Source organism: Streptomyces sp. NPDC032822 (genome assembly GCF_055578825.1).
In genome coordinates this window covers 115,344-172,844 of sequence record NZ_JBVIOL010000015.1, presented here as the reverse complement: position 1 = coordinate 172,844, position 57,501 = coordinate 115,344, and the positions used below count along the sequence as shown (strand labels likewise).

The following is a 57,501-nucleotide window of genomic DNA, read 5'->3' as shown; positions in this document are numbered from 1 at the left end:
CATGGTGATGGAGCGCGGTCGGATCATCGAGACCGGCACCCACGGAGAGCTGGTTGATGCCGGTGGTGTGTACGCCGGGTTGTGGACGGCCTGGGAGGCTGCTCGGTGACAACTGCTCGGCTTCCACCCCCTCAATAGCCCCTGAGCGTCTTAGAGTTGGACACGTATCACAGAGGCAGCCGCGTCCGCCCAGGCCAGCCGAGGAGAGAGAACCTTCGTGCAGCGGATCCTCCGTCCCACGTGCGGAGGCTCCGCCCAGTGCGGGGAGGGCGGAGTCTTCGCGGTCACGGTTGCTTGTCGGCTTGACCGGCGGTCACAGCTCGTGCGCGTAGGTGTCCTGGTACGCCGCCCTCCCGCCGAACACGTTCAGGGCGATGTGGCCGTCTGCGTACGTCGTGTCCGTCACGTCGATGATCCGTGCGCCGTTGAGGAACACCTGGATGCGGTCGCCCTCGGTGAGGATGCGGACGGGGTAGGTCGTGCCGCGGCGGACCAGGGCCGGGACGCGGGCGAGGGCGGCGCCGTCGTCGAAGAAGCCGTTGGCCTTGGCGACCAGACGGATCACGCGCAGGTCGGGGTCGATGTTGAGGCAGTAGGCGTCGGCGCCGTCAGAGGAGGCGCGCCACAGGAGGGAGAGGGCACCGCCCGTGTCCGGGTCGGGGCCGCCGAGCCGGACCAGGGTGGTGAGGTCGAAGTCCGCCGCCGTGCGGGAGGAGATCGCGTTGGAGTCCTTGTCGAAGCTTCCGGCGCGGCCCGCGCTGCCCGTCGACCAGCGGCCGGCGGGGGTGATCGTCAAGTTGCCGAGGTCCGAGCGGAATTCACCGCCGGTCGGGGCGACTGCCAACGGCTTCACACGGTCCACCAGGCGGTAGGTGCTGTCCAGCTTGTGCACCTTGAGCGAGTCGATGTGTGCGGTGCCGTCCTTGGCGTAGAAGGCCATGCCGTCGGTGTCCGGGCCGGGGAAGATCAGGCTGGTCACGGCGGCCTGTCCGTCCGCGCCGAATGCCTCGACCGAGGACGAGTCGACGTACACACGCAGGGTCACGCGGCCGCCGGCCGTCTTCATCTGCGCGGTGGTGCGGCCCGCGAAGTACTGCGTGAAGTCGCTCAGGCCCGATGCCGAGCGGTCCACGAACAACTCCTGCGCCTCGGCGTCGTATCCGACTGTCGTGTGCTGGTCGTCGTCGGTCCGGAGCCGGAAGCCGATCTCCGTTGCGGTGCCAAGCGTGATCTCGGCCTCGATCTCGTAGGCGATGCCCCGGACTCCCGCGAGCGGGTTCGCGGAGTCGGGGCCGACGGCGAGGTCCTTGCGGGTCGTGGTGGACGTGCGCAGCGTGGCCAGCTCCGGGACCGGGCGCTGCGCCAGGCGTACGCCGTCGACGGTGTCCGTGAGGGTCAGTTCGCGGGGGGTGCTCAGCTGGCCGTTCCAGCCGCCGGTCGGGGCGCTGAAGGGATAGTCCCAGTTGCTCATCCAGCCGAGCCAGACGCGGCGGCCGTCGGGCAGGCCGCAGAACGACATGGCGGCGTAGTAGTCGCGGCCGGAGTCGGCGCGCAGGACGGTGCCGGCCTTCTGGTCGGGAGTGAAACCGGTGCCGTTCCACTCGCCCGTGAAGTACTGGGCGGCCGAGCCGTTCGTGGCGCGTACGGCACCGGTGCTCAGGGTGAGGACCCACTTCACCTTGTCCTTGTCGCCATCCACCGGCAGGGGGAAGAAGTCGGGGCACTCCCAGACGCCGGGCGTGGCCCAGTCGCCGTAGCCGAAGGAGCTGACCTGGGTCCAGGTGAGGAGGTCGGTGGAGGTGAGGAAGCGGATGTGGTCGCCGCCGGAGACGGCCATCAGCCACTGGTCGTGAGCCTCGTCGCGGATGACTTTCGGGTCGCGGAAGGTCCAGCCGGCGTCGGGGCCTCCCGGGTTCTGCACGGCCGGGGTCGAGCCGCCGTGCCACTGCCACGAGCGGCCCTTGTCCTTGCTGTAGGCGATGCGCACGCTGGCATTTCCGCCCGGCTTGTCCGGGTGATAGCTGGTGTAGTACGCGATCAGGCCCGAGCCGCCGTCGAAGAGGCCGGAGGTGTCGTCCGCGTCGACGATCGCCGAGCCCGACCAGCAGTTGCCGTACGCGTTCCAGGGCAGGGCGATCGGCAGGGCATGCCAGTGGAGGAGGTCGGTGCTGACCGCGTGCGCCCAGCGGCCCTGGTCCTGGTGGAAGAGGTGGTACTCGCCGTCGTAGTACACCAGGCCGTTGGGGTCACTGGCGGAGCCGGCGAGCTGGGAGTAGTGGTACGTGGGGCGGTAGGGCTCGGTGAAGTAGTCGGCGGTGCTGTGGACTTCGACGTGCTGGAAGTACGACGTCCCGTGCGCGGCTGCGGTGCCGACGGTGGCGCCCTTGGTGCGGGACACGCGGGTCTTGAGCGCCCGTACGCCGTCCACGTACACCTCGATGGTTCTGCTCGTCGCTCGTGCCTCGACGCGATAGGTGCCGCCGGACGCGATGGGCCGGACCGGGCCGGAGGCGGAGGCGAGGCGGGCGCCGGAGGAGCGGTCCAGCAGGACGACGGCGTTGCGGCCGGCTTCCAGGCGGGCTTCGTAGCCGCCGGAGCCGTTCACGGACGCGCGCAGGACGAGGCCGGCCGAGGAGGAGGGGCCGCCGGGTGTGATGTCGGCTATCGCCACCAGATCGCCGTCGGCGAAGGGGGCCGTGCGCAGGCCGTTCTCGCCGCGGATGCCGCGCAGGTCGGGGGTCCAGGTGCCGGAGCGGGCCGTCCAGCCCGGGAGGCCGGTGGCGAGGTCGGGCGCGGCAATGTTCTCGAAGGACACCGCTCCGCCCGATGCCGTGACGGCGAGTCGGCCCTTGGTGTGGGTGGAGTCCTGGGCGCTGATGACGGGGCTGTAGCCATCGGGAGAGAGGAAGTTGGTCTGCCAGTGCACGCGGAGTTCGTCGTGTTCGGCTTCGACGCGCAGGCGGTAGACCGTACCGGACTTGATGGTGGTCGTATACGTGCCGAGGGTGACGTTGCCGTCGATGCGGTAGAGCCTCAGCCTGCCTTGGCCCGCGTCGACCTGAACGCCGTAGCCGTGGGTGGCCTTGGCGTCGGTGCGCACCAGCAGTGAGGCGATGGCGGAAGCGTCGTGCAGGAGCAGGTCGGCCTGGAGCGCGGTGTCGTACGTCTTGGTCGTGGTGAGGGCGCGGGCGGTGGCTCCCGGGGTCGGGGCCGCGCGCCAGCCCAGCGGACTCGCCATCCAGGTGCCGCCGCTCGTGGTCCAGCCGGTGAGGTTGGTGGTGACCGAGGAGAGGGAGGGCGGGCCGAAGGTGACCGTGCCGCCCTGGGCGAGCAGGCCCACCGAGCCGGTGTCGTGGCGGTGGTCCTCGGTGTGGAGGAGCCGTTCGCCGTCGACACGCACCGTCAGCTCGGGCCCGTCGACTGCCACTTCGAGGTCATAGGGTCTTGCGGTCCGCGCGCCTGGAAGTGGAGCGGTGGCGAGTGTGTCGCCGTCGGCCAGGTCGTAGAGCCGTATGCGGGCGCGGCTGGGGTCGAGGGCGACCGCGTATCCGGTCGAGCCGTCCAGGGCTGCCCGGAACACCAACGCGCCTGTGGAGGAAGAGGATCGGGGCGTGACGCGGGCCGCGTACGTGCCCTTGGCCGCGAGTTGCTGCTCGGACAGGGCGAGGGCGGGCCCGCGACGGCCGACGGTCGCCTTCTGGCCGCCGTCGGAGGTGCGGGTCCAGGTACCGGTGACAGGGACGGGGTCGGGAATCGGGGTGGCGGCCGGGGTCGCTCCGGCGGCGCTCGGGGTGGCGGCCTGTGCTGCGGGGAGGATGCCTCCGAGAGGCAGCAGGGTGGCGGCGGTTCCTCCGGCGAGCAGGAGGGTACGGCGGGACACGCTCATGGCAGCTCCTGAGAAGAACAGGCGAGGGTGGGCCACGGCCCGGGGGGACGTCCACCCCGCGGGCCGCGGTCGTGTGTAAGACCGTCACGGCCACAGCGGCCGGGGTCCGTCGGTGAAGGCCGACGCCATCTGCCAGGCGTCGAACCGCTCCAGGGTCACGTCGCCGTCGCCACCGACACCCACGCCCACGGCCTCGTCCGGGCGGGTGGGGTAGATGCGGGCGGTCAAGGCACGCCCGTTGGCGTAGATCTCCAGTGCGGAGTGGTCGACGAGGACGCGCAGGTCGACCCGGCCGTCGGGGTCCAACGGCAGTTCGCCGTAACGCGGTTCGGTGTCCACCGTCGGGTCGAGGCTACTGCTCTCGCGGTTCAGGCTCAGGGTGCCGCCCGCTCCGTCGTGCGACCGGCTCACCTCCACGACCGTGCGTTCCACGCCGTCCGGCGTCTCGCGGACCACGAGCCGGGCGGTCGCTCCGGGAGCGAGACGCAGCGTCGTCTCGATGTCCAGCTGGTCCCCGCGCACGGCGGGCAGCCGGGTGTACGGGTCGGCCAGCCGGCCCGGAGCCACCTCTACGCGCTCCCGCCGCAGCTCGGCCAGCTCCGGCGCCGGGGCCTGATACAGACCGCCGTCCGTGGCGAGCGTGACGAGCCTGGGCAGGGACATCACACCGCACCAGCCGGCCCGCGCGTTCGCCTCGTCCGTCCGGCCCTCCTGGAGCCAGCCGAACATGATGCGGCGGCCGTGCTCGTCGCGCGCGGACTGGGGGGCGTAGAAGTAGCGGCCGCCGTAGTCGAGGCGGTGGAGGGCGGTCGGGGTGAAGGTGTCGCCCCGGTAGCGGCCGGTCCAGTACAGGGGGTGGTGGGTGTTGCCCTCGTCCCAGGCGGAGAAGACCAGTACGTCGGTGCTGTCGGCCTCCTCGTCCTCGCCGAGCCGGAAGAGGTCGACGCACTCCCACATCGTGCCCGCCCAGTCGAGCTCGCCCCGGTTCTGCGAAGCGTCACCGCTCAGCAGGGGGCCGATGTAGCGCCAGCTGCGCAGGTCCTCGGATTCGTACAGGAAGGCCGTTCCGCCGACGCCGCGGATGCCCGAGCCCACCAGTTGCCGCCACACCTGGCCCTCCCGCCACACGCAGTGGTCGCGGAATGCCGTGATGTCGGCGCCCTCGGGCGGGGTAGTGATGACCGGGTTGGCCGGGTCCTTGGTCCAGTACCGCAGGTCGGCCGATCCCCTGGCCACGCAGGGGAGTTCATGTTCGCCGTGCCTGCCCGAGTAGACGAGCGTGGGGACTCCCCCGTCGTCGACGAGGACGCCGGACCAGCAGCCGTCGCGGTCGGGGCCGTCGGTGCCGGGGACGAGGGCGACCGGTTCGTCGGTCCAGTGCACGAGGTCGGTGCTGGTGGCGTGGCCCCAGTGGATGCGGTGGTGGGCGGCGGCGAGCGGGTTGTACTGGTAGAAGAGGTGGTAGACGCCGTTCCAATGGCTCAGCCCGTTGGGGTCGTTGAGCCAGCCGCCGGGCGAGGTGAAGTGGAAGCGGGGGCGGTGGGGGTCGCGCAGGGCGCGTTCGGCCAGCCCCTCGGCGGTGTGGCTGCCGGCGGGGAAGGTGAGGTCGTGGGTCATGCGGCGGTGGTCTCCGCTTTCTCGGTGGCGTCGGGGGCGTCGGGGGCGTCGGGGGCGTCGGGGGCGTCGGGGGCCGCGGTTGCCTCGGTGGCCTGCCGGTCCGTGGCCTTCAGGACACGGCGGGCGATGTCGGAGGCGGGTGCGCGCAGATGGCAGCGCACCCAGTGGGGCTGGCCGTCGTCCTCGCCGACGATGTGGCGGACCGACTCGGTGCGGCTGCACGTGCCGTCGTCGCCGTAGGGGCAGGACGTGGGGTTGAGGATCGCCTCGCGGTGCTTGGCGCGCTCGACGGGGTCGTAGCTGCCGGCCCGTTCGGGGTCGGGTACGGCGGACAGCAGCAGGCGGGTGTAGGGGTGGGCGGGGGCGTCCATGACGGCCAACGCGTCGCCGCCCTCGACGAGTTCGCCGGCGAACATGACCATCGTGGTGTCCGCGAGGTAGCGGGCGGAGCCCAGGTCGTGCGTGATGTAGAGCATGGCGATGTTCCGCTCCTCGCGCAGGCGCCGCATCAGGTTGAGCACGCCGACGCGCACGGAGACGTCCAGCATCGACGTCGGTTCGTCGGCCAGGATGAGGCGTGGCTCCACCGCCAGCGCACGGGCGATGGAGACGCGCTGACGCTGGCCGCCGGAGAGTTCGTGCGGGTAGGACTGGAGCATGTCCTTGGTCAGGCCGACCGTTTTCATCAGCTCGCGCAGCGCCTCCGGTGTGGCGGAGTGGCCGTGCAGGACGAGGGCCCGGGTGAGGAAGTGTTCGATGCGGTGGACGGGGTTGAGTGAGCCGAAGGGATCCTGGAAGACCATCTGGACCTTGCGGCGGTACGCCCGTGACACCCGGCGCCGCTCGGTGCGCAGGATGTCCTGGCCGTCGAGCAGTACCCGTCCGGCGGAGGGCTGTTCGAGGCGGGCGAGGCAGCGGGCGATGGTGGACTTGCCGCTGCCTGACTCGCCGACCAGGGCGGTGATCCGGCCGGCCGGCAGGTCGAAGGACACGTCGTTGACGGCTCGGACGCGGCGCCGGGAGAAGACGGTGCCGACCTGGAAGTCCTTGGTCAGACCGCGTACGGACAGCAGGGGTTCGGTCATCGGGAGACTCCTTCCGAGCTGCGGGCCTCGCTGCGGGCCACCCAGCGGCCGGGCGCGATCTCGCGCAGGTCGGGGATGTTCGTGGAGCAGTCCGAGCGGTCCTCGGGACAGCGGACGTGGAAGCCGCAGCTGTCGGCGGTGCGCGGGGCGTCGAAGAGGCCGGTGAGCTCCTGGCGCGGGCCGGTCAGCGGCGGGAAGGCGTTCATCAGCGCCTCGGTGTAGGGGTGGAGCGGTCCCGCGAACAGGTCCTTGGCGTCGGCGAGTTCGACGATCCGACCGCCGTACATCACGCCCATGCGGTCCGACAGCTCGATCATCAGGGACATGTCGTGGGTGATGAAGAGGATGGAGAAACCCAGCTCCCGCTGGAGGTCGCGGATCTGCGCCATGATCTCCTGCTGCACGACCACGTCGAGCGCGGTGGTCGGCTCGTCCATGATCAGCAGCCTTGGCTTCAGGGCCACGGCCATGGCGATGACCACGCGCTGGCGCATTCCGCCGGAGAGCTGGTGCGGGTACGCCTTCAGCCTTCCCGGGTCGATGCCCACCAGCTCCAGCAGTTCGCCGGCCCGCTCCCGCGCGGCCCGCTTCTTCATCTTCTCGTGGGTGGTGAAGATGTCGACGATCTGCTCGCCGATGGTCAGCACGGGGTTGAGGGAGTTCATCGCCGACTGGAAGACCATGGCGATCTCCCGCCACCGGAAGGCGCGCAGCTCTCGTGCGTCCAGGGCGAGGACGTCCCGGCCCTGGAAGCGGATGCTGCCCGCGGTGATGTCCGCCGGAGGCTTGAGCAGCCGCATCACCGCGTTGGCGATGGTCGACTTGCCGCAGCCGGATTCTCCGGCGAGGCCGAAGATCTCTCCGGCGCCGATGGAGAAGGAGACGTCGTCGGCGCCCACGACGGTGCGTCCGTCACCGCGGTATTCGACGCGCAGGCCGTTCACCTCAAGTACGGGTTCCATGGCTCAGCCCTTCCTCTCACGGCGGGCACGGCGGTTGCGCAGCCTGGGGTTGGTGATCTCGTCGACCGCGTAGTTGACCAGCGCGAGCGTGAAGGCGACGAGCGCGATGCACAGTCCTGAGGGGACGAAGGCCCACCATGCGCCGGTCATCAGCGCACCGTCGTTGCTGGCCCAGTACAGGTTGGTGCCCCAGCTGACGACGCTGGTGTCGCCGAGGCCGAGGAACTCCAGGCCGGCCTGGGCGCCGATGCCGAAGATCACGCAGCCGAGCAGCGTGGTCATCACCACGGACGCCATGTTGGGCAGGATCTCGCGGAACATGATCCGCAGCGGACGCTCCCCGGTGACGACTGCCGCGGCCACGAAGTCCTTGCCGCGGATCGACTTGGCCTGAGCTCGCAGGACCCGGGCCGAGCCCGCCCAGCCGGTGACGACGAGGACCAGGATCACGGTGGAGGTGCCGGGCGGCAGGAACGCGGCCAGGATGATGAGCAGCGGCAGGCCGGGCAGCAGCAGGAAGATGTTGGTGACCAGGGTCAGCGCATCGTCGACGATGCGGCCGAAGTACGCGGATGCGAGGCCGACGAGGATGGCGACCGCGGTCGCCACGAGCCCCACTGTGAACCCCACGAACAGGGAGCTGCGCGCACCCCACAGGGTGAGGGCGAGCACGTCCTGTCCCTTGGCGGTCGTACCGAGCCAGTGCGCGGCCGACGGGGCCTGGCTGCCCGTGGAGTTGATGAACGACGGGTCACCGGGTGCCAGGACGGGTGCGAGCAGGGCAAGCAGCGCGAACAGAGCGAGCAGGATCAGCCCGGTCAGCGCCTTCTTGCTGTCGATGAGCTGGCGCAGCAGTCCGCGCCGGCGGGAAGCGCCCACGGGGGCCGTCGGCGCGGGGGCCGTGGCGATGTCGATGGCGGTCATGTCGGCAGCCTCCTCAGCGGACGCGGACGCGCGGGTCGAGGCGGACATAGACGAGGTCGACGAGGAAGTTCGCGATCAGCACCGCCGCCGTGATCGTCAGGAAGATGCCCTGCATCAGCGGGTAGTCCAGACCCTGGACGGCGATCAGCAGCTGGTAGCCGATGCCCGGGTAGGCGAACACGACCTCGGTGAGCAGGGCGCCGCCGACGACGAAGCCGAGGGCCATGCCGAAGTTGGTGACGGAGGGCAGCAGGGCGTTGCGGGCGGCGTAGCGGAACATGATCCGCGAGGGGCTGAGCCCCTTGGCCTCGGCCATGGTGATGTAGTCCTCGGCCGCTGTGGCGATCATGGTGTTGCGCATGCCGAGCATCCAGCCGCCGACGGAGACCAGCACGATGGTCAGTGCGGGCAGCACCAGGTGGGTGGCGACGTTGGAGAGGAACTCGGCGTTGAAGCCGGGGGTCAGGCCGACGTCGTAGGCGTGCCGCATGGGGAACCAGCCCAGGCTCACCCCGAACAGGTACAGCGCGCCCATGGCCAGCCAGAAGTACGGGAACGAGCCGACGAAGATCAGCAGGGGCGGGAAGGCGGAGTCCAGGACGCCGCCGCGCCGCCAGGCGGCGACGATGCCGAGCACGTTGCCGAGCACGGCCGCGATGACGAGCGCGACGCCGCCGAGCAGCAGGGTCCAGCCGATCTGCGAGCCGATCACGTCGGTGACCGGGGTGGGGAAGCGGGAGATGGAGATGCCGAGGTCGCCGGTGAAGACGCTCTTGACGTAGGAGACGTACTGCTCCCAGAGGGGGCGGTTGTCGAGGCCGAAGAGTTTCCGCAGCTGGGCCATCTGCTCGGGCGGCATGGTGCCCTGGGCCTGCGCGAACATCCGGGAGACCGGGTCGCCCGGCATGAAGCGCGGGAGAACGAAGTTCAGGGTGATGGAGGCCCAGAAGGCGAGCAGATAGAACCCCAGGTTGCGCAGGATCAGACGCACGGGTCGTGCTCCCTGTCGGTGGGGGGTGAACGTGTGGCTCGGTGCGCGGGGGCGGCCGTCCGGGGAGGAGGGCGGCCGCCGGTCCGCGGGCGGCGTCAGCCCTTGACGGGCTTCAGCGACGTGAGCACGAGGATCGTGCTGCCGTTGCGGTTGCCGAGGGTGGCGTACGGGTTCTTCTCGGTGGGCCAGCCTGTGAAGCGGGCGTCCGTGTACGCGCCCCACTCGGGGCCGGTGAACAGCGGGACGACGGGCGCGTCCTTGTCGTACAGCTCCTGCAGGCCGTTCATCTGCTCGGCCTGCGTCTTCTCGTCCGTGGCGGCGGCGAAGGCGTCGATGAGCTTGTCGGCCTTCTTGTCGCCGAAGCGGTGGTAGTTCTCCGTGGCCTGCTTGCCGGCCGGCTGCACCATCCTGGTCGACATCACGCCCCGGAAGTACTCGTACGGGGTGGCGCCGTTGTTGCTCCACACGATGCCGGTGTCGAAGGTGCCGGTGTTGTACGAGGACTGGACGACCGACCAGTCGGGCGTCTTCACGGTGGCGGTGATGCCGACCTTCGCGAGGTCCTGCTTGATGATGTTGGCGACCGAGATCCAGTCGGAGGAGGCGGAGCCGACGGAGATGTCGAGCGTGAAGTTCTTGCCGTTCTTCAGCTTCCGCTTGCCGCCGCTCTCCTCGTAGCCGGCCGCGTCGAGGGCCTTGGCCGCTGCGGCGCTGTCGTACTTCGTCCAGGTGCAGGAGGCGGCCAGCGACGTGTCGCGCCACTTGTCGTACGTGCGGGCCAGGCCCGTGCAGTCGGCGGGTTCGGCGTAGCCGTTCATCGCGACCTCGGTGATCTGGTCGCGGTCGACGGCCATGCTGAGCGCCTTGCGCACGGCCGGGTCGTTGAAGGGCGCCTTGGTGGTGTTCAACTGCCAGTTGATCATGGCGCCGGTGGCCGGGAACCAGTAGTGGTTGTGCTTCTTGTCCTTGGCGACGAAGGACTTCTCGATGTCCGGGATGAACGACTGCGTCCAGTCCACCTCGCCGCTGGTGAAGGCGATGTTGGCGCTGTCGTTGCCGGAGAAGGCGAGCATCTGGATGCCTGCGATCCGCTGCTTGTCCGGCTGCCAGTAGTCGGGGTTCTTGCGCAGCTCGTACGACTGGCTCTGGAACTTCTCGATCTTGGTGTACGGGCCGGTGCCGACCGGGTTCGGGTTGGTGAACTTCGCCGGATCCTTCACCTTGGACCAGATGTGCTTCGGCAGGATGTAGTGGCCGCTGATCTCGTAGAAGGCGGTCGAGAACGCCTTGTTGAACGAGAACTTCACCGTGTGGGCGTCGACCGCGGCGACCTTGTCCAGGTAGTCGAAGCCGCCCAGCACCTTCTTCTGGAGCTCGAAGGTGTAGACGACGTCGGCGGCGGTGAGCGCCTGGCCGTCCGACCACTTGACGCCGTCGCGCAGCGTGAAGGTGAGGGACTTGCCGTCCTTGGCCTGCTCCCACTTGGTGGCCAGCCACGGCGTGTCCTTGGCATCGGCCATGCTGTGCACCGCCAGCGGCTCGTAGACCGACTGGAGGGTCATGGGGGCGGCCTGCGGGGAGAGCGGGTTGAAGTTGCGCGTGAACGTCGCCAGATCCTCGCGCGGGATGGTGAGCAGCTGGTTGCCGGAGGTGTCACCGGCGCCGGCGGTGCCCGAGCCACCCGTACAGGCGGACAGGACCAGGGCCGCGGCGGCGCTCGCGGTGACCGCTCTCAGGACGGCTCGGGGCCGCCGTGAAGGTATGCGGGAGGGTGCCATAATGGAGACTCTTTTCCTCTCTTCAACACACAGGGCGAAGACGGGACGGGATTACTCGGCGGACTGATTCGCAGTCAGACCGACGAGCGTTCGAGCAGCGGGCAGTCGATCGTCACCCGACGGGTGTCGAGCGGCTGCCCCGCTGCGAGAGCGGCGAGCATGTCGATGCCCTTGGTGCCCATGGCCTCGAAAGGCAGGGCGAGCGTCGTCAGCTTCGGCCGCAGATAGGCGGCGATGAGTTCCTGGTTGTCGAACCCCACCACGGCCACGTCGTGCGGAATGCGCAGCCCACGTTCCTTGATCGCGTCGTACGCGCCCATCGCCATCCGGTCGTTTCCGCAGAACAGCGCGGTCGGCCGGTCGCCGGCCGGGCGGTCCAGCAGTTCGCAGGCGGCGTCATAGGCGCTGTCGGCGGTCGCCCAGCCGGGGACGACGAGAAAGGGGTCGGGGCTGATCCCGGCCTCACGCAGGGCACGTTCGTACCCTTCGCGCCTGCCGATGGCGGCCGGGATCGCCGGGTCGAGGTTGATGAACCCGATGCGGGTGTGACCGGCGTCCAGGAGCCGGCGGGTCGCCTTGTATCCGCCCGACACCTCGTCGGGCAGGATGCACGGCAGCTCCCCTTCCGCGTCGTAGCAGTTGACGAGCACCGTCGGCACCTCCCGGGCGGCCTTGGGCAGCGTGACGGCACGGTGCCAGGTCGTGGCGTACAGCAGCCCTTCCACCCGGTGCTCCAGCATCTGGTCGAGCGCGGCGGCTTCCTGGGCGGGATCGCCCTCGCTCGCGGCGATCAGCAGGAACCTCCGGTCACCCCAGGCGCGGCTCTGCGCGCCCGTGATCACCTCCCCCGCGAACGGGCCGGTCACGATCTCGGTGATCAGCCCGAACCACCCGCTGCGGTTCGCGGCCAGCGCCCGCGCCCCGGCGTTGGGCCGGTAGCCGAGCTCCTCGATCGCCGCCAGGATCCGCCGACGGGTCTCCTCGGGGATGGCGGCGCCGGGCTTGTCGTTGAGGACGAAGGAGACGGTGGTCCGCGAGACACCCGCATGGAGCGCCACATCGCTCATGGTCACGCGATGCGTCTTGTTCGTGGCCACTTCCAGTCCCCTTCGACCAGCCGGAGGCGAAACACCGTCTCCGGTTTCGCGCTTTAATAACGCGCGTTACTTCCTTGTGGCAGGGAAGTTACGTCCGTCTTGAGCGGCATGTCAATACCCGTGCAAGGGCTGCATCAGGCCACCGCCCCGGTCCTTCGCGACCCGCGCTCTTCCTGAGAGAGGCAGACCGTCACCATGGCCCGACCCCGGGCCCTCAGCAGCGTCGCCGTCACCGTCCTCGGCGAATGCGTCGCCGACGCCTTCACCGACCCGGCCCGGTCCAGCTCCGATGAACTCGCGCTGCGCGCCCTGCCCGGCGGCGGCCCCGCCAACACCGCCGTAGCCCTCGCCCGGTTCGGCACCCCCACCCGCTTCCTCGGGCGCCTCTCCACGGATGCCTTCGGCACCCTCTTCCGTGCCCGTCTCAGCGCCTCCGGCGTCGACCTGACCGGCAGCGTGACCGCCGCCGAGCCCAGCACCCTCGCCATCGCCGACCTCGACGAGACCGGCCAGGCCACGTACACCTTCTACGCCGACAGCGCGGCCGACTGGCAGTGGACCGACGAGGAACTCGCCACCACCGGGTGGGAGAGCGCGGCCTGCCTGCACACCGGCTCCCTGGCACTCATACGCCAACCCGGCGGCACCCGCATCGAGGACCACCTCGCCAAGGCCCGCCAGCACGTCACCGTGTCCATCGACCCCAACGTCCGCCCCTGCTCGTACCGCCCGCCGCCTACCGCGAACGGCTCCCCCACTGGTGCGCCCTCGCCGACATCCTCCGCCTCAGCGAGGACGACCTCGCCCTGCTCCTCCCCGGCGCCGGCCCCGAGGAGGCGTGCGACACCTGGCACGCCGCCGGCGCGCGCCTGGTCGTGATCACTCTCGGCGGACGCGGAGCCCTCGCCTCCCTCGACGGCCACCGCGTCACCGTCCCGACCCCGGCCGTGGACGTCGTGGACACCGTGGGGGGCCGGGGACTCCTTCACCGCGGGCCTGCTGCACCGCCTCGCCGCCCTCGGACACCTCGGCGGCCGACTCGACCGGCTGAACCTCGAAGACCTCACCGACGCCTGCACCTTCGCCGCCCGCGTCGCTGCCCTGACCTGCTCAGTCCCCGGCGCGAACCCGCCCCGGGCAGAAACCTCCGCGATCTCCGTTCCCGCGATCTCCGGACGCCGTCCGCTCGGCAGCAGCAGTCCAGTGGCCTCGTAGAAGAGCAGCGTTGCGGCCGGATGCCGAGGCGCTCGGCCAGCTGCGATATGCGGCAGGTCCTCGCACCACCGACGGTAAAGCCTAGACACAACCCGAAGGTCAAGACCCTTCGCCAAACCACCCGAACCCCGCCTGGACAGACAGCCAGAAGCCGTCCGTAGACGGGTTCACCCGCCGGAACATCCAAGATCGCGGGAACCCACCTGCTTCCCCCCTTGGACGTGCTCGCCGACGCCCACCCGCCGATCGCGCCAGCACGGTCTACCACCCACGCTGAAGGAAGCCATGCCCTGGCCCGGGGCGCTCGAAGGCACGGGCGCTACCGCCCAGCCGGCGCACACCCCGGGTCAAGGTCGCCACCGTGAACAACCTGCACTCCCCCGGCGCCCGCCGGCTTCAGCAGCCCCTGACGAGCAGCTTGGCCCTGGCCTGGGGCCATGTGGTGTGCAGGTAGTGGTCCTCGGCGGCACGCTCCGGAGAAACACCCCCGAGGTCTTCGAACATGAGAGCTCCTCGCGGGCGGCGTGCAGGACCAGGACAAGCTACTTTCCGCGCACCCCGGCAAGCCACTCGTTTCCCCGCCGCGCGAGACAGGCCGGTCACAGACCACGATCCAGCCACACGATGCGTGGCTTCACGATCGGGCCCTCCGGGGTGGCGGCGTGGCCACAATGCGGCCAGAAGGGCGGAGTTGGGGACGAGGCGGGGCTCACGTGTGGCATAGCCGAGTAACGACCGTGAACGGCCGGATAGTTGCCGGACTCGCTGCCCCACGGGCCGCGCGGAGCATCACCCTCGGACGCGTAGGAAGCCAAGCGGCGCTCGGCATCACCAACGCCTCCGCGAAGCAGCGGCGCGTGAGGGCGTTGTCAGCGTGGCTCTCGGGCGGTGCTCGGCGGGAAAGGGCATCCCCACCCGCCGAGAGGGCTGATGGGGATGCCGAAGACGTCGTCATGCGACGGCCCGGGCGTCGTCGGGCCCGGCCCGTACGGGGTCTGCCGGGGGTCAGGCGCCTGGGTGCAGACCGGGCCACCCGGGTGTCGGGTCGCCCTTGACCTCGCCGAAGTAGAGGGCGAAGGTCTGCTTCAGCCGCTCGACCTGGGCCCTGTCCTCCATGAAGCGGGGGAACCCGTCCACGTTGGCGTTCGGGTACTCCCAGATCGGCTTGAGGCCGGTGGGCGGCGCGATGTCGGTGCGCACCGACCAGCTGTTGGAGGTCTGGCGCTCGGTGGACAGCTGCCAGTTGAGGTAGAGCTTGGCCGCTGTGGGGTTGGCGGCCTGCTTCAGGATCGCGATTCGCTGTCCCCACGCCATGAACGGGTGCCCGTCGGTCATCATCCAGCGGGTCGGGGTGGTGGCGAGCGGGTTGCCGCCCGCGCCGATGCCGATGATCTTCTCCTTGTTGGTGACCGCGGCGCCGGGGGAGAAGGAGCCGCGGGCGAACTGGGGCTGCTGGGCGGCGAGGCCGGCTATCCAGTCCCAGCCGTAGGTCTTGGCGTAGAGGGCGTAGAGGTAGAGCACCGCGTCGTCGTCGTGCGGGTAGGAGGAGGCGATGGCGCCCTTCCAGCGCGGGTCGACCAGGTCCAGCGGCGTCTGCGGTGCGTCGGCGCCGGCCGCTGCCACGTCGTACAGGTAGCTGAAGGCGATGACCATGCCGGCCACCCAGGCAGCGTCCGGGTCCCGGAACTTCTTGTGGAGCTTGCTGAAGCCGGCGGGCTTGTAGTGCAGCAGCCGTCCCTGGCTCTTCCAGCGGGTGAAGTCCTGCAGTGTCTGCAGCTGCACCACGTCGGGGACCAGGGTGTCGGTCGCGAACTGGTTGTCCACGCGGACGTCGTGGTACTTGCTGTAGTCCACGATGAGGTTGAGGTCGATCTGGGGGAACCGCTGGCGGAAGGCGGTCCGGGCGCCCGCGCCGCTGCCCGAGTTGGCGAGGTCGCCGCCGGCGTAGATCACGAGTTTGCCGCCTTCGGCGATGGCGGCCTGGTACAGCTCGTCGAGGGTCCTGGTCTCCTCGGCTCCGGCGCCGCGTGCGGCTGTGGCCGAGGTGGCCGCGGCGGGGGTCGCCGTGGTGCCGAGCGCGCCGAGGCCGAGCGCGGCGCCTGCTCCGGTGGTCAGGAGGCGCCGTCGGCTGGGAAGGCTCGTCATGGGGGTCAACCTTTCTGCGTGGGGGCAGCGGTGTTCCCGGCGGACGGGCGGTGGACCGCCTCGGCCGGGACGGTGGGAGCGGAAACGGCGAAGCCGGCTCTCTCGCAACGGCGTGCTCATCAGTCCGGTGGTGCGTGTCTTGCCGGAGTCGGGGAACTCGGTGGCGAGCCGGTGGCCGCCGGCGTGGGTGAAGTCGGCGTCGACCAGCGCCTCCTGCTGACCCGAGGGGCAGTCTCGTTCTTGCTGCCGACCGGAACATCCAGATCGCTATTGGTGAATTCGAGTGTGTTCATCAGGCACTTCGCTGTGCGGTCGAGAGCGGGGCCCGCTGGATTCGAGCCGTTCATCTGACACGACATTATCTGACGCGTCAGGCTTTCTGGTGGGCGGGTGCGCAGGGTGTGATGTGAATCGCACGGGGCCTGCCGGCTCGGCCTTGTGGCGGCATCGCGCAACGACCGGCCCGTTCATGTGGGCCGAGTCGGTGAGTTCACGGGTTCGACGTACCTGCCACCTCCCGGTCTGCCGTCAGACGGAGGTGAGTGCCGTGGCCGGGTCGGGTCGGCACCCGCCCGGCGCCGTCGAGTACGGAGGCCAGGTACACAGCCCAGGCCGGCAGGCCGGTCCCCGCGCCCGGCCCGTCGGACCCCTATGGCGTCGGCGCTGACGCGAGGCCGGGAGGACCATCGGGGCTGACGCCCCTCCAGAACGGCGCCTGAGCATCGACGCGCACCTGACGGGGCACGGCAGGCTGCACCACGGCCCATGCGACTCCCCGGCGCCGAGCGCTACAGGCGCCCGCGAGGCGGCAAGTGGCGTAGACCGTGAGGGACTTCCGCCGCTCCTGCTGGTCGATCTTCATGACCTCGCACTGCTGGAGGTCCGCATCGCCCGGCGGGCGGACCCAGCGCGCGCCCAGGCCCACGGCCTGTAACAGGCGGGTGAGTACGGGAGCGGAGGTCTTCACCGTCGCCACGGCGCGCTCTCCGATCAGTCGCCGGGCGCAGGCCACCGGATGCGGCGGGCAGTTCGCCCAGGCGACCCACAGAGGGGCGCCCGCCACGCCGTCCAGGCTGATGGCATCGACGTGGCAGTCCTCCCGCCGCCGGCCGCGGTTCCTGCCCGCCGCAGGGCGTTGGCGGCATCTACGTGATCGGCCATGCACGTGGTCGGCACACCCCGCAGTGAGCCGAGGTGGCCGCCTCCACCCTCACGTCCGCAAATACTTGGCTAGCCACGTTAATGCTGTTAGGTTAATCCATGTGGCCAGCCACACTTTTGATCGCCACGGGAATGGAGTCATCATGAAAGCCATCCAGTTCGACCGTTTCGGCGGCACGGAAGTACTGCACGAGGCGGACATCGAGGTCCCACAGCCCGGCCCCGGGCAGGTCCGCGTCCGCGTCAGGGCGGCCGGGCTGAACGCCCTGGACGGCAAGATCCGCTCCGGGATGATGGAGGCCGTCCGCCCGACGACTCTCCCCGCGGTCCCCGGCGCCGAGCTCGCCGGCGTGGTGGACGCCCTGGGTGAAGGCGTGCAGGACGTACAGGTGGGCGATGAAGTGCTGGGCTGGTCGGACACCGGCTCATACGCCCAGTACGCGCTGGCCACCACCGTGGCCCTCAAGCCCGCCGGCCTCGACTGGCAGCACGCGGTCGCGCTGCCGGTGGCCGCCGAGACGGCCGAGCGGGTCCTGGACCTGCTCGGCGTCACCGCCGGGGAAACGGTGCTGATGCACGGCGCGGCCGGAGCGGTCGGCACCCTGGCGGTCCAGCTCGCCACGGCCCGCGGAGCGCGTGTCATCGCCACCGCCGGCCCCGCCAACCAGGACTACCTCACCTCGCTCGGCGCCACCGCCACCCTCTACGGCGAGGGCCTGGTCGAACGGGTCCGGGCGCTGGCCCCCGACGGCGTGGACGCGGTGTTCGACCTGGCCGGCAAGGGAGCCCTGGAGGACTCCATCACCCTGCGCGGCGGCACCGATCGCATCGTCACCATCGCCGACTTCAGCGCGCACCAGCTCGGCATCACCTTCTCCAGCGGTGGCCAGGAACGCTCGGCCGCCCGCCTGGCCGCCCTGGCGCAGGAGGCCGCGACCGGCAAGCTCGTCACCACCGTCACCGCCTACCCCCTCGACCGGGCCGCCACGGCCCAGCAGGTCAGCGGCGCCGGGCATGGCCGGGGCAAGCTCGTCCTCACCCTCGACTGATCACGCCCGCCACCACACCCACCCCACCTACCGCCCTCCCGGTGGCCGCCTGGCCATCACCGCACCGAAGGAACGCACATGCTGCACGCCCTGTGGACACCGACCACCGTCGGTGACATCCCCCTCCCCCACCGCCTGGTCATGGCCCCCATGACCCGTGACCGCTCCACACCCGAAGGCGTACCGACCGAGCTGAACGCCGAGTACTACGCCCAGCGGGCCTCGCACGCGCTCATCATCACCGAGGGAACCCAGCCCTCCACCGACGGCCAGGGCTACCTCCTCACCCCCGGCATCCACAATGACGAGCAGATCGCCGGGTGGCGCAAGGTCACCGACGCCGTGCACGCGGCCGACGGCCGGATCGTCATCCAGCTGATGCACACCGGGCGTATCGCCCACCCCGACAACACTCCTCACGGACGCCAGCCCGTCGCCCCTTCGGCGATCCGGCCGCAGGGCGCGATGTTCACCGCGTCCGGGCCCCAGGAGATGCCCACGCCCCGTGCGCTGTCGACGCAGGAGGTCACGGCGACCGTCGACGACTTCCGCCGCGCGGCGGCGGCCGCCGTCGCGGCCGGCGCCGACGGTGTGGAGATCCACGGCGCCAACGGCTACCTGGTGCACCAGTTCCTGTCCGACAACACCAACCAGCGCACCGACGGCTACGGCGGTTCCATCGAGGGCCGCATCCGCTTCGCCACCGAAGTGGCCGCCGCCGTGGCCGACGAGATCGGCGCCGACCGCACCGGCCTGCGCATCTCCCCCGGCAACCCCTACAACGACATCGCCGAGTCCGACACCGCCGAGCTGTATCCGGCACTCCTGCGCGCGCTGAGCCCCCTCGGCCTCGCCTACCTCCACGTGATGCACACGGGCGACGACGAGCTGCTGGGCACCCTGCGCGCACTGTGGCCGACCACGCTGATCCTCAACCGGGGCGGCACCGATCTGCCCACCCGCGCCAAGGACATCGACCAGGGCACGGCCGACCTCGTCTCGGTCGGCGCCCTCGCACTGGCCAACCCGGACCTGGTCGAGCGGCTACGCTCTGACGCGCCGCTCAACACCCCCGACCCGGCGACCTTCTACGGCGGCGGAGTGGCCGGCTACACCGACTACCCCACCCATACCGTCTGAGGAACCGCATCATGCCCGCCTCCACGCACCGCACCCCCTCCACGGCGAGCGAGGGGCCGATGAGCTACGCGATCTTCCAGCTCGCCCGCGCCCACCGCGCCCGCGCCGCCGCCATGCTCCGCGAGATGGACCTGCATCCCGGACAGGAACTGCTGCTGATGCAGCTTCTGGACCGGGACGGCCAGACCCAGTCCGAACTGCTGGAGAGCGTCGGCCTGGACCACTCCACCGTCTCCAAGTCCCTGCGCCGCATGCAGGAGGCGGGCCTGCTCGTCCGCGAGCCGGCCGCACACGACCGGCGCGTCATGGTCGTCCACCTCACCGACAAGGGCCATGCCATGCGCGAGCCCATCGCGGCCATGTGGCAGACCCTGGAGGAAACCTCCGCACGGGACCTCTCGGCGCAGCAGGCAGAGGCCTTCGTCCGCACCGCCTACGCCATCGCCGACGCGATCAACGGCAACGCCCTGCCGCAGGAAGAGTCCGAGTAACTCCCCTCGGCTTGAACCACCGTTCCGGCCTGGAGTGCACATCGCTATCGACGCTCCCGCAGACTGGACAATGCTGCAGCGCCGTCAACCGCACGAAGGCCCGTGCTGAACAGAGCCGGGCTCGCCCACTGCCGGAAGAGGCCCGGTGAGCCGGGCCGACGGATGTGGGGAGCCCGCCCGCTCACCCTGGTACGTCAGGGAGAGCGGGGTGAGTGGGACCTCAGCGTGAAAGGCACGCGCGAGCTGTCCCGGTGGAGGCAGGACGGGACTCGTTCCGGGCAGGGCGACACAGCTGCTGCGCCGGCGCGCGCTTCCCTCACCTCGCCGGCCGGCCCCGCACAGAGGATGACCGCATCACCCCCGTCCGGGGCTCCTCCGGTCTCCGCAAGCCCCTGCAGGCTGGCCTTGTTCACGAGAACCGACAGCAGATGTTCATCACTTCGGGAGGCACGAGGGCCGGCGGTCGTTCGATTTCTACCGAGGCATGTTGAGGTACGGAAAGTACCGCGGAGATTAATCTTGGCCTGATCTGCCACAGATACCCGGATCGGCGGCGGTGGGGGTCTTGGCAGAAGATCTCGCCTCCGGACAGCAGATTCCGGAGGCCCGCGCGAAATCCCCTTGCTCAATGGTCAAGGATCGTTGACCATTGCTCGCATGCCTACCGACGATCTTCCCGAGACGTTTCACGTCACCACGGACGAGCAGCTGCGCGCCGTCTCGAATCTCACGCGTCACCGGATCATGGCCGTGCTCCGCTTCGAGCCGGCGACGATTACGCAGATCGCCGAGAAGGTTGGCCTTGCGAAGGGGAGTTCCAGCTATCACGTGCGGCTGCTGGAGCGGGCCGGCCTGGTGAAGGTGGTACGGACGCGGAAGGTGCGGGGTGTCACCGAGCGGTACTACGCGATGGCCACACGGTCGATCACGCTGCCGGATCCGGGCGAGGAAGGGCCGGATCTGCTGATGCGGCATGCGGTGACGGACCTGGAGGCGTCGCCGGTGGATGGCGAACGGCACGTACGGATGGCGCATCTACGGCTCACCGAGCAGCAGTTCGCACAGCTGGGGGCGCGGCTGCAGGCACTGGCGGACGAGTACCGGGAGCTGTCCGATCCGTCACTGCCGGACGCGTCACTCGTCTTCGCACTGTTCCGCCCGGCACCGCGCCAGGCCGAGGGGGGCGCCAAGTGACCTCAGACACTCAGAAGTTACCGACCGGCTTCGGACGGCTGTGGGCCGCACAGACGACCTCCTCGCTCGGTGACGGGGTGACACAGGCCGCCCTGCCGCTGCTCGCGTTGACGTTGACGCAGGATCCGATGGCGCTCGCCGTCGTCACGGCCGCCGGAACGCTGCCGTGGCTGCTCTTCGGGGTGCTCGGCGGTGCACTGGTGGACCGCTGGGACCGCCGGCGCACGATGTGGGTCGCGGACGCGGCGCGTGCGGTGCTGCTCGCAATACCCGCGGCGGCGGCCGCGTTCGACGTGCTGAGCATTCCGCTGCTCGCCGCCGTCGCCTTCCTGCTCGGCCTCGGTGGACTCTTCTTCGACACGGCCGCCACGGCCTATCTGCCGGGCCTGCTCAACCGCGACCCCGCACTCCTGGAGCGCGCCAACTCGCTATCCCTTCTGGCCGAACCGCTCCCGACCGGTTCCGGGGAGCCGAACGGCCGGCAGGGCGGGCACTCAGGGCTTCGCTGTCCGGGAAGGGAGTCACCTGGTGAAGTGCCGCGGTCGCGGGGCTTCACCAGGTGTCCGCCGTTGACAACCAGATGTCCGCACCTGACTGAGCGATTCGCCGGATTCCGGCAGAGGATCGAGGGGTACCGCGGGGAGAGCTTCGCCGCGGGCCGCAGCGGGGCCACCCCGCAGGGCCGTCCCCGACAGGTAAGGAACCGGCATGGACAAACACGCAGCATCCGCGGGCGCCGCCTCTGCGACGATGCGCGCGGTCGTCGTCACCCAGCCCGGCGGCCTGGATGCCCTTCGGGTCACCACAGTGCCGATGCCCGAGCCGCAGCCCGGGTGGGTGCGCATCAAGGTGAAGGCGTTCGGCGTCAACGAGTCCGAGGTCACCACCCGAAGGGGCGAGTCGGACCGGGAGGTCACCTACCCGCGGATCCCCGGCATTGAGGGCGTCGGTGTGGTCGACAAGGCCGACGAGGACAGCGGGCTGCGCCCGGGCCAGCAGGTGGCGACCATGATGGGCGGCATGGGCCGGTCCTTCGACGGCTCGTACGCGCAGTACGTGAGCGTCCCCGCGGGGCAGGTCATCCCGTTCGAGACCGATCTGCCGTGGGACGTGGTCGGCGCGCTGCCGGAGATGTTCCAGACCGCCTACGGCTCCCTCACCACCGGCCTCGGTCTCACAGCGGGGCAGACGCTGCTGATCCGCGGCGGCACCTCCACCGTCGGGCTCAGCGCGGCCACGATCGCCAAGGACCTCGGAGCCACCGTGCTGTCCACCACCCGCAGCCCGGCGAGGGCCGGGGAACTGCGGGACGCAGGTGCCGACCACCCTCTCCTCGACAACGGCAGCATCGCCGACCAGGTACGCGAGCTGATGCCGGACGGCGTCGACGCCGCACTGGAACTGGTGGGCTGCTCGGTCCTCGCCGACACCCTGCGCACCGTCGGCCGCCACGGCACCGTCTGCTTCACCGGAGCCCTGGCGGGCCAGTGGACCATCCCCGACTTCAGCCCGTTCATGATCCCTGGCGGGGTGCGGCTGACCTCCTACGGGGGCCAGGCCAGCGACCTGCCCGCCGAGGTGCTCCAGCAGCAACTGCAGGCCATCGCCGCCGGTCGGCTCAGAGTCTCGGTCGCGAAGGCCTACCACGGCCTGGAGCAGGTCCGCGCCGCCCAGGCCGACGTCGAGACCGGCACGACGCCGGGCAAGCACGTCGTGCTGCTCGACGACTGAGAAACACCCACCATTCCACGCCGGTCAGGTCAGAGCCGGCCCGCCGCAGCATGCACGAAAGGAAGCGCCATGGGCGTCAGCAAGGAAGAAACCAGCAAGACCATCATCGAGCTGGAGAAGTCGTACAACGAGCGCTTCAGCGTCGGCGACCCGGGCGGCTACCTGGACGGGTTCGCGGACGAGGTGAGCTACTTCGACCCGATCCTCAAGGACATCGTCGTCGGCAAGGAGAAGACCGTCGCGTGGCTGTCGTCCATCTACTCCAACCCGAACATCGTGCGCAGCGAGTACCTCAACCCGCAGGTGCACGTCGGCGACAGCGGTGACTTCGCGGTCATGGGCTACAACCTCAAGACCTACGTGCTCGACGAGGACGGCAACGAGAAGCTGCTGCGTGCCTGGAACGCCACGCACGGCTACCGCCTCGTCGACGACCAGTGGCTCATCGTGCACTCCAACTGGGCCTTCTCCGAGACCTTGAAGGACCTGGTCGCCTCCTGACCGCCGATCGGCGACACGTGGGTACAGCCGTCGCCCCGGTCGGCAGGTGTGTCCCCTGGTGACTTTGACTTCCTCCCCTTCCGGGGTGTTCACGGGTGGGGCTGACCAGCATGGTCCTGGGCAGTCGAAGATCGCTTCCCGGTCTCTGGGAGATCACTTCCCAGCCTGGAATGACGGACCTCACAGAGGTTCTTTGGTTGTGCTCCAGACGTACGCCCGCGCAGGTCGGTCAGGGCCAGGACATCCGCCTGTCTGCCCCTCCTGCCCGCCGTCATGGGCGTGCCGCCTTCCGCATGAATCAGCTGTCCGGCCCGGTGCGTCTGCCTCGGCGGACGTCCGGAGGCAGGCAGGTTTCCGGTCATGCAAGATCCATTCGATCACGTCTTCGGCATCCCGGGTCCGGTGCCCGCTGAACCTGCTGATCAGGCAGCCGGCACGTTCGTTGCCGCCGTGCCGTCCGGCGTCTCAGCGGAGGGCGGCGGCGTGGGTCAGGAGCTGCGCGGTGCCGTGGTGGCGGCGGTGGGGGTGGAGGAGACGGCGCATGTCCTGAAGGCGGCGCGTCACCCGCGTGGAGTGCAGGGTCGGGGCCTCGTCGAGGAACGTCTGCCAGTGAGTGAGGGCGGCATCGAGGTGTCCTTGGGCGAAGAGGGTTTCGGCGAGGCGGGCCCTGGTGAGGGTGCGGGCCTGGCGTTCGGCGGGGGTGCGTAGGCGCAGGGAGGCGGTCAGCGCACCGGTGGCGCCGGCCGGGTCACCGAGGACGGCCAGGGTCTGGGCACGTTGATAGTGCAGGGCGCCGGCCGGATAGTGGGTGAAGGGCCCCGGGGCGGCGCTGTGCGCCTGGTCGTAGAGGCGTTCGGAGGCCGCCAGGGCGGCCAGGGCGGCGTGCTTGTCGTGGTGGGCCTGCATGACCGCCAGGTGGGCCTGGGCGTAGGCGGCGACGATCGGGGCGGCGGCGCGAGTGCTGTCGGCGGCGCGCTGCGCGAGGTCGAGGACGGCGGGGGTGTGGTGGCCCAGGTCGTAGGCGTGCGCGGACATGGTACGCAGCGCGATGGCGAAGGTGGCGGTATCGCCGCCCTCGGCCGCCAACTGGGCGGCGGTGCGGTGGTAGTGCTGGGCCAGTGCGTCCGCGCCGCTGCCGGCGCACATGGTGCCGAGCAGCACGGTCAGCTGAGCGGCCCCGGACAGCAGGCGGCGATGCAGGTCCTCGGTGGCGGGGGCCTGCAGGTACCCGGTCACGTCATGGCCGAGGTAGGCGGCCAGCGCTGTGCGTACGTGGCCAGGCCCGTGAGCCTCGGCGGCCTCGGCGAAGACGCGGGCCATGGTCTGCATCTGCTCTGCCTCCGCCCGCCCCACGCGGCCTCTCGCAAGGGATGAGCCCGGTGACTGCCCGGTGAGGGGATTCTCGCGCGGCTGCCGGGAGGCGGGCATGGCCAGGGCGGCCAGGCTGAACACCCCGACGCCCAGCAGCTGACGCCGAGCGGGGTCGAGGTCGGCGCTCGTGAGTGCGGACAGTCGGCGCAACGGGTCAGCCTCCCAGGACAGCTCGAGCGCTTCGGACGGGGCGCGGGACAGGCCCGCCTCCACCGGGCCGACGGGCCGCTGGAGCCGCCGCGACAGCACCTCCAGCAGTAGGGCCGGCACGGGCGGCCGGGGTATGGTCCCCGACAGCCAGCGCGAGACCATCGACCGGTCACAGGCCAGCCGCTGCCCGTGTTCGGCGGCCATCTGCCGCAAAGCCGCGGCAAGTTGGGCGCCGTTCCAGTCTGCCTCCGCCAGCAGGGTCCGCAGGCGGGTGTTGGGCGTTCGGGGCATCTCTTCCCTCCCTGGCTCCGGTCTGCCGGACCGCCCCCGCCCGCATTTCACAAGCGCGCAATGTTGCATCGGTTGCAGCGCATCCACCGTCTCAGCCCTCTGTGCGGCCCGGGGCTGGGGGCGGTGCACTTGTTGTACCCGGCTCCCGTCCGCCTCCAACTGCGGGCACAGCACGCCGGGTTGGTTCTGGCCACACCACCCCGGTCCCCGGCGAAGGAAGATCCCGATGACTGCCGCCACGCCCACCCGGCCCATCTCGGCCGACCTGACCGAGCCGCAGGCGGTACGGGCCATACCGGCCGGTGAACTCCCCGCTCTGGCCACACGGATCCGCGAGTTCCTGATCGAGAAGGTGTGTGCGGCGGGCGGGCACCTGGGGCCGAACCTGGGCGTGGTGGAGTTGCCCCTGGCCCTGCACCGGGTGTTCCACTCTCCGCGTGACGCGCTGGTCATCGTCGTCGGCTCCCTCAACTCCTCCAACTCCGTCCGCCTCGGCGAGGTCGCTCTGGCCGCTGGCGCCGCCGGCACCCACCTCATCGATCACCCAGAAGAGATCGACGTCGCCTGGCTGCCCGGCGTGAGCACAGTCGGTGTCACCGCCGGTGCCTTCGTCCCGCAAATCCTCATTGAAGGGGTACTCACCCAGCTGGCCGCACACGACTACACGAACGTCGACACCCTCGAAACCGCCCATGAGTCACAATGCTTCGCCGTACCCCGGCAACTGACCGCCCCTGACGGCCAGACGGGCACCACGTGAACGGCCGGGACAAGGCCGAAGAGGCAATCGAGCGGGGGCTGAGCTACCTCTCCCACCAGGTCGAAGGCAGGGGTATGCCGGCTGCCCAGCTTGCCAACGACCCTCTCTTCCATCATTGCTGCTCAGGTACCGAGGCCCGCGCGCGCGTGCTGCGACAGTTCGGCGTCGACCTCGGGTTCAATCCGGCAGGCGAGGCGTTCTCGGCCATGCTCGCCTTGTCAGTGCTGCCGGCAGTTTGCCTGAGTCCCACGGCTGGTGCTGCGCTGGTCCGGCAGGTCGACAGCAGTCGCTGGCGGCACAGGTTCCGGTTCTTCCCGGCCGTCGGCCAATTCGCCGCCGATACGGACTGTACGGCTCACGCCGCCAGTGGCCTGTCAGCGCATGGCGCCATGCCCCGGCACAGGCTGCATGCCGTCGTGCGGGAACTGGGCGACGCAGCCGCCCCGCCCGCAACGGGAGTCGCCGAAAAGGGCCGTCGCCCCGGCCTGCATCCCGGGGTTGTAATGGTCTACTGGGACGATGGGGCCGAGCCGGGCGCCACACCCAGGGGACGCAAGCACGACCCCGTCGTCTGCGCCAATGTCCTGCACACCATGAGCCTGGCCACGCCATCAGCGCTCACCGAGAATTGCCACCGGACCATGGCAGCCACCCTGGACTACGTCAGAGAGCATCTCAACTCCGGACGCTACCGGCACGGAACGCGCTACTACCCCTCACCCGACGCCTTCCTCCACGCGGCATCGCGCCTGTGCCTGCACACCACCGCACACACCGCCCCACTCACCGACGCCTTGCGGACCGCCCTCGTCCAGCGCGAGGCATACCTCACCACCCAGGAGGCAGCGGATGATCCACTCCAGGTGGCCCTGCGAACCATCGCGGCCAACAACCTTGCCCACACACACGGACAAGACGAACGGCGCGCCGCTCTCGTACGCCACCAACGACCGGATGGGTCCTGGCCCGCCCGCCCCTACTACCGCCTCGGTCGTGCGCCCCTGTACTTCGGCTCGCCACAGCTGACCACTCTCTTCGCCCTCGCAGCCCTGCACCCCCACAACCCACCACGCCATGCCGCCGCCCTTGCACACACCTGCCAGACCAGTAAGGCACTGACCCAATCCGAGGAGCCGCGATGAGTACCGGTCTGCTCGCTCCGTACCGCATGATCAATCAGCGGCACCGTGATCTCACTCGGGAACTGCTCGCCTGGTCCCTCCGGCTGTGCTCTTGCAGGCAAGGCGCCGCCTGGCATGCCCAGACGGCCTACGTTGCGGCCACCTTCGAGACTTGTGGCGCACCATCCGATGCGACCCTGGACGAGAGCCTGCTCGGCGGGAAGTACATCGTCTTCTTCCTGTGCGTGGATGACGGTCCGACGGACCAACTGGCCAATCTGGAGCAGCAGCTGCGCAGTGGTCGCCCGGCGGCGAGTGGTGAGTGCGGCGTCCTGTGCCATGCGCTGCTGGATGAGATGAACAAGCGGGGCCTGGACACCCAGCAGTTCACGACTGAGCTTGCGGACTTCTGCTCCGCCATTGCCACGGAAGCCCAGCACGATGTCCGCACCATGACCGAGGAGCAATTCCATACCCTGCGGCGGCAGACCATCGGCAACCTGCCGTACATCACCTGCTGCCGCACTGTCCGCGGCCTGCCCGTTCCCACCCCCGGGTCCGAAGCACACGAGTTCAACGAGCTCGCGGTGGAGGCAATCTACCTGGTCAACGATCTAGCGTCCATCACCAAGGATGAGGAGGAAGTACGGAAAGGAGCCGCTAACGCCTACGTGACATCCAACTGGGTCCTCTTCCACACCCGGTCTCCAGGCGAACTGCATACCGCAATTGACACGGCCATCACGCGATACAGCCGCATCGTCGACACATTCATCCACGCACCCCAAAAGCCATTCGAATCCCTCTTGTCCGGCGTCGTGGACGGCAACCTGGACGCACACCTCCGTCTGACCAGCATGCGCTACCCTGGAACAGCGCAAATCCTACGTGCACTCCCACATATCGGAGCCTGAAGGCACCTCAGGAGCCCCGCCGAAGCGCGCCGGCGACGACGTCCGGGACGATTTCCTGAGTGGCGCTGCCTACCGGCTGGGTAGTGGACCTGCCACCTTGCTGGTCCTGTGGTGGGAAGCCGGCCGCAGAAAGCACGGGGTGGCTCGTAGCGGGCTGCGGGCCCACCTGATTCCGGTTCCGGTGCGGCCAGACTTCTTCGGCGGCGAGTTGCGGGGGTGCTGATGTTCAGTGGGCGACGCCCACACCCCCACCCCTTGACCTCAAACGACATGGGGTGTCTGACACGCCGACCGCTGACCTGGTGCGGTGGGCGAAGATGCGCTGGCGGATCGAACATGACTACCGCGAGCTCAAACACGGCCTGGGGCTCGACCACTTCGAAGGCCGAACCTGGCGCGGCTGGCACCACCACGTCACCCTCGTCACCGCCGCGCAGGCATTCCTCACCCTCCGCAGGCTCGACCCAAAAGTCGAGGCACCTCCCCGAGCCTCTACCAGACCCTCGACGCACTCCAAGACCTGCTGAGGTGCTGGACCGGCACCTGCAGCACCTGCGGTCGCCCCCTCAAAACCAGCAGAACCAGAACCTAACGAAGCACTACTAGCCAGCGAGCGCCCGGGCCCGGTCGGGGGCCGCTCCCCTGCTGTCGGCTCGTTGGACCTGCACGGCCAGGGCCGCGTTGTGGAGGATCGCCCTTCCTGCGGGCCCGGAATCGGGTCCGGCCTCGTCAAGCCCCTTGAGGGCGGCTTGTTGGCAGTTGCTTCGGAGCGGGCGATAGCGGTGAATCCGGAGACCGTCTGCAGCACCAGGCCGGCCGGGTCTGCCTGAACCGGGCCAATTTTGGCGGTCGTGGCCTTGGAGTTGGTCGCCGTGGTAGCCGGACTCGTCGATGGCCGTCGCTGCGGTCTCCGAACTGCTGGTTGTCGAGGATGTCGCTGCCGTGCTCGACCAGGAACCGGGAGACGGCGTGCCGTAGTAACGGCGGCCGGGGTAGCCCTCGGCGTACTTGTTGGTCAGGACCGAGCCCTGGGCCTGCATCACGGCGACGGGTGCGAAGTTCTCCGACGCGATCATCTCGAGGGTGTTCTGCTGGCGGTCCAGCTCCGACGCTATGGCGGCGTGGACCTCAGGGTCGAAGTGCGAGATGTCGAGGTCGAGCGAGGTGGTCACGAGTACTCCTAAATCGACTCGATGACGGTGGCGGTAGCGATTCCGCCGCCGCCGCACATCGTGGAGAGGCCGATGCCCCCACCGGCGGCGCGCAGAGCATGGGCGAGGTGGAGCAACTGCCGGGCTCCCGTCGCGCCGAACGGGTGGCCGATGCTGATGGCGCCGCCGTCGAGGTTGACCCGGTCGAGGCTCACGCCGAAGTGCTCCTGCCAGATCAGGACCGGGACCGCGTAAGCCTCGTGGACGTCGATGAGCCTCATATCGTCGAGGGTGAGCCCGGTGCGGTGGAGGATCTTGGCGGTCGCGTCGTTGGGGCCGTCGAAGATGATGTCGGGGTCGTTGCCCACGAAGGTGGTCGACCGGATCCAGGCGAGTGGGCTCAGGCCGAGGCGGGCGCAGGCCTCTTCAGAGGCGAGGATCATCGCGGCGCTGCCGTCGGAGAGCTGGCTGGAGTTGGCTGCGTTGTTCACACCGTCAGGCCGGTAGACCGATGGCAGCTTCCCGGCCTTCTCGATGCTGGAGTCCGGCCTGATGCCCTCGTCGCGGTTCAGCAGGACGGTGCCGTCGACCGTGATGTGAACGGTCTCGTTGTCGAAAGCGCCGCGTTCCCACGCCGCGTGCGCGGCGAGGTGCGAGCGGACGCCGTACTCGTCGCACGCTTCGCGGGTGATGCCGTACTTGTCGGCGGCACGCTCGGCGGCCTCGCCCTGGTGCGGCATGTCCCAGTGCGCGCGCAGGCTCTGCGAGATCGGGCCGTCTTCACCCAACGTTCCCGCGATGCCGGTGGGCACCCGGGTCAGGGACTCCACGCCTCCCGTGATGACGACCGATGCGTCCCCGGCCATGATCGAGGCGACGCCGAGGTGGGTGGCCAGCTGACTCGAGGGGCACTGCGCGTCGAGCGTTGCGATGGGCACGGTCATCGGCAGGCCAGACGACAGCCAGGCGTTGCGGCCGATGTTCTGCGCCTGGCCCCCTACCTGCCCGGTGGCACCGGCCAGGCCCATGTCGACGTTCGCAGGATCGATCCCAGCGGCAGCGAGGGCGCCACTGAACGACGTCGCAAGCAGGTCGACGGGGTGGACGTCGCGGTAGGCCTTGTCCTTCTTCGCTATGGGGGTGCGGACACCAGCGACGATGGCGACACGGGTCATGAGGGTTCCAATCGGTTGAAGTTGCTGCGCGGAGGCAGCCCGTTGCTCGGGCGCTCATCCGTCAGGGGTGTCGCCGGCACTTGGGGGATCCTGCGCGCACCGGGTATGACGTGCCCGGCGCGCGCGGTCAGCTCAGGACCAGACCTGGCCGTAGACCCGCAGCCAGTTCTCGCCGAGGACGCCGCGGACCTCGTCGCCGCTGTAGCCGCGCTCGAGCATCCGCTCGGCGAGCTTGGGGAAGCCGCTCGGGCCCCCTTGGCCCAGACCCTCGGGGAAGTAGAACGGCGGGGGTGCGTAGGTTTCGCGACGCCAGACCTGGGCCTTGATGAGGCCCTCGTACTGTTCCATCGTCAGCGTCGCGTTGTCGTCGACCTGACTGCCGCGGCAGTAGTCGATGCCCAGGCCCACGTGACCGGTGCCGACCAGGCTGTCCACGTGGACCATGTGGTCGATGAACTGGTCGAGCGTGGGAGCCGTGTCGGTCGCGACGAAGAACGGCAGGCCGTTCATGCCGATGACTCCCCCGCTTTCGGCGATGGCCTTGATGACCTCGTCGGGGATGTTGCGCGTGCTCGGGTGCACGGCATAGGCGTTCGAGTGCGAGGCGATGACCGGGGCAGTTGACGCCTCGATGACCTCAAGCGCCGAGCGCCATCCGGTGTGGCTGACGTCGACCAGGATGCCGAGCCGGTTCAGCTCGGCGAGCATCTCCTCGCCCAGCTTGCTGAGTCCGGCGTCCTGCGGCTCCTCGCACCCGTCGCACATGATGCCGCGCCGGTTGTAGGAGACCTGCACGATCCGCAGACCCATCCGGTAGTAGGCCTCGATGAGCGAAGGCTCGTACTCGAAGGGCCGGGTGCCTTGGAAGTGGAAGACCACGGCCATCTCGCCCGCGGCCTTGGCCGCACGGATCTCGTCGACCGAGGTTGCCAGTCGCATCCGCGGGGTGTTGCGGATGAACTCGAAGCATCTGCCGAAGGCGAACAGTGCCTCCCGCGCAGCGCCGAGCGCCGAGACTGTGAGCACGCACACGGTCGTGCCGCCCTTGAGCCACTCGTCCAGGTGGGTGCGCCAGTAGTCGAACTCGCAGACCGCGTCGATGACGACTGCGTCGTCGAAGACGAACGGTGCGGTTTTACTCATCTCTACGCCTTTCTCGTCGTGCGGCTGTCAGCTCGTGCGGGAGATGTCGAGCGGCCACGGACCGTTCCACCACGGGGAGGAGTACCCCGACCACGTGAAGCCCGGAGCGATGCCGAGGCTGGCCTTGAGCGCCATGATCGGGAGGTACGGGACGTCCGTGCCCAGTTGCGTGAGCAGTTCGGTGTAGGCGGCGAACTGTGCCTCCGGGGTGTCCGCTTTCGACGCCTTCTGGATGATGCTGTCCACCTTCTCGGGTGCGTAGGCGGCGAGGTTGCTGCCGCCGTTGACCAGGCCCGACGATCCCAACCAGTACGACGGCATGTACCCCGGGGTCGGCGTGCAGCCCCCGCCCGCGGTGTACACCGTCGGTCGCTTCTTGGCCGCTGCGCTGAGGCCGGAGACCCACGCCGTGATGGTCTGGTTCTTGACCGTCAGCTTGATGCCGATCTTGGCCATCTGGGCGGCGAAGATCTGCGAGCCGGTCACATCGTTGGAGAAGTCGGTGGTCGGGAGCTCGGCCGAGAAACCGTTGGGGTAGCCCGACTTGGCCAGCTCCGCCTTCGCCTTGTCGAGGTCGTAGGGGTACTGCGGCAGCGACTTGATCATCGAGTCGACCTCGTCCTTCGAGGCGATCGTCTCCAGCGAGCTCGGGGGGATGAAGGTGGTGATGGCCTCGGCGCGACCGTCGACGTCATCCACGAACGCTGAGCGGTCAAGCGCGTAGGCGACGGCGCGACGAACGTTCACGTCCGCCCATGGTCCTGACTGGGTGTTCATGCCGATGAAGCCGATGGAGCAGCTGGTGCCGCTGACGATCTTGGCCTTCGAGGTCGACTTGAACGACGCGGCGTTGGCGAGGTTGGGGACCATGTCGACCGACTTGCCGCGCAGCGCGATCGCGGCATTGGTCTCGTTGTCGAAGAACTTTACGTCCATCGTCTTGAACTTGACCTTGCCGTCCCAGTAGGTGGGGTTGGCCCTGAACTCTGCGCCGGTGGTCGGGTCCAGCTTGACGGTCTCGTAGGGTCCGGTACCCATCAGGAGGGTGCCGGGGTTGCCGAAGTCCTTCTCGTGGGCTTCGTAGAACTTCTTCTGGAAGATCTGGGAGGAGAACATCGACGCCTGGGTCGGCCAGTTAGAGTCCGGGGACTTCAGGGTCACGGTCACCGTGTACTTGTCGGTGGCCTTGATCGTGTCGACGGTTCGGTACTTGGCGGACGTGTAGGACGCAGGATCCCGGTAGCGGTCCAGCGAGAAGGCCACGTCGTCGGCCGTCAGCTCCTGGCCGTCCCAGAACTTCACACCCTTGCGGATCTTGTACACGTACTCCGTCGGGCTCGGGTTCTCGACGCTCTCTGCCAGGCGGGGCTCGAGGCTGCCGTCCGGCTTGAGCCGAACGAGGCTTTCCAGGCTGGCGCCCGTCAGGAGCGGCGCTATCTGGGAGTCGACGATGTCGAGCGTGCTCGTGCTGCCCACCAAGCCGACCCGAAGGACGCCGCCGTCGCCGGCTGCGGACGGGGAAGAAACTGAGCTGCAGGCACTCAGCCCTGTCATCGCCATGATCACTGCGACCGCGATCGCACCGTGTTGTCTACGCATGAGCATCCTCGCCTGGTCTGTCGTTTGTCTGCTGGGTGGAAACCGCGTTGACGTCGCGTTCCGCTTCGTGCCGTCCCCGAGTTCTTGGGTGTTCTGGTCCTGCGCCGTCGTCCCGACGGGCCATCACGAGGCCCAGCCGTCGGATCGAGGCACGGAGTCGATGAGCTTGCGTGTGTACGGGGCCTTCGGTCGGTCCAGCACGTCGCCCGTGGGCCCGTGCTCGACCACACGGCCGCGATGCATCACGTAGATGTAGTCAGCGACCTGGCGGACGATGGCGAGGTCGTGGGTGATGAAGAGGTAGCCGATGCCCCGTTCCTCGCGCAGCTTCCCGAAGAGGTTGAGGATCTGCGCCTGGACCGACATGTCCAGCGCCGACACGGACTCGTCGCAGATCAGGAGCTGTGGTCGGGCAGCGAGTGCTCGTCCGATGGCGACGCGCTGACGCTCACCGCCGGACAGGGCCACCGGCTTGCGCTGGGCGTAGCTCGCGGGCAGACCAACCGTCTCGAGCAGGTCTCCCACCTGCGCCGATATGTCGGCTGCCTTGGGGTCGTGGGTCCGGATCGCCTCCTGCAGCGTCCATCCGATGGTGCGCATCGGGTTCAGGCTCGAGTACGGGTCCTGGAAGACCATCTGCACGGTGCCGCGCAGGCGGCGCGCGTCACGCCTGCTCAGCGCCGACCAGTCCGTGGCCGACACACCATCGATCTCGATCTCGCCACCGGACGCGGTCTCGAGCCCGATGAGCATCCGGGCCAGCGTCGTCTTGCCGCTGCCCGACTCACCAACGATGCCGACGCTCTGCCCCGCCGCGATGTTGATCGACACCCCGTCGACGGCACGGACACCCCCCTTGCCGTTGTCGAACTGCTTGACGACGTCGCGGACCTGGACCAGCTGGTCGCGAGTTTGGTCCGGCGTGGGGGGCTCGTCGACCCCTGCCTCGACGCGGGAGCGGATCTCGACCATCTCGTCCCGGATGTCCGCAAGACGCACGCATCGCGACCAACGGCCCCCACCCACGCTCACGAGCTCGGGCGCCGACTCCGTGCAGACATCAGTCGCCCAGCGGCAGCGAGGCGCGAAGGCACACCCGTCGGCCACGTCGTCAGGCGCAGGCACCGATCCCGGGATGGAGAGCATCTCGCGAAGCTTGCGGTCGGCCGGGGGCTCGGACAGGAGCAGCCCGTGGCTGTACGGGTGAAGCGGTTCGTGCTCGAGGTCGGCCGAGGGGGCGACCTCGAGGAGCGAACCTGCGTAGAAGACGTGGACCCGGTCGCAGGTTCCGAAGGCCAGTCTGAGGTCGTGGGTGATGAGCATGACGCCCATGCCCCTGGAACGCTGGAGGTCCTTGATCAGCGACAGGATCTCGTGCTGGGTGGTGACGTCGAGTGCGGTGGAAGGCTCATCGGCGATCAGGATCTCGGGATCACACGCCAGTGCAGCGGCGATGGCCACCCGCTGACGCATGCCGCCCGAGAGCTGGAAAGGGTAACGGTCGACCACGGAGGGGTCGTCGATGCCGACCTCGGCCAGTCGTCGGACGGCTTCCTGCCGCTTCTCTGCGCGTGGACGCCGGGCGAGCTCGGGCGGGAGCGACTCGACCAGGATGCGTCCGACCCGCATCACCGGGTTCAGCATGGTGAAAGGGTCTTGGAGGATCATCCCGATGGCGTTGCCGCGCATGGCTCGACGCTGGCGGGGACCCATGTCCATCAGGTTCTTGCCGTCGAAGGCGATGGTGCCGCTCGCGTGGAGCCCTTGCGGGAGCAGGCCCATGATCGCTTTCGCGGTCACCGACTTGCCGCTGCCGCTCTCCCCGACCACGGCGATCATCTCGCCGGCGGCGATGGTCAAGTCGACCCCGGACACCACGGTGGAGGTGTGAGCCGACGTCTTGTGCATGACCGTCAGGCCGGACACGTTCAGAAGTGGCGTGGTCGCGGGCCCTGCTGACAGGTCGGTTCCCATGGCGGTCTCCGCGATCTGTGGGTTCGGCGTCGTGGTGTTGGCTTCGGCCGTGGTCCCGGCGCTGTCTGTCCGCGTCATCGCGAAGCTCCTCGCTCGGAGAGCCGCTCGTAGATCCAGTCCCCGACGACGTTCATCGACGCTGCGGTGAGGACGATCATCACGCCGGGCGCCAAGGCCGCGACTGGGCTGACGAAGAGGAGACTGAGGTTCTCGGCGAGCATGAGCCCCCAGTCCGGGGTGCCGGGGTTCACGCCGAGGCCGAGAAACGAGAGCCCGGACAGCGACACCAGCGCGGTGGCGAAGATGAGGAACGCGTTCGCGACGGCGACCGGGGCGACGTTGGGCCAGATGTGCGAGACGAGGATCCGGAAGTTCGACACGCCGACGGTCTTGGCGGACTCGACGTAGGGGCGAGGTGCTTGTTCGAGTGCGGCACCCCGGACGACGCGGACGTCCATCGGGATGACCAGGACGATCAGCAGGCCGATCGCGAGCCAGTAGCCTCCGCCGAAGGCGCCGGCGACGACGATGACGACCAGCAGCGAGGGGATGGACCACATGAGGTCGACCCAGCGCATGATGAGCGAGTCGACCCATCTGCCGTAGTAGCCCGCGACGAGTCCCAGGAGGTCTCCGATGACCAGCGAGCATGCCGCGATGATCAGCGGGCCGACGAAGGCCGTCCGGCCGCCGACGATCAGCCTGGAGAAGATGTCGCGGCCGAGCTGGTCGGTGCCCAGCCAGTGGTCAGCGCTTGGGCCCGACATGCCCAGTGACGTCATCTGCGCACTGGGGTCCTGGGGGGCGATCAGGTGACCCAGCAGCGCCAGCAGCGCGACGACCACGATCACGACCACGCACAGGATGACGGACCACGAGGCGCGGGTGCGGCGGCGCAACCGGCTCTTGCCGGTGTCCAGGGGGAGGCTCATCCCGCGTTCCTTCCGAGTCGGATGCGGGGGTCGACTGCCATGTAGAGCAGGTCCGCAAGCAGGTTGGCCAGCATGATGACCACGGCGATCACGATGGCGACGCCTTGGATCATGGGGAGGTCCTTGTTGATGGCGGCGTCGACGAGCAGGGTCCCGATGCCGGGCAGTGAGAACGTCACCTCGACCAGAAACGCGCTGGTGATCAACGCGCCAAGCACCAGTCCGCTGATGGTGACGATGGGAATGAGAGCGTTGCGCAGGACGTAGGTGAGCATGATCCGCGTCGAGCTCAGCCCACGGGCACGAGCGAACGTCACGTAGTCCTGGTCGATGACACCGATCAGTGCCGCCCGCGTGTGTTTGAGCACGAACGCCGACACCGTCAGCGCGAGTGCCACGGCCGGCAGCGTCAGGTGCCACACCTGATCGGCGAACCCCTCACCAGCGCCGGTGGCGGGGAAGATCGGCACGAGGATGGCGAAGAGGAACAGCAGCAGGACGCCGCTGACGAACGCCGGCGTGCTCAATGCCACGACGGTTGCCCCGACGATCCCGCGGTCGACGGCGGTCTTTCGACGAAGGGCCGCCACCATTCCGAGCCCGACGCCGATGATCATGGTGAGCGCGAAGGCGAAGACGCCGAGGAACAGCGAGACCGGAAGCCGGGAGCTGATTTCTTCCCTGACCGGGAGCGTGGTCTGGATCGAGGTGCCGAAGTCGAAGTGCAAAGCCCCCTTCGCCCAGATCCCGTATTGGGTCAGGAACGGCTCGTCGAGGTGGTAGCGCTCGTTGAGCAACCGCACGGTCTCGGGCGTTCGCGGCTGGGATCCCAGGAGGATGTCGACCGGGCTGCCCGGCGCGATGTAGAGCAGCGAGTAGATGACGAACGACAGGATCGTCACCATCACGAGCAACGCGCCGAGGCGTCGCGCGAGGAACAGCGTCAGGCGCTGAGCAGTCATGTGCGCTCCCGGAGGGGCAGATGGTCCAATTTGCCCTGAATGCCGTCGACCCATCAAGGGTGGCGGCGCGTGTCAGGATTACATGCACTACCAGCTATCGGTAAGCCATTAGTTGGTAAAACATCAAACATCCCGGCGCTCTCCCCCACGCGGGATGCAGGACATCGCCCCCTCAGGCTCTTCTCCTCGGGCGCGACTGTCCGAACGCCGACGGTCACCACTCCGACGGATTGCCGCCGGGCGCGCGAGTCCGACGCGGGAAGCCGGGCCGGTCGACCGTGGCCCCGACGTCCGCGTACAACCGGGCGATCGGATCAGCCGGGACCGGTGATGCCCGCCTCGACGGCACTCGGGCCTACCGGAGCCTGACTGCGAACTCGTCCAGCGATTCCGCCGGAACTCCGCCGAGCCCGAACTCGCCGCTGTCGAGCGACGTGGCGACGGCCTCCTGGAAGGGCCTCACCCGCAGGAGCAGGGTGTAGACGGTGATGTCGGTGACGCGCCGGTCGCTGCCTGTGTCCGCCGGACAAGCTTGCTGCGCTCGAGCCGGTCGACGGTGCGGATCACAGCGGTCGGGGGACGACCTTCCATCCGACCCCAGGCGATCACGGGTCAGGCAGACCCGTGCGGTTCAATCGGAGGCGTCCATCCGCCCTTCGACGAGCAACCTGACCTGTCGGAGCATGGCTGCGAGCTCGTCCAGCGATTCCGCCGGAACTCCGCCGAGCCCGAACTCGCCGCTGTCGAACGACGTGGCGACGGCCTCCTGGGCGGCCTCGCCGGCCGGGAGCAGGGCGACGACGGTGACGCGCCGGTCGCTGCCCTGTGTCCGCCGGACAAGCTTGCTGCGCTCGAGCCGGTCGACGGTGCGGGTGATAGTGGTCGGGTGAGCCCCGACACGCAGTGCCAGCTTGGCTGTCGCCATCTGCTTGGCGGGATGAAAGCTCAGTGCAGTCAGCGCCTGCCAGCCGGCGAAGGTCAGGCCCTCGGCAGCGAGCGCGGGCTGGGCGGCCACTTGGACGAGACGGTTGATCCGCTCCACCTCAAGGGAGACGGCGAGCTGGCGATGGGAACGGGCACCACGGCGCTGAAACTCCCGTTGCGTGGCTTCTATGAGGTCGCGATCCAAATCCACTGCGACAACCTATCCGTCCTGGCGTCGGTGCGGGCAGTACGGGAGGAGGTTGTCCATGTAAACGAGGTCGATCGGTTTGCCGTGGGCGACCGCGACGTGCTCGGGGAACGCGCCGAGCAGGTTGGTGAGTACGATCAGTGTCAGCCCGTCGGGATAGCGGGCGATCTGAGCCTTCCCGCCACCCCCCGGGGCCGGGACGAGACCCTGAGGTCGCTCGAAGACGAGCCAGCCGATCCCCCAGAAGCCAGGGCCGCCGTCATGGCCAGGGACCGGTGTCCACATAGTGTCGCGACTGGCCGTGGAGAGCAGCGCACCGCTCTCGAGGGCGGACATCCAGGCGGCCAGGTCGTCGGCGGTGCTGTGGAGTCCCGCAGCGGTGCGGAGCAGGTGCGGCCAGTCCAGGCGGCTCTTGTCGATGCTGCCGGTGGGCTCACCTGTGGCGTCAATACTCATGTAGGTGTCGGCACGGTGAGGGATGAGGTCGTGGTCGTTGGCGTAGCGCGTGTGGGTCATCCCGGCGACGTCGAACTGGCGCTCGGTGATGAAGTCGACGAACGGCTTCCCGCTCAGCCGGTCGATGACCTTGCCGAGCAGGGCGTAGTTGGTCTGGACGTAGTTGTAGCCGCGGCCGGGCTCGAACTCCATAGGTGCGGCGTGCACGACGGCCCATGCCGCTTCCTCGTCCGCTGCGACCAGCCCGACGGAGCTGTCTGCGCCGTAGGCCATGATCTCCGGCAGCCCGGAGGTGAGGGTGGCGAGCTGTCGGATCGTGATCGGCTGCCAGGCTTTGGGCAGCGCGTCGAGGTAGCGCGAGACCGGGGCGTCCAGGTCGAGGTCCCCGGACTCGACCAGCTGCATCAGGGCGATCCCGGTGAACGCCTTGGCCATGGAGTTGATGGAGAACACCGACTCCCGGGTCACCGCGACGTCGTGCTCGAGGTTGGCCGAGCCGAGCGTCTCCGAGGCGACCACCGCGCCGTCGCGGAGCACCGCGGCCTGCAGCCCGGGGATCTGGCGCTCCTCCATCAGTCGGGTGAGCTCCTCGCGCAGCCCGTGCGTCGTCGTGCTCATCGTGTGTCTCCGCTCGTTTCGGGTGATGCCCGCTCCAAGAAGGCGCCTTTGAGCGCCTTCTTGTCCCTCTTGCCGACCTGAGTCAGCGGGATACGTTCAACGATCTCGATCCGCTTGGGCGTCTGCACCGGGCCTTTACGCTCGCGCACGTGCGCCTTGAGGTCATCGACCGTGACGCTGGTGTCGCGCAACTCGACCACCGCCACGAGGATCTCGCCCCAGTAGTCGTCGGGGGCTCCGAAGACCGCGGCTGCGGCTACGGCGGGATGTTCCTCGAGGGCGTCCTCGACGTTGCGGGGGTAGACATTGAACCCGCCGGTGATGACGAGGTCCTTTGCCCGGTCGACGATGCGCAGGAAACCGTCAGGGTCGCGCACTGCCACGTCCCCGGTGTGGACCCAACCGCCGCGCATCACCTGGGCCGTGTCCTCGGGCCGGTTGAGGTAGCCGCTCATCAGCAGTGGGCCGCGCACGCACAGCTCACCCGGCTGACCGTCGGGCACCTCCTCGTCGTCGTGGTCGACGAGCCGCACGTCAGCCTCGGCGACTGGCCGCCCGCAGGAAGCCATACGCTCGTCGGAGGTGACGTCGTGCTCCTCGCGCCGCATCACGCATACAGTGGTCGGCGCTTCGGCCTGGCCGTAGAACTGGAAGAAGATCGGCCCAAACCAGGCGATAGCTTCCCTGAGGCGCTGCGGCGAGATCGGTGAGGCGCCGTAGAACAGCGTGGCGAGGCTGGAGGTGTCGTACTCGCGAAGCCGCGGGTGATCGAGGATCGCGCTGATCATCGTCGGCACGAGCAGGGCACACGTGATGCGGTGCCGTTCGACCGCGGCCAGGAACTCGCCCGCGTCGAAGGACTGCTGGATGTAGAGGGTGCCGCCCTGTGCGATCGTCGGCACGAAGTTGACCCCGCCCGCATGGCTGAGTGGCGCGACCAGCAGGTTGCGGATCTCGTCTGGCCACTGCCAGTCGACGAGCTGAATGCCATACATGGTCGACATGCTGCGGAAGCTGACTTGGCTCGCCTTGGGCACCCCGGTGGTGCCGCCGGTGTAGACGCTGCGGCAGATCGCCTCCGGGTCGGTTGGACGCGGCTCGAGCACGGTCGCGTTCTCGGCCTCCATGAGCACCTGCAGGTCGTCTGCTCCTCCACCCCCGATTCTCAGGACCTGCGCGCTGCTGCCGGCGGTCTTCACAGCCTCGGTGATCTCGTCGATCCGCGCGCCGTCCACGACCACGTGGGTTGCGGCGGCGTCGTCGAGGATGCGCGCGAAGTCGGCGGGGCTGCCCAAGGGGTGCAACGGAACGAAGACGGCGCCCAGTGCGGCGACGGCCTGCTGGACGAAGAGCACCTCGATGCGGTTGCCGGAGAGCAGCGCGACCCGGTCGCCGGACCGGAGGTCGAGTCCGTCCAGCACTGCGGCGCACCGCGCAATGGCGACCTCGAGCTGCGCCCCGGTCCAATTCGTGCCGTCGGACTCGACGACGAGCACCTTGTCCGAGTGCGTTCGCAGCGCGCGGACAAGCAGGTCGTTGAGGTGCTCGAAGTGTCGGTCCGTCACCATCGAGCCAGCCCTTCCAGCATGCGCTTCTGGGCCTCGAGCCCGTTGGTCATCGCGGCCTCGCGCCAGGCCGGCGCAGCAGGGTTGAGCCCTTCCATCATCAGGTCCAGCATCTCCTCGCGTGAGGTGTAGGTCCGCCCGGTGGCGTACTTCAACCACCGGTCGATGCGCACGGTGTTGAGCACGGTCAGGTTGTCGTAGGTGCCGACCTCGATCAGGAGTCCGGACCACTCCGCCCAGGGCGCGGTGCTAGGCAACCAGGCGGAGAAGAATCCGGTGTAGGACGGGGTGTGCCCCTCCGACATCCGGGCGGAGGAGGAGAAGCTGGTGCGGGCCGACTCCCCCAGCCAGTCCACCACCCGCTCGTGGCCCGGCGAGCCGACCGGCAGGCTGCAGATGTGCGCGAGCTCGCCCCACTCGCCGATGCCGGTGTGCCACTCGATGAAGGCGACCTTCTCGGCGTGGGCCAGCACGCGCGGCAGGAGCTCGGCGACGACCGTGTGCGACCAGGCCGGGCGATCCCCGACGTAGGTGATGCCGGTCGGCTCGACAGCCTGTCCACCCGAGAGGGCGGTGATCATCTGCTGCGGCCCATGGACGCGCACCAGCTCGTCGAGGTCACCGCTCCAGTCGCTCGTCTCCTCTGTCCAGTCTTCGGGGCACAGCGTCGGAAACAGCTCGCGATAGAGGTCGTTGGGAGGAAACGGGGTGTCGTGGTCGAGGAAGTTGCGATTGAGGTCGATGTTGTCCTCGTCGGTGCGCGAGTGGTGCGAGTAGCCCCACGGATTCAGCGCATGCAGCACCACGATGTTGACCCCGTCCGGGATCTCGAGGTGGCGGAGCAGTTCGAGCTGGAGGGCCGAGCCGAGGAAGCCCTCCTGGCCATGGGTACCCGAGACAACGAGAAAGGTCTTGGCGGCCTCGGGATCACCGAACGTGGCCACGTCGATGGCCAGCTCCTCGCCGTCGGCACCGCGCTCGGTCGGGTGCGGTACCGACTCAAGCTGCGCGCCGCGCTCGGTCACCAGGTCGAGGAACCGTCGACGCGCCTCGGCATATGTCTCGCTGAACGCTTCGATCACGGCAACCTCCGGTTGGGCCAAGGCCTCGATCGTCTCGTCGACTTCATGGGCCCACGGTTACATGCACTACCATCTATTGGCAATGCGTCTTTCTCGCGAATTGAACCACCCGCCGCTCACGCACACAGAACCCAGGAGCAACAGATGGACATCGACGGCACCTCCGCGATCGTCACCGGCGCAGCGTCGGGGCTAGGAGCAGCGACCGCTCGCGCACTGGCCGACGCCGGGGCACACGTCGTCGCGCTGGACCTCGCCTTCGACGGCGTCGAGCCCGTCGACGGCGTGACCCACCTCTCGACCGATGTCACGGACGCGATCCAGGTACGCCGCGCGGTGGCTGAGGCCGCCACCGCCGCCCCGCTGCGGATCGCGGTCAACTGTGCCGGGATCGGCCCCTCGGCCCGCATTGTCGGGCGAGCCGGGGTCCACGACTTCGACCTCTTCGCGAAGGTGGTGTCGGTCAACCTGGTCGGCACCTTCACAGTGCTGGCGCTGGCGGCCGAGGAGATGACGCGAAACGCCGAACTCGAGCACGGCCAGCGCGGGGTCGTGATCAACACGGCCTCGATCGCCGCCTACGACGGCCAGATCGGGCAGAGCGCGTACGCCTCCTCGAAGGGCGGCGTCGTCTCAATGACGCTCCCGGCAGCCCGGGACCTCGCCCAGCACGGCATCCGCGTCAACACCATCGCACCGGGCATCGTCGAGACCCCCATGCTCGCCACCGTCAGCGAGGAGTTTCGTGCCGGGCTCGCGGCAGGCGTGCCCTTCCCGCAGCGCTTGGCCAGGCCCGAGGAGTTCGCCCTGCTGGTGACCCAGCTCATCGCGCACGACTACATCAACGGCGAGGTGATCCGAATGGACGGTGCACTCCGGATGGCACCCCGCTGAAGGGTCGACGACCATGATCCTCAGTCCCTCGCGCCTCTCATCATGCAGCGGGCAGCCCGCACCGGGCATCGGCGTGGTCCTGATGGCCGTCGACCAGCTCTGGTTTGCCATCGCTGGTCACCATTGCCTCGGCAAGCAGCAGGTTGGCTCGCCCACCGAGGAACAATCCCGTTGGGTCATCGCGATCACCTGCAGCCCGGATCGATTCGCGACGTAGTGCAGGAGCCATGGCAGCGGGCCAGCCCCTTCGCTAGAGCACCGGCGCCTGCGCCAGCACTCCATGACGTTGTGTTCCCCTGCCCTCGCCCGACCTAGGAGCGCGGGTCAGTAACGGGCAAGCGGCCCGGTTGTCCGTGATCGGTGCGATCGGTCGCGGTCGGTCGCTTGGCGTCTGTGGGGCTGTGGGCGGGTCCAGCCGGCCAGGTGTCCGGCAGGTGGGGGCCTGGTGGCGTGGCGGAAGGCCTGGCCTGTCAGGCGGCCAGAGCGGCGAGGCCGGTGGTTCCGGCGCGTCGGAAGGCCTTGCGGAGGTTGTGGCAGGCGGCGAGCAGTCGCCATTCGCCGCGGGCGCCGTCCGCGCCGCGCAGGAGGAGTTGGCGGCCGTTCTGGCAGGTCATGATCTGTCCGAAGACGGGTTCGACGATGGCTTTTCGGCGACTGTAGGCGGCCTTGCCGGGCTTGGTCCGCAGCTTGCGGGCCATCCGTTCCTTGAGCGTGGCGTTCGCCGGGATGCGTCCGCGTGGTGCGGGTGGGACCTGTTCGTCGTGGGCGAGTCGGCCGGTGGTCATGAACGTGTCGGTGCCGCAAGCCAGTTGGCGTTCCTGTGCGGCTTGGAGGTTGGTCTCGGAGCAGTAGCCGGCGTCGACCAGGGCCTGCGTGGGATGGACGCCGGTGTTCGCTGCGGACTGGTCGAGCATGGTGGTGTAGTTCAGGGCGTCGGAGGCGTTGGTCATTACGTCGGCGGCGGTGATGACCTGGTGTTCGGCGTCGACGACGGCCTGGGCGTTGTAGGCCTGGATGTAGGCGCCTCTGCCATTCTTCATGATCCGTGAGTCGGGGTCGGTGAAGTTGGCCTGAGCCTTGGGCTTGGGACGCGCATTCGCGGCGGCCTTGTGCCCGGCGTCGGTGACGCCTTGTTCGTCGCTGGTGCCGGTGCGTTCCTGGCGGCGGCGTTCGAGGTCCTCGGCGTGGGCGCGTGCCTTGGCGGCTGCGTCGGCCTCGATCTGGGCGCGGGCGGCCTGCAGATTGGCCAGGCGCTTCTCGCGGCGGTCCAGTTCGGCGGGCAGGTCGGTGTCCTTGCCGTCGGTGCCGAATGTGGCGTCTTCGGCGGCGTCGAGGTGCTCGGCGTCCGCGAGCAGGGTTGCGGCCTGGGCCTCCAGGGCGGCGATCTCGGCCTCGATGCGTTCTTCCTTGTCGATCAGGCGGCCGTAGCTCATCGCCTTGTGCTTGGAGGCGTTGGCTTCCAGTTTGGTGCCGTCCAGGGCGACGCGGCCCATCTTGACCATGCCCAGCTTCTGGGCGAGGTGCAGGGACTGGGTGAACAGGTCGGCGAGGGCGTCCAGGTGGCGGCGGCGGAACCGTGAGATCGAGCGGAAGTCCGGGGCCTGGTCGGCGGCCAGGTAGCGGAACGCGATGTCGTCGGCGCACCTGCGCTCGATCGCCCGTGAGGAGCGGACCCCGGTGGTGTAGCCGTAGATCAGCAGTCGCACCATCAGCCTGGGGTCGTAGGGCGGGTAACCGCGCTTCTCCGTGTAGTCAGCCCGAATCGCCGTCAGGTCCAGTACGTCGTCGACCAGGTCGGCGACGAAGCGGGCCAGATGGTCCTGGGGCAGCCAGTCGTCCAGCGACGGCGGCAGTAGCAGGACCTGGTGCGGGTCGAACGCCCGGAACCGCTTATCCACCGCCGCCCCACGGCCCTGCGACGGCCTCTTCTCGGCCGGCTCGACCTCGAACAACCCGTCGCCACTACGCATACCACCATCATTCCGTACGAATGATCACGAAACATGGGCGGGTAGCCCATCGCTGAGACACGCTCTAGCCGGCGGGCATTCCCGCTGAAGCATCCTCCAGCGTCTTGCGCAGCAGGGCGACGGTGGATGCCAACTGGTCCAGCGAGCCGGCCGTCAGCGGATCGGCGAGCCAGGAGCGTAGGCCGTCCTGGAAAGTGGGTGTGGCAGTGGCCAGCAGCTTGCCGCCATCGGGGGTCAGCTCCAGCAGGGACGAGCGGCGGTTGCTGGGATTGGGTCGCCGGACCACCCAGCCGGCGGCCTCCAAGCGGTCCACCCCCTTGCTGGTCGCCCCAACGGTGATGGCGGCCTCCTCTGCCAGGTCGTTGACCCGGCAGTCGTCCCGACTCTCGATGATGCGCAGGAACTCGAACTGGCCCATCGTCAGACCGTGCTCGGCGCGCAGTCGTTCGCCCAGCGCGTTGTAGAGCCTGGTCTCGTAGCGGACGAGGTCCATGAACACCTGAGTGAGGTCGGTCACACTCTGCTCCAGATTCGCGGGAATGATATTCCTAGGAATGTAGTTCCTAGTGAAGAACAGCACTCATCTGGAGGATCGCATGAGCAAGGCACAGCGCGCGACAGTCGACACCCTGATGCGGCAGGCCCCGTTCGACGGCAGCCTCCCGCCGGAGCAACTGCGCAAGGACTTCGAAACCCAGATGACCTCGGGCCCGGCCCCGGCCGGGGTGACCGTCACGCCCTCCGTCCTCGGCGGGCGTCCCGCCCTGACCGTCGAGCCCGAGGGCAGCCCTGCCACCGGGACGGTGGTCTACTTCCACGGCGGATGCTGGGTCTTCGGCTCGCCCGCCACGGCCCTGCAACTCACCGCCGCGCTGGTGCGCCGCACCGGCGTCCGCGCCATCTCGGTCGACTACCGGCTCGCCCCCGAGCACCCTTTCCCCGCTGCTGTCGAGGACGGCCTCGCCGCCTACCGCGACCTGCTGGACCAGGGCATTCCGGCCGAGCAGATCGTTCTGGCCGGGGAGTCGGCCGGCGGCGGCCTCAGCATCACCACCCTGCTCACCGCCCGCGACGCCGGACTGCCGATGCCAGCCGCCGCGGTCACCTTCTCCCCGGCCCTGGACGCCACCCTCTCGGGCGAGAGCATGACCACCAAGCACGACGCCGACCCGCTCTTCACCCGCGCGGACCTGACCACCGTCTTCGCCCACTACCTGGCCGGACAGGACCCCGACCAGCCGCTGCTGAGCCCGGCCCTCCACGCCGACCTGACCGGGCTGCCACCGCTGCTGCTCCAGGCCGGCTCCAACGAGGTCCTGCTGGACGACTCCACCCGGTTCGCCGTCCGGGCGGCCCCGGCCGGGGTCGACGTCCAGCTCGACATCACCGCCGACGTCCCTCACGTCTTCCAGGCCTTCGAGGGCCTGCTGGACGAGGCCGACGCGGCCCTGGACCGCGCCGCCCGCTTCATCACCGCCGCGCTGGCCCGCACCTGAACCGTCCCTCAACACTGCGCGATACCAGTCGCTTGCACGTTACTGACTCACGCTCCTAGCGGCGGGTGAGGTGAGTGAGGGTGACCCCGTTAGGGAAGGCGGTGCGCTCGGCAACGTCGAAGACGGTGGGGTCGAAGGAACCGTCGACTACCGCGATTCCGGTTCCGGCGACGACCGGATACGTCTTGATCAGCAGCTCGTCGATCTCGGGCAGTAGGGTGCCCGCGAGCTGGCCGCCCCCGCAGAGCCAGATGTCCAGGCCGGCGCCCGCTTCGTTCTTGAGTTCGCGGGCGAGGGCGAGCGGGTCGCCCGGCACCATGGTGACTGCTGGGTCGGTGTCCGGCTTGAGGGTGCTGGACACGACGTACTGGCGCAGGTGCCCGTAGGGGCTGGTGATCCCGTTGTCGAGGGCCGGGCGGTAGGTGCCATGGCCCATGACCACGGTGTCGAACCGCCGGTTGGGTGCGTCGGCGACGCCGACGGCCGCACGGTAAGCGGTCGGGATGGTCTCCGGGTACAGCGCGTTTACCCAGGTCGAGTAGGCGGCGGCCTGCTGCTCGTCGCCCTGCGGAAAGAAGTCAAACTCACCACTGGGACCGGCGATGCGGCCGTCGAGCGAGATGCCGATGTAGTACACGAGCTTTCGCATAACGTTCCCCATACGTAGTACTCTACTTGTAGTGGCTGGAACGTAGTACTACATACGGAGTGGTGTCAATGGTGAGACGGAACGACCAGCGGCGCGCGGCCCTCGTTGACGCGGCGATCGAGGTGCTGGCCCGAGAAGGCGCACGCGGCCTGACTTTCCGGGCCGTGGATGCCGAGGCCACCGTTCCCGCCGGCACGACCTCCAACTACTTCACCAGCCGCGACGACCTGTTCACTCAGGCCGGCGCGCGGGTTTACGAGCGACTCCAGCCCGACGAGGCCACGATCGCCCGTCAGCAGGCGGCAAACCGCGACCGGGAGGCCTACGCAGAACTGATGCGCGAGCTCGTCGGCCGCATCGCCTCCTTCCGCACCGGATACCTCGCGCTGCTGGAACTCCGTCTTGAGGCAACCCGCCGCCCCGAACTACGCAAGGTCCTCACTGAGCGGGTCCGAGCCGATGTCGACGCCAACGTCGCCTATCACGAGGCTTCCGGACTTCCTGGCGACGGCACGGCGGTCAAGCTGCTCATGCTGACGCTGAACTGGCTAATCGTTGAACAGCTCACCCTGCCGGACGTCTTCACGGAGGCAGAGCGTGAACAACTGGTGACGGCCGCAGTGGAGCGCATCGTGGCTGCGGAATAGACGTCCGACCCCGGGCTGGCTCGGCTGGACCGGGCCGACGTCGGCATATACCTCACTCCTGGCTCCGTCCGCTGATTCGAAAGAAGCGGCCTAAGCGCTGTCCCATAAATGATCTACGACGTGTTCGTTGACCTGCCTGCCCCTTCGTCACCCGGCGAGGGCGAGGTTGTGCAGGCGGGCGATGCCGAGCATCGCATGCTGGACGCCATCGCCCTTGAGACGGCAGTCGCGGAGGATCTTCCAGGTCTTCATCCGGGCAAAGGCGTGCTCGACGCGGGCACGGACCTTGCGGTGAGACGCGTTGTGTTCCTCTTTCCAGGCCGGGAGTTCGGTCTGGCCAGGTACGCGGCGTTGCGGGATGACCAGGCCGGTGCCCCGGTAGCCGCCGTCGGCGATCACCGTGGCGGTGCCGACGGCGTCCTTCGCTCCGGACCACTCCCATGCCTTGCAGTCGTTGCGGTTGCCCGGCAGTGGCCGGCCGACCGCGACGACAAGCCGGGTGTCGGCGTCGATGACGACCTGGTGGTTCGTCGAGTACCGATAGTTCGTGGACTGCTCGGCAACCGTATGGTCACGCGTGGGCACCAGCGTGCCGTCCACGATCAGCACAGTGTCCTGAGCGAACCGCTTACGGGGCTGCACCGCGAGCGCCGGCCCCAGGTGGCCGATGATGCGGTCGGCCGCGGACTTCGAGACGCCGAACAGCAGCGCCAGCTGCCGCAGCGTCAGGTTCGTGCGCCAGTACGCGGTGACCAGCAGCACCCGGTCCTCCAACGGCAGGCTCCAGGGCCTGCCCTTACGGACTGGGTCCGCGCCCTCGCGCCGCAGCGTAGTGAGTAACTTGGCGAACTGCCGTGGGCTCAGCCCGGTGAACGGGGCTATCCACGAGGGCTCCGACGCTGTGATCACACCAGCCACAGCAAGATCGTCTCACCTCTAGTACTGGCAGTTGTCGAGCCAGTCCGCCTGCTCCGCACGACTGCCGCCCCCATCGCCGTCCACCACGTAGGCCAACGCCTCCATGAAGTTAGAACCCAGAGGCCAGAAGCAGTTCGGCCCCACGGCGATGACGCGACCGCTGGCTGAGATGTACGCAGGGAACTGGCACGACCACATGCCCAGAGGGCTGTAGTTCTCTCCGTAGTGAAGTCTCAGCGTGGTCGCTTCCTCGGCGGCGTCGATGCAGGCGTCAACGGGCTCCACGTACAGTTCCGAACCGGGCTCGCGGGTCGGGGAGCTCATGATCGTCAGCTTGCCGAACTCGGCCCAGACCACTGTCGCCACGTCGTTGAGGTCGAACCCGTATTCCGTCAGTCGCCGTGTCCAGTCCGCAATGTCGATCCTGCGACCTGGTGTCCACCCGGCAGCACCAAGCGCGTCCAGCACCGACGGACTGCAAGCCGTCGTCGACTCCCTGATGTGTTCTATGCGCCCTCCCACTCGACCTTGTCTGCTGCCCAGTCTGCCGCACATCCCCACCAGCGCACAGGGTTATTGGTCGAGAAGGACACGGAGATCGTTTACGGGACAACCCTTAGGTGGAGTCAAATCTCACCAACAGAACGGGGCTGTGAACCGCTCACGTGGAGTCAGAAGAGACCTACAACTGGAGTCGGTTGTCTCACCTACGAAGCCACGCGATCAAGAAGCTGAAGTCGCTGATCGTGTCGCTCAAGCGGCTTGACGCGACATAGCAGCCTCGGGGGGAACTTCAGAGTGCGGAACGGTTCACCTTGCGCGAGCCGATAGCCGTACAGAGGGCCGGGCGCGGTGCCACGTCGGATGCGGCCACGGCGGGAAGGCGCCCGGAAACCGGCGTGCCCCGTGCTGGAGATGCCGGCCGTCCAGAACCAGCAGCCGGAGGTCGCGGTCGTTCGGTAGACCTTCGTCCAGTATTTCGACCGCACCGGATCGTCAGTAAGTCCCGGTTACTTCCTGAACCACTCGATCACCCTCGCGAGTCCGTCGGCCCGGGTCACTTTGGGCTCCCATCCCAACTCGTTCCTGGCCAACGTGATGTCGGGGAGCCGTCGTTCGGGATCATCCCGCGGTCGCTCGACGAACTGAACGGAGGACGTGGAGCCCGTGATGGCGATGATCTCTTCGGCCAGTTCCAGCATGCTGACCTCTTCAGGATTCCCCAGGTTCACCGGGCCGCCACCACCGCTCTCCGTGAAGCGGACGATGCCCTCCACGATGTCGTCCACGTAGCACAGTGAGCGCGTCTGTGAGCCGTCGCCCGCCACCGTCAAGGGCTCCCCGGCGAGCGCCTGCCTGATGAACGTCGGGACCGCGCGACCATCGTCACCCTGCATATTCGGCCCATAGCAGTTGAAGATACGCACAATGCCCGCGTCCGCACTCCGGTGACGGTGGTAGGCCATCGTCAGCGCTTCACTGAAGCGTTTTGCCTCGTCGTAGACGGACCGCGGCCCGACTGGGTTGACGTGGCCCCAGTAGGACTCGGGCTGGGGGTGAACGCCCGGATCGCCATAGACCTCCGATGTTGAGGCCATGACGAAACGGGCCCCCGCCGAGACCGCGGCGTCCAGCAGGTGGAAAGTGCTCAGCGAGCCGGCACCCAGTGTCTCGATCGGCAGACGCAGGTAATCAAGGGGGCTTGCCGGAGAGGCCAGATGAATGATGACCTCGATGTCCTCAGGTCCGGTGAACGGTATCGTCACATCGTGCTCTATCACTTCCAGCCTGTCGTCCGACATGTGATCGGACAGGTTCGCGCGGTTTCCGGTGACGAAGTTGTCTAGGCACACGACGCGATGCCCCGCACTCAGGTAACGCCCGGTTAAATGCGATCCTATGAAACCGGCGCCGCCGGCGATGAGTATGTTCGTCATCGTCTTCCCTCCTCTTTGCTGGTGGTACGACCATTCACGGACGAGGAAACTGGCCGCTGCGGGGAGATCACTGAAGCAGCATGACGCTGCCTGGCACTCCGGCCGTTCGGCGTGTCACAACCCCACGGCTGCGAGGAATCTCTTCGCTACATTCGCCGGGGCATAGGAGGCTGTCTGCAGCGGCGCCTGGCGGGATGCCCTGTGGTAGCCCGCCTCATCACTGAGCAGCTCGGTGGTGGCCGACCACAGCGCGCTCATGCGTCCGGCTACCGAGGGGATATGCACTGCGGGACCCCGCAGCGCCGGGAGCTCGTCTCCTCTCGCAGAGAACTCGACCGCGCATCCGGCGGATCCGACCAGTACTGGCAGATGGCCCATGTGGAAACCGACGACCGGGGTCCCCACGGAGAGCGCCTCGGCGGCGACGTTGCTGAAGCTCTCGGGGCCGGTCGAGGGCACCAGAGCGACGGCCGCACCCGCGAAGAAGGGCTGGACTCCTTCCCAAGGCAGGGGCGGGAGGATTTCTACGGCGTCCAGCCTGTCTGCCAGCTCTGTGCACTCACGCACATACTGGTCCTGGAGTGCCGGTCGGAGTTCGAATCCCGCTTTGGCCAGGACCACCTGGACGGGGCGGTCGAGTCCCAGCGGTAGCGACCTCAAGAGGTCGGCGACGCCTTTCTGGGGATCCGCGCGTGCCACCACCCGGACGGGTCCCGTGTGGCGGAGTTCCTCTCGCCGGGCAGCGTCCGGTGCACGGCCCTCCGCGAGGAGAGCGTTGGGTAGGGCGTGCCAGGCACGGGAGTCGATTCCGGTTCGGGCAGCCTCATCGATCATGAATGGGCTGACGGTGATGACCGCGTCGGGCTCGTGCGCCAGACTCTGGCGCATCGCCTGATCGGCTCGAGGGAAGTGCACCATGAGCACGGTGCGTGTCGCCGGCCCTGCAGGGCTGAGGAAACCCAGACCTGACACCGCGTCGCACCAGCAGACGAGATCCGTCTGGTGGTCCGCGAGGATCTGCCGAACCTCCCCCCCGATGGCAGCGGTGTCGGCGAGCAGCAGGGGGATCTCTTCGTAGGGGACTGGGCGGGGGAAGGTCACCGATGTCAGGCGCACTACTCCTGGGGCGGGGGTGCTGTCCGCCGAATTCGCGGCGATGACGAGGGTGCTGTGGCCTATCTCGCGCAGTCCCGCGGCGAGGGAGGCGATGGAGCGTTCGATCCCTGCGGGTTCGTCGGAGTGGTAGGTGAGCATGACGAAGGCGATGTTCATGTGTCCGCTCGTGGGGGAAGGGGTTGGATGGCGGGGCCAGGGCGGCGGTGGGCGTGGACCTGTGGTGGACGGCGATCAGCTGCTGGGGAACGCAAACTTGATCAGCTCGTCGCGGGCCGGGCCATAGTCGCGGAAAATCCCCTCGAAGACCGAGCAGGTCATGAGCGCAGAGGTGCGGATGCCTCGCATGCTCATGCACAGGTGCTCGCCGCGGCCGATGACAGCGACATCGTCTGTCCCGGTCACCTTGGATATCTCCTCGGCGATGTCGCGTACCAACCGTTCCTGAACCTGGAGCCGATGCGCGTGGCGCTGAGCGATGCGGGCGAACTTGGACAGCCCCAGAACGTGCTCCCCGGGCTTGTACGCGATGGACAGCGCGCACGAGAAGGGCAGCAGATGGTGCTCGCACAGTGACCACACGTTGATGTCGGAGACCATGACGGTCTGCCCGTCGGTGCGCAACGGGAAGTGCGTTTCGACACGACCGGCTTCGTAGGTGCTGAATTCTCGCCACCATCGAGCGAATCGCTCCGGGGTGTCCTGGAGGCCGCTGCGGTCGGGGTCTTCGCCGATCTCAATGAGGAGTTGCCGTGCTATGGCCTCCAACGGATCCTGCACGGGATAGTCCTGAGGTAGGTTTGTGAGTGTCATACGCCTCTCCGATCTCCCCACATCGTGATATGCAGTCTCGTTGTGATATTCCAGCCGCGGGCAATGGCGGGGTCTCGCAGCCGGGCCAGGGACTGGTCGAGCGCGGCCTGGTTCTGTCCTTCCGGCATCACCCAGACCGATTCGAGACCGTACTCACTGACCAGCGCCGCGACCTCGTCAAGATCGGGCTCGGTACGGCAGACGAACTTGAATGCGGTACCCGGCACAGCAGCGAACGCCGATAGTGCGTTTCTGACTATGCGTCTGCTTCTCGGATCCCCCGAGTGGGCCAACTTCGGTGACACGTTGAACCGAACCAGCTCCGCGATCCGGGGATCCGGCGCGATCGTTCCGTTGGTCTCGATTTCGACGTCGTGCCCAGAGTCGCGGAGGTCCCGTATCAACGGATAGAGCCTGTCCTGTTGGCTCAACGGTTCGCCGCCGGACACGACGACGAGCGGAACATCGTAGGCGACCAGGTGATCCCGAACCTCCGTATAGGGAATCGCCCGCAGTTCCTTCTTGGGGTCGTAGGCGACGCCGGAGTCTCCCTTCCCGGTCCAGTCCCAGGTGTAGGGAGTGTCACACCAACGACAGGCGAGATTGCACCCGCCCAACCGAGCGAAAGCGCATCGGCGTCCCAATGAGGGCCCTTCACCCTGAACGGTGGGGCCGAATATCTCACTGACCACGAGCTTCGGCGCACCCAAGGGATCATCCTCCTTCCGTCTCGCAGTCCCGAGCTGGCTCATGGCCTGAATTCTGCCCACGTCTTGGCAGTCTCCGAGACGCGTACCGCGCTCAACTCTGGGTAGCGGAGCGTCCATTGCTCGAACATCCAGCGACACAGGTTCTCAGCCGTTGGATTGAATGGCACCACGTCATTCAGATGCCGATGGTCCATCTCGGCGTCTAACCAACGGGAGAATTCCTTGAGATCGCCGTAGTCCCGCACGAACCCCACGTTGCTCAGGGCGTCGGTACCAGTCGAAAGCGTCAGTTCGACTACGTAGTTGTGGCCGTGGAGACGTGAGCACTGATGGTCGTGGTCGAGGCCGTCGAGTCGGTGACTCGCCGAGAAGTGGAACTCTTTCGAGATGTTAAAAGCCATGGGTAACCTCCTTGACTTCAAGGATCCATGTGGTGCCCAACGAACGCATCACGGTCGTCACCGAGAGATTTTCGGCACGCCCACGAAGGGGGCGATGACGGCCTGATCCAGCGCATACGCTCGGAGCAGCGCCACCGTCTTCCCATCGGTGGCGGTTTCGCGCGTTCCCAGTCCTGGGATCGTGTTCCAAGCAGAGGAATCCCATGAACGCAGATGCTGATGGTGTGGTCCTGTGTTTTGACTCCAACTACGCATGGCCGGCCTGCGTGGCGATGTACTCGGTCATCCGCACCTGGTCGTCTACCGAAACCCTGAACGTCTACTGTCTGTGCGACTCGTCCCTCACGCCAACGGATCGGGCGATGGTCGAGGCTGTGGGCCGGCAAGAGAATTGCAAGGTACGGATCATTGACGTCGAGATCTCGGTACCTGAGATACGGATAGCGCACCTCAGCGCCATGGCATATGCGCGCGCGATGGCTCCACAGCTGATCGACGCGGCGCACTTGATCTACCTTGATTGCGATATCGTCGCATGCGCCAGTGTCCAGCCGCTGTTGCGTCCGATCGCTGCAGACTATCCGCTGGCGGCAGCTCGCGACGCCTACGGTCCGGAGCTCTCTGCCCCCCATATCGGTCCGCAGCGATTTCCGTTCGGGCGGCGCGCGGGAACGTTCCCCTACTTCAACTCCGGGGTCATGGCCGTCGATGTCGCGAGATGGCGCGAACAATCTGTGACACAGCATGTCACAGCCTTGATGCACGATCCGGAATGGCGGCCGGCGCTCGACGACCAGGACACCCTCAACTACGTTCTGGACGGCCGGTTTGAAATGCTCGATCCACGATGGAACGTCATTCCGGTAAGCTTTCTCAACCGCAGCTTCGGTTCGACTTCCATCCCAGGAGATCGATACGTGCCGACTGAGTATCAGCGGGATCTTGAGGCATCACCCTGGGTAGTGCACTATCTGACGGATCGCAAGCCGTGGCTCGTCGACTACGGTGACGACCCCTTGGGGCGTCTGTGGCACTCGACGGCGGCCGAGACAGCGGACATTCTCGATCGGGCCGGTCTCTCCCGGCCGTCGCCCCGATGACGGCACAGTCGTCACACAGGTGAGGTCAGGGCGCCGCGAACCGCGTCACGCCATCAACGTACTCGGTGGGGTCAAGGAGGTCAGCCTCTCGGAAGGCCTCACGCCGCTCGTAGCAGGTTCCACACGTCCCGCAGTGGATGGCGCCACCCTTGTAGCACGACCAGCTCAGATCCAGCGGCGCGCCAAGCCGCACGCCGTGCCGGGCGATGTCGGCCTTGGACCATGTCATGAAGGGAGCCTCGACGCGCGGCGTGGTGAACCCCTCGTTGGCGACGGCGACCAGATGGCGCAGAGCGTCGACGAAGGCCGGTCGGCAGTCCGGGTATACGAAGTGGTCGCCGGCGTGCATGCCGAGCGCCACTATGTCGGCCCGCCGGGCCACAGCCACCGATGTCGCGAGGTTCGCCAGCACGGCGTTCCGGTTCGGAACGACCGTGGCGCGCATGGCATCCTCAGCGAAATGCCCGTCAGGCACGGCTACCTGATTGTCGGTCAAGGCGGTGCCCGACAGCAGTGTCCCGAATCCCGCCACCTCCAGCACATGGTGCTCCGCACCGTAGTGCCGGGCGATCGTGCGGGCCGAGTCGATCTCCTTCCGGTGTCGTTGGCCGTAATCCACAGTTACGGCTACGAGCTTGAACTGCAGCGCCGCGTAGTGGGCAAGCAGCGTGGTGGAGTCCATGCCGCCGGACAACACCACAACTGCAGTGAAGGGGTCGCGACCCGCGTCGTCTTGTGAGGCATCCTGTACATCCATCAGCATCTCCACATGGGGTTATGCGGCGCCGAGCCGACAACCCGGCCTGGGCGGTTGTCTTGTGGTCACATTCTCGTGCGCAGGTGATGTCGGCACATCACGGGCCATCACCGAAGCGTTCGGTGCGCCGCGCCGAAGTGTGGTGCCTACGGTCGGGTCCCGCGGTCAGAATCTCCCACCGCCCGGGGCTGCCGAGGATCTTGCCGAGCTCGCCCCGCCCCGAGATACCGAGCTTGCGGTAGGCACTCGACAGGTGCAGCTCCACCGTGCGTCGAGTGATGCGCCGATGTCCAGCGATCGTGTTGTTGGCCTGACCTGACGCCGCGTCGATCAGGATCTCCCGTTCGCGTGGGGTCAGCGAGAGGATGCCCTGCACGGAGACGTCGTGCGGGGCGCGTGATTCCAGGACCACCAGCTGAAGGTGCACCCGGTCGGCGAGGTCACGCGCACCGCGCTGACCCGCCAGGCGCGCCGAGTGGGTCAGCGCGGCCACAGCCTCGTCGTGTCGACCCAGTCCCGCTAACACGGTGCCCAACTCGGCACTTGTCCGTGCCATTTCGAGGTCGTTCCCAGCTCCGTCGAGTAGGTCGGCCGCCATCGTCAGTCGCTTCACCGCAGCGTCCCCCTGGGAGAGAGCGCCCCGCACTCGTAACGCCCGCGAGCGTTCTTGTGGGGAGTCGGTCCCCTCCGCGAAATCCGCCTGCCGTTGCGCCTCGCGCACCGCCTGCTCCTGGGCCCCTGTTTTCGCCAGCAGAAGGGCACCTTCGTTCCGCCAACAGAGCGTCCCCGGCCCGGAGTGCCCCGTAGTCTCACGATGCCGGACGATTTCCAACAGCTTCTCAAGGCCCCCTGTCAGGTCTGCGGCCATCACCCGCAGCCTCGCTCGAGCGAGCTGCGCGTCGAGCTCGTACCACTCAGTGGGAGGGCCCTCGTGGTGGTGACGACGCAGCAGGGCCGCCGCCGCGGCCGGGTCACCGGCGTCCAAGTGGACGTTGGCCAGCAGGCCGACGATGCACGTCCGGAGCAGGCCGTAGCCCTGGCCGCCTTGCAGTGGCAGATCCGCGAGCTGATGTGTGAGCATGTGCCGCGCCGCGTCCAGCTCACCCGCAGCGTAGTGCCCGCTGGCCTCAACGAGTTCCACCGCGACGCGCACCCAGCGAGGCAGTTGATCCGTGTCCTCGACGAGCAGGCGCAGACGAGCCGACGCCTCCGCATGGTGTCCGCTGTCGACCAGTACGGATAACGCGGTGGGTAACGCCGGCGGTTGCAGGAGAAGGTCGTCGAGGTCGCAGTCGAGAGTTTTGCGCGCATCGGCGAGCGCGGACGCCGGCGCCCTTCCTGACAGAAGGGCGGAGAAGGCACTGATCGCGGTGGCAGCAGGCTGGAGGCACACGTCGCCGGAGGCGGAGGAGGTAGGGGCACCCCCGGCGCGACGGGCATCCATGGGCATCGGCGACGTGAACCGGGCGTAGGCCTGGAACTCCTGCGGCCAGTCGTGAAACTCCGTTCCCGCGACGGCGGACCGCACTGCCTCCAAAGTGCCGGATTGGTCGTCGCGCCCATTGCCTTCGTACAGCGTGGCGCCGATCAGTGCGAGCAGACGGCGACAGATTGCTGCGTCGGTGATGCCACCGAGCATCTCCACCGCGGAGTGCAGGCCTTCCTCTCGGTCGAGTGTGATGTGGGCGCGCGCGAGCTCGGGTGCGACGCGAGGCCAGGTACCCTCCACCCCGCTCTGGGCGGCGTGTTCCAGGAAACGCACCCTGTCCCGCGGGTTGGCGTTGGTGGACCGGGCGGCCTCGATCAACGCGGTCACAGACCAGTGCGCGTGCAGGGGCACGGTCGACGCTGTGAGGTGCCGGGCCGCCCGGAGCTCGGTATCGCGGCGTCGGTGGACGAAGGCGGCCGCAGCCAGATGCGCCGCGTTGCGGCCCATCACGGTCATGGACCCGAGCAGCGAGGTGCCTAATAACGGGTGTCGTAGCGCCACGGCGTGGTTGTCGGTGGCGAGACGTGTTCGCACCAAGAAGTCGAGTGTGGCGAGAGTGTCCTGGAGGCGGTTCCCGCTGATGCTGGCCACCAGCGCCGGATCCGCTTCTCCGGAGACCGTGGCTACGGCGATTGCCTCGGCCACCGACCGGGCCCGCGGATCGAAGCGGTTCGCCGAACCGGTCATCACTTCGACCACGGATGGGAGCACGGCTTTCCGCAGCTCGGCCGAAGTGCGCACCGGGTTGTTCTGTACCCGGATCCAGTCGCATACCGCGTTGACGAGGAACGGATTGCCGAGCGTGATTCTGTGACACGTCGTGACGAAGTTGGTGTCGTCCCGGCGGCGCAGCCGCTCGGACAGCAGTGCCCCGGTCTCCTGCTCTGACAAGCCGAGGAGGGTAGCGGTGCTGGCGCCCGGCAGTAGATCCGCGAGTTCGGCCGGCGCGACGGCCGGTTCGCCACTCCGGGTCGAGGCGACGAGCACCACCGGCAAGTGCGCGATGTCCCGCAAGGCCAACCGCAGCCGGACGAGTGAGGCGGGGGTCGCCTGGTCGACATCGTCCAGCGCGACCACCAGGGGGTCACTGCGGGTCAACGCTTCCACCAGGTCCTGGAAGGAGGCCGGTACACCGTCGTCTGCCGCTTTCCGATTGCGTGCCCTCTCGGGGCTGACGTCGGCACGCAATCGTGAGGCGGCGCGTTCGACCTCGGCTTGGCGGCGGTCGGTGGCCAGCCGGAGCA

General features: G+C 68.3%; 47 protein-coding genes and 4 pseudogenes (2 of these 51 running past the window's edge). 18 read left to right on the top strand and 33 right to left on the bottom strand.

Annotated elements, in window-relative coordinates; translation table 11 throughout:
- Positions 1-109, top strand: the 3' end of a protein-coding gene (locus ACZ5VD_RS33590) for an ABC transporter ATP-binding protein (RefSeq protein WP_468684371.1). Its footprint begins 1,634 nt before the window's first position; only the last 109 of its 1,743 coding nucleotides appear in the window; the start codon falls outside the window, past its left edge; the stop codon is at positions 107-109.
- A gap of 204 nt (positions 110-313) precedes the next feature.
- Here ACZ5VD_RS33590 and ACZ5VD_RS33585 read toward each other — a convergent pair whose 3' ends face one another.
- The 8 genes from ACZ5VD_RS33585 to ACZ5VD_RS33550 all read right to left on the bottom strand — a co-directional run bounded on the left by ACZ5VD_RS33585 (position 314) and on the right by ACZ5VD_RS33550 (position 12,340).
- Entirely contained in the window at positions 314-3,886 is a 3,573-nt protein-coding gene (locus ACZ5VD_RS33585; RefSeq protein WP_468684370.1) for a glycoside hydrolase family 32 protein, read from the bottom strand.
- 84 nt (positions 3,887-3,970) lie between these two features.
- Positions 3,971-5,503, bottom strand: coding sequence for a glycoside hydrolase family 32 protein (locus ACZ5VD_RS33580; protein ID WP_468684368.1), 1,533 nt, complete (start codon positions 5,501-5,503; stop codon positions 3,971-3,973).
- Positions 5,500-6,588, bottom strand: a complete 1,089-nt coding sequence (locus tag ACZ5VD_RS33575; protein WP_468684367.1) for an ATP-binding cassette domain-containing protein — start codon at positions 6,586-6,588, stop codon at positions 5,500-5,502. Before ACZ5VD_RS33575 ends, ACZ5VD_RS33580 begins: the two co-directional genes overlap by 4 nt.
- Positions 6,585-7,550, bottom strand: coding sequence for an ABC transporter ATP-binding protein (locus ACZ5VD_RS33570; RefSeq protein ID WP_468684365.1), 966 nt, complete (start codon positions 7,548-7,550; stop codon positions 6,585-6,587). The genes ACZ5VD_RS33575 and ACZ5VD_RS33570 overlap by 4 nt, the downstream gene beginning before the upstream one ends.
- A 3-nt stretch (positions 7,551-7,553) precedes the next feature.
- The gene (locus ACZ5VD_RS33565) at positions 7,554-8,474 is read right to left on the bottom strand and encodes an ABC transporter permease (RefSeq protein WP_468684364.1); all 921 of its coding nucleotides are present in this window, start codon (positions 8,472-8,474) and stop codon (positions 7,554-7,556) included.
- Between the two features lie 13 nt (positions 8,475-8,487).
- Positions 8,488-9,465: an ABC transporter permease gene (locus tag ACZ5VD_RS33560; protein ID WP_468553257.1), complete on the bottom strand. Its 978-nt coding sequence runs from the start codon at positions 9,463-9,465 to the stop codon at positions 8,488-8,490.
- A gap of 95 nt (positions 9,466-9,560) precedes the next feature.
- Positions 9,561-11,243 (bottom strand): ABC transporter substrate-binding protein, encoded by a 1,683-nt coding sequence (locus ACZ5VD_RS33555; RefSeq protein ID WP_468684362.1) that lies wholly within the window; start codon positions 11,241-11,243, stop codon positions 9,561-9,563.
- 74 nt (positions 11,244-11,317) lie between these two features.
- A complete protein-coding gene (locus tag ACZ5VD_RS33550) occupies positions 11,318-12,340 on the bottom strand; it encodes a LacI family DNA-binding transcriptional regulator (protein ID WP_468684361.1) in 1,023 nt (340 codons plus the stop codon).
- 195 nt (positions 12,341-12,535) lie between these two features.
- Between ACZ5VD_RS33550 and ACZ5VD_RS33545 the strand changes: the two are divergent.
- A pseudogene (locus ACZ5VD_RS33545) lies at positions 12,536-13,555 on the top strand (carbohydrate kinase family protein).
- Between the two features lie 1,005 nt (positions 13,556-14,560).
- Here the strand turns inward: ACZ5VD_RS33545 and ACZ5VD_RS33540 are convergent.
- Entirely contained in the window at positions 14,561-15,700 is a 1,140-nt protein-coding gene (locus ACZ5VD_RS33540) for an ABC transporter substrate-binding protein (protein WP_468684360.1), read from the bottom strand.
- A 1,304-nt stretch (positions 15,701-17,004) separates the two neighbouring features.
- On the opposite strand from ACZ5VD_RS33540, the gene ACZ5VD_RS33535 reads away from it, so the two are divergent.
- From ACZ5VD_RS33535 to ACZ5VD_RS33505, 7 genes and pseudogenes are all read left to right on the top strand, one after another.
- Positions 17,005-17,910: an NADP-dependent oxidoreductase gene (locus ACZ5VD_RS33535; RefSeq protein WP_468684359.1), complete on the top strand. Its 906-nt coding sequence runs from the start codon at positions 17,005-17,007 to the stop codon at positions 17,908-17,910.
- Positions 17,911-17,988: 78 nt separating this feature from the next.
- Positions 17,989-19,050, top strand: coding sequence for an alkene reductase (locus ACZ5VD_RS33530; RefSeq protein ID WP_468684358.1), 1,062 nt, complete (start codon positions 17,989-17,991; stop codon positions 19,048-19,050).
- 11 nt (positions 19,051-19,061) lie between these two features.
- Positions 19,062-19,541, top strand: coding sequence for a MarR family winged helix-turn-helix transcriptional regulator (locus ACZ5VD_RS33525; protein WP_468684357.1), 480 nt, complete (start codon positions 19,062-19,064; stop codon positions 19,539-19,541).
- 657 nt (positions 19,542-20,198) lie between these two features.
- Positions 20,199-20,735, top strand: a complete 537-nt coding sequence (locus ACZ5VD_RS33520) for an ArsR/SmtB family transcription factor (protein WP_468684356.1) — start codon at positions 20,199-20,201, stop codon at positions 20,733-20,735.
- Positions 20,732-21,237 (top strand): annotated as a pseudogene (locus ACZ5VD_RS33515) (MFS transporter); the annotation flags it as partial. The gene ACZ5VD_RS33520 and the pseudogene ACZ5VD_RS33515, both read left to right, overlap by 4 nt.
- A 248-nt stretch (positions 21,238-21,485) precedes the next feature.
- Positions 21,486-22,466: an alcohol dehydrogenase catalytic domain-containing protein gene (locus tag ACZ5VD_RS33510; RefSeq protein WP_468684406.1), complete on the top strand. Its 981-nt coding sequence runs from the start codon at positions 21,486-21,488 to the stop codon at positions 22,464-22,466.
- Between the two features lie 69 nt (positions 22,467-22,535).
- Entirely contained in the window at positions 22,536-22,967 is a 432-nt protein-coding gene (locus ACZ5VD_RS33505; RefSeq protein WP_468684355.1) for a YybH family protein, read from the top strand.
- A gap of 465 nt (positions 22,968-23,432) precedes the next feature.
- On the opposite strand, the gene ACZ5VD_RS33500 is transcribed toward ACZ5VD_RS33505, so the two are convergent.
- Positions 23,433-24,779 carry a hypothetical protein gene (locus tag ACZ5VD_RS33500; RefSeq protein ID WP_468684353.1) on the bottom strand — a complete coding sequence of 449 codons (1,347 nt, stop codon included), beginning with the start codon at positions 24,777-24,779 and terminating at the stop codon, positions 23,433-23,435.
- A gap of 226 nt (positions 24,780-25,005) precedes the next feature.
- On the opposite strand from ACZ5VD_RS33500, the gene ACZ5VD_RS33495 reads away from it, so the two are divergent.
- The 4 genes and pseudogenes from ACZ5VD_RS33495 to ACZ5VD_RS33480 all read left to right on the top strand — a co-directional run.
- Positions 25,006-25,539 (top strand): 1-deoxy-D-xylulose-5-phosphate synthase N-terminal domain-containing protein, encoded by a 534-nt coding sequence (locus ACZ5VD_RS33495; protein ID WP_468684352.1) that lies wholly within the window; start codon positions 25,006-25,008, stop codon positions 25,537-25,539.
- Positions 25,536-26,681 carry a hypothetical protein gene (locus ACZ5VD_RS33490; RefSeq protein ID WP_468553268.1) on the top strand — a complete coding sequence of 382 codons (1,146 nt, stop codon included), beginning with the start codon at positions 25,536-25,538 and terminating at the stop codon, positions 26,679-26,681. Before ACZ5VD_RS33495 ends, ACZ5VD_RS33490 begins: the two co-directional genes overlap by 4 nt.
- Entirely contained in the window at positions 26,678-27,574 is an 897-nt protein-coding gene (locus ACZ5VD_RS33485; protein WP_468553269.1) for a terpene synthase family protein, read from the top strand. Before ACZ5VD_RS33490 ends, ACZ5VD_RS33485 begins: the two co-directional genes overlap by 4 nt.
- A gap of 281 nt (positions 27,575-27,855) precedes the next feature.
- Positions 27,856-28,101, top strand: a pseudogene (locus ACZ5VD_RS33480) (transposase); the annotation flags it as partial.
- 444 nt (positions 28,102-28,545) lie between these two features.
- Here ACZ5VD_RS33480 and ACZ5VD_RS33475 read toward each other — a convergent pair.
- The 11 genes and pseudogenes from ACZ5VD_RS33475 to ACZ5VD_RS33425 all read right to left on the bottom strand — a co-directional run.
- Positions 28,546-28,722 (bottom strand): annotated as a pseudogene (locus ACZ5VD_RS33475) (serine hydroxymethyltransferase); the annotation flags it as partial.
- 32 nt (positions 28,723-28,754) lie between these two features.
- Positions 28,755-29,900, bottom strand: coding sequence for a thiolase family protein (locus tag ACZ5VD_RS33470; RefSeq protein ID WP_468684350.1), 1,146 nt, complete (start codon positions 29,898-29,900; stop codon positions 28,755-28,757).
- Positions 29,901-30,032: 132 nt separating this feature from the next.
- Entirely contained in the window at positions 30,033-31,043 is a 1,011-nt protein-coding gene (locus ACZ5VD_RS33465) for a dipeptidase (RefSeq protein ID WP_468553271.1), read from the bottom strand.
- A 27-nt stretch (positions 31,044-31,070) separates the two neighbouring features.
- Entirely contained in the window at positions 31,071-32,519 is a 1,449-nt protein-coding gene (locus tag ACZ5VD_RS33460; protein WP_468553272.1) for an ABC transporter substrate-binding protein, read from the bottom strand.
- Positions 32,520-32,765: 246 nt separating this feature from the next.
- Positions 32,766-34,694 carry a dipeptide ABC transporter ATP-binding protein gene (locus ACZ5VD_RS33455; RefSeq protein WP_468553273.1) on the bottom strand — a complete coding sequence of 643 codons (1,929 nt, stop codon included), beginning with the start codon at positions 34,692-34,694 and terminating at the stop codon, positions 32,766-32,768.
- The gene (locus ACZ5VD_RS33450; RefSeq protein WP_468684348.1) at positions 34,691-35,548 is read right to left on the bottom strand and encodes an ABC transporter permease; all 858 of its coding nucleotides are present in this window, start codon (positions 35,546-35,548) and stop codon (positions 34,691-34,693) included. Before ACZ5VD_RS33450 ends, ACZ5VD_RS33455 begins: the two co-directional genes overlap by 4 nt.
- Positions 35,545-36,510: an ABC transporter permease gene (locus tag ACZ5VD_RS33445; RefSeq protein ID WP_468553275.1), complete on the bottom strand. Its 966-nt coding sequence runs from the start codon at positions 36,508-36,510 to the stop codon at positions 35,545-35,547. Before ACZ5VD_RS33445 ends, ACZ5VD_RS33450 begins: the two co-directional genes overlap by 4 nt.
- A gap of 631 nt (positions 36,511-37,141) precedes the next feature.
- Complete coding sequence (locus ACZ5VD_RS33440) at positions 37,142-37,645, bottom strand: MarR family winged helix-turn-helix transcriptional regulator (protein ID WP_468553276.1); 504 nt, start codon at positions 37,643-37,645, stop codon at positions 37,142-37,144.
- A 9-nt stretch (positions 37,646-37,654) separates the two neighbouring features.
- On the bottom strand, positions 37,655-38,716 hold the full coding sequence (locus tag ACZ5VD_RS33435; protein ID WP_468684346.1) for a serine hydrolase domain-containing protein: 1,062 nt from the start codon (positions 38,714-38,716) through the stop codon (positions 37,655-37,657).
- A complete protein-coding gene (locus ACZ5VD_RS33430; protein ID WP_468684344.1) occupies positions 38,713-40,284 on the bottom strand; it encodes an AMP-binding protein in 1,572 nt (523 codons plus the stop codon). Before ACZ5VD_RS33430 ends, ACZ5VD_RS33435 begins: the two co-directional genes overlap by 4 nt.
- On the bottom strand, positions 40,278-41,363 hold the full coding sequence (locus ACZ5VD_RS33425; RefSeq protein ID WP_468553279.1) for a DUF2817 domain-containing protein: 1,086 nt from the start codon (positions 41,361-41,363) through the stop codon (positions 40,278-40,280). Before ACZ5VD_RS33425 ends, ACZ5VD_RS33430 begins: the two co-directional genes overlap by 7 nt.
- Before the next feature lie 144 nt (positions 41,364-41,507).
- Between ACZ5VD_RS33425 and ACZ5VD_RS33420 the strand changes: the two genes are divergently transcribed.
- Together ACZ5VD_RS33420 and ACZ5VD_RS33415 are read left to right on the top strand one after the other, a co-directional pair.
- The gene (locus tag ACZ5VD_RS33420) at positions 41,508-42,257 is read left to right on the top strand and encodes an SDR family NAD(P)-dependent oxidoreductase (protein ID WP_468553280.1); all 750 of its coding nucleotides are present in this window, start codon (positions 41,508-41,510) and stop codon (positions 42,255-42,257) included.
- Positions 42,258-42,270: 13 nt separating this feature from the next.
- The gene (locus ACZ5VD_RS33415; protein WP_468553281.1) at positions 42,271-42,474 is read left to right on the top strand and encodes a hypothetical protein; all 204 of its coding nucleotides are present in this window, start codon (positions 42,271-42,273) and stop codon (positions 42,472-42,474) included.
- A gap of 253 nt (positions 42,475-42,727) precedes the next feature.
- Here the strand turns inward: ACZ5VD_RS33415 and ACZ5VD_RS33410 are convergent, their stop codons facing one another.
- Positions 42,728-44,155 carry an IS1182 family transposase gene (locus tag ACZ5VD_RS33410; protein ID WP_468684404.1) on the bottom strand — a complete coding sequence of 476 codons (1,428 nt, stop codon included), beginning with the start codon at positions 44,153-44,155 and terminating at the stop codon, positions 42,728-42,730.
- A gap of 136 nt (positions 44,156-44,291) precedes the next feature.
- The gene (locus tag ACZ5VD_RS33405) at positions 44,292-44,744 is read right to left on the bottom strand and encodes a MarR family winged helix-turn-helix transcriptional regulator (protein WP_468553282.1); all 453 of its coding nucleotides are present in this window, start codon (positions 44,742-44,744) and stop codon (positions 44,292-44,294) included.
- A 79-nt stretch (positions 44,745-44,823) separates the two neighbouring features.
- Between ACZ5VD_RS33405 and ACZ5VD_RS33400 the strand changes: the two genes are divergently transcribed.
- Positions 44,824-45,723, top strand: a complete 900-nt coding sequence (locus tag ACZ5VD_RS33400; RefSeq protein WP_468553283.1) for an alpha/beta hydrolase — start codon at positions 44,824-44,826, stop codon at positions 45,721-45,723.
- A 55-nt stretch (positions 45,724-45,778) separates the two neighbouring features.
- Here ACZ5VD_RS33400 and ACZ5VD_RS33395 read toward each other — a convergent pair whose 3' ends face one another.
- On the bottom strand, positions 45,779-46,372 hold the full coding sequence (locus ACZ5VD_RS33395; RefSeq protein ID WP_468684343.1) for a dihydrofolate reductase family protein: 594 nt from the start codon (positions 46,370-46,372) through the stop codon (positions 45,779-45,781).
- A 68-nt stretch (positions 46,373-46,440) separates the two neighbouring features.
- Here ACZ5VD_RS33395 and ACZ5VD_RS33390 point away from each other — a divergent pair, with 68 nt between their 5' ends.
- Complete coding sequence (locus tag ACZ5VD_RS33390) at positions 46,441-47,019, top strand: TetR/AcrR family transcriptional regulator (RefSeq protein WP_468553285.1); 579 nt, start codon at positions 46,441-46,443, stop codon at positions 47,017-47,019.
- A gap of 147 nt (positions 47,020-47,166) precedes the next feature.
- On the opposite strand, the gene ACZ5VD_RS33385 is transcribed toward ACZ5VD_RS33390, so the two are convergent.
- The 7 genes from ACZ5VD_RS33385 to queD all read right to left on the bottom strand — a co-directional run bounded on the left by ACZ5VD_RS33385 (position 47,167) and on the right by queD (position 52,911).
- Positions 47,167-47,937 (bottom strand): transposase, encoded by a 771-nt coding sequence (locus ACZ5VD_RS33385; protein WP_468684342.1) that lies wholly within the window; start codon positions 47,935-47,937, stop codon positions 47,167-47,169.
- 18 nt (positions 47,938-47,955) lie between these two features.
- Positions 47,956-48,405, bottom strand: coding sequence for an SUKH-3 domain-containing protein (locus ACZ5VD_RS33380; RefSeq protein WP_468684341.1), 450 nt, complete (start codon positions 48,403-48,405; stop codon positions 47,956-47,958).
- A gap of 542 nt (positions 48,406-48,947) precedes the next feature.
- Entirely contained in the window at positions 48,948-49,874 is a 927-nt protein-coding gene (locus ACZ5VD_RS33375) for a UDP-glucuronic acid decarboxylase family protein (RefSeq protein WP_468684339.1), read from the bottom strand.
- A gap of 114 nt (positions 49,875-49,988) precedes the next feature.
- Positions 49,989-51,146 (bottom strand): glycosyltransferase family 4 protein, encoded by a 1,158-nt coding sequence (locus tag ACZ5VD_RS33370; RefSeq protein ID WP_468684337.1) that lies wholly within the window; start codon positions 51,144-51,146, stop codon positions 49,989-49,991.
- 75 nt (positions 51,147-51,221) lie between these two features.
- Positions 51,222-51,767 carry a GTP cyclohydrolase I gene (folE, locus tag ACZ5VD_RS33365; RefSeq protein WP_468553290.1) on the bottom strand — a complete coding sequence of 182 codons (546 nt, stop codon included), beginning with the start codon at positions 51,765-51,767 and terminating at the stop codon, positions 51,222-51,224.
- 29 nt (positions 51,768-51,796) lie between these two features.
- Positions 51,797-52,552, bottom strand: coding sequence for a 7-carboxy-7-deazaguanine synthase QueE (locus ACZ5VD_RS33360; RefSeq protein WP_468553291.1), 756 nt, complete (start codon positions 52,550-52,552; stop codon positions 51,797-51,799).
- The gene (gene queD / locus ACZ5VD_RS33355) at positions 52,549-52,911 is read right to left on the bottom strand and encodes a 6-carboxytetrahydropterin synthase QueD (protein WP_468553292.1); all 363 of its coding nucleotides are present in this window, start codon (positions 52,909-52,911) and stop codon (positions 52,549-52,551) included. The genes ACZ5VD_RS33360 and queD overlap by 4 nt, the downstream gene beginning before the upstream one ends.
- 203 nt (positions 52,912-53,114) lie before the next feature.
- Between queD and ACZ5VD_RS33350 the strand changes: the two genes are divergently transcribed.
- On the top strand, positions 53,115-54,011 hold the full coding sequence (locus ACZ5VD_RS33350) for a glycosyltransferase family 8 protein (protein ID WP_468553293.1): 897 nt from the start codon (positions 53,115-53,117) through the stop codon (positions 54,009-54,011).
- 25 nt (positions 54,012-54,036) lie between these two features.
- Here the strand turns inward: ACZ5VD_RS33350 and queC are convergent, their stop codons facing one another.
- Both queC and ACZ5VD_RS33340 read right to left on the bottom strand, forming a co-directional pair.
- Complete coding sequence (gene queC, locus ACZ5VD_RS33345) at positions 54,037-54,768, bottom strand: 7-cyano-7-deazaguanine synthase QueC (RefSeq protein ID WP_468684335.1); 732 nt, start codon at positions 54,766-54,768, stop codon at positions 54,037-54,039.
- 97 nt (positions 54,769-54,865) lie between these two features.
- A protein-coding gene (locus ACZ5VD_RS33340; protein WP_468553326.1) for a LuxR C-terminal-related transcriptional regulator crosses the window boundary here: on the bottom strand, positions 54,866-57,501 show its 3' portion. 241 nt of this gene lie beyond the right edge of the window; 2,636 of the gene's 2,877 nt are visible here — the last part of the coding sequence; the start codon falls outside the window, past its right edge; the stop codon is at positions 54,866-54,868.

Coding starts and splice junctions, on each gene's coding strand:
- ACZ5VD_RS33370 (WP_468684337.1), bottom strand. CDS start 51,146: ATGAACATCGCCTTCGTCATGCTCACCTACCACTCCGACGAACCCGCA.
- ACZ5VD_RS33525 (WP_468684357.1), top strand. CDS start 19,062: ATGCCCGCCTCCACGCACCGCACCCCCTCCACGGCGAGCGAGGGGCCG.
- ACZ5VD_RS33395 (WP_468684343.1), bottom strand. CDS start 46,372: ATGCGAAAGCTCGTGTACTACATCGGCATCTCGCTCGACGGCCGCATC.
- ACZ5VD_RS33530 (WP_468684358.1), top strand. CDS start 17,989: ATGCTGCACGCCCTGTGGACACCGACCACCGTCGGTGACATCCCCCTC.
- ACZ5VD_RS33400 (WP_468553283.1), top strand. CDS start 44,824: ATGAGCAAGGCACAGCGCGCGACAGTCGACACCCTGATGCGGCAGGCC.
- ACZ5VD_RS33575 (WP_468684367.1), bottom strand. CDS start 6,588: ATGACCGAACCCCTGCTGTCCGTACGCGGTCTGACCAAGGACTTCCAG.
- ACZ5VD_RS33485 (WP_468553269.1), top strand. CDS start 26,678: ATGAGTACCGGTCTGCTCGCTCCGTACCGCATGATCAATCAGCGGCAC.
- ACZ5VD_RS33585 (WP_468684370.1), bottom strand. CDS start 3,886: ATGAGCGTGTCCCGCCGTACCCTCCTGCTCGCCGGAGGAACCGCCGCC.
- ACZ5VD_RS33580 (WP_468684368.1), bottom strand. CDS start 5,503: ATGACCCACGACCTCACCTTCCCCGCCGGCAGCCACACCGCCGAGGGG.
- ACZ5VD_RS33540 (WP_468684360.1), bottom strand. CDS start 15,700: ATGACGAGCCTTCCCAGCCGACGGCGCCTCCTGACCACCGGAGCAGGC.
- ACZ5VD_RS33435 (WP_468684346.1), bottom strand. CDS start 38,716: ATGAGCACGACGACGCACGGGCTGCGCGAGGAGCTCACCCGACTGATG.
- ACZ5VD_RS33455 (WP_468553273.1), bottom strand. CDS start 34,694: ATGACGCGGACAGACAGCGCCGGGACCACGGCCGAAGCCAACACCACG.
- ACZ5VD_RS33535 (WP_468684359.1), top strand. CDS start 17,005: ATGAAAGCCATCCAGTTCGACCGTTTCGGCGGCACGGAAGTACTGCAC.
- ACZ5VD_RS33415 (WP_468553281.1), top strand. CDS start 42,271: ATGATCCTCAGTCCCTCGCGCCTCTCATCATGCAGCGGGCAGCCCGCA.
- ACZ5VD_RS33565 (WP_468684364.1), bottom strand. CDS start 8,474: ATGACCGCCATCGACATCGCCACGGCCCCCGCGCCGACGGCCCCCGTG.
- ACZ5VD_RS33520 (WP_468684356.1), top strand. CDS start 20,199: ATGCCTACCGACGATCTTCCCGAGACGTTTCACGTCACCACGGACGAG.
- ACZ5VD_RS33390 (WP_468553285.1), top strand. CDS start 46,441: ATGGTGAGACGGAACGACCAGCGGCGCGCGGCCCTCGTTGACGCGGCG.
- queD (WP_468553292.1), bottom strand. CDS start 52,911: ATGGCTTTTAACATCTCGAAAGAGTTCCACTTCTCGGCGAGTCACCGA.
- queC (WP_468684335.1), bottom strand. CDS start 54,768: ATGGATGTACAGGATGCCTCACAAGACGACGCGGGTCGCGACCCCTTC.
- ACZ5VD_RS33445 (WP_468553275.1), bottom strand. CDS start 36,510: ATGACTGCTCAGCGCCTGACGCTGTTCCTCGCGCGACGCCTCGGCGCG.
- ACZ5VD_RS33430 (WP_468684344.1), bottom strand. CDS start 40,284: ATGGTGACGGACCGACACTTCGAGCACCTCAACGACCTGCTTGTCCGC.
- ACZ5VD_RS33350 (WP_468553293.1), top strand. CDS start 53,115: ATGAACGCAGATGCTGATGGTGTGGTCCTGTGTTTTGACTCCAACTAC.
- ACZ5VD_RS33420 (WP_468553280.1), top strand. CDS start 41,508: ATGGACATCGACGGCACCTCCGCGATCGTCACCGGCGCAGCGTCGGGG.
- ACZ5VD_RS33450 (WP_468684348.1), bottom strand. CDS start 35,548: ATGAGCCTCCCCCTGGACACCGGCAAGAGCCGGTTGCGCCGCCGCACC.
- ACZ5VD_RS33465 (WP_468553271.1), bottom strand. CDS start 31,043: ATGAGTAAAACCGCACCGTTCGTCTTCGACGACGCAGTCGTCATCGAC.
- ACZ5VD_RS33510 (WP_468684406.1), top strand. CDS start 21,486: ATGCGCGCGGTCGTCGTCACCCAGCCCGGCGGCCTGGATGCCCTTCGG.
- ACZ5VD_RS33360 (WP_468553291.1), bottom strand. CDS start 52,552: ATGAGCCAGCTCGGGACTGCGAGACGGAAGGAGGATGATCCCTTGGGT.
- ACZ5VD_RS33555 (WP_468684362.1), bottom strand. CDS start 11,243: ATGGCACCCTCCCGCATACCTTCACGGCGGCCCCGAGCCGTCCTGAGA.
- ACZ5VD_RS33500 (WP_468684353.1), bottom strand. CDS start 24,779: ATGCCCCGAACGCCCAACACCCGCCTGCGGACCCTGCTGGCGGAGGCA.
- ACZ5VD_RS33495 (WP_468684352.1), top strand. CDS start 25,006: ATGACTGCCGCCACGCCCACCCGGCCCATCTCGGCCGACCTGACCGAG.
- ACZ5VD_RS33570 (WP_468684365.1), bottom strand. CDS start 7,550: ATGGAACCCGTACTTGAGGTGAACGGCCTGCGCGTCGAATACCGCGGT.
- ACZ5VD_RS33375 (WP_468684339.1), bottom strand. CDS start 49,874: ATGACGAACATACTCATCGCCGGCGGCGCCGGTTTCATAGGATCGCAT.
- ACZ5VD_RS33505 (WP_468684355.1), top strand. CDS start 22,536: ATGGGCGTCAGCAAGGAAGAAACCAGCAAGACCATCATCGAGCTGGAG.
- ACZ5VD_RS33470 (WP_468684350.1), bottom strand. CDS start 29,900: ATGACCCGTGTCGCCATCGTCGCTGGTGTCCGCACCCCCATAGCGAAG.